This window comes from Actinoplanes sp. NPDC023714, assembly GCF_040639855.1.
Lineage (GTDB): Bacteria > Actinomycetota > Actinomycetes > Mycobacteriales > Micromonosporaceae > Actinoplanes.
This window is the reverse complement of the sequence record NZ_JBFAAR010000006.1, coordinates 497,017-548,619: the sequence shown is the minus strand read 5'-3', so window position 1 is coordinate 548,619 and position 51,603 is coordinate 497,017. Positions and strand designations below refer to the sequence as shown.

The 51,603-nt window shown below is 72.3% G+C and carries 35 protein-coding genes and 2 pseudogenes; 20 read left to right on the top strand and 17 right to left on the bottom strand.

The window, feature by feature from the left end; all coding sequences use genetic code 11:
• Positions 1-243: pseudogene (locus tag AB0G10_RS28105) on the top strand (IS110 family transposase); the annotation flags it as partial.
• Positions 244-452: 209 nt separating this feature from the next.
• Here the strand turns inward: AB0G10_RS28105 and AB0G10_RS28100 are convergent.
• Both AB0G10_RS28100 and AB0G10_RS28095 read right to left on the bottom strand, forming a co-directional pair.
• Positions 453-1,799, bottom strand: a complete 1,347-nt coding sequence (locus tag AB0G10_RS28100) for an FAD-binding oxidoreductase (RefSeq protein ID WP_360927915.1) — start codon at positions 1,797-1,799, stop codon at positions 453-455.
• Between the two features lie 122 nt (positions 1,800-1,921).
• Positions 1,922-5,461, bottom strand: coding sequence for a BTAD domain-containing putative transcriptional regulator (locus AB0G10_RS28095; protein ID WP_360927912.1), 3,540 nt, complete (start codon positions 5,459-5,461; stop codon positions 1,922-1,924).
• 849 nt (positions 5,462-6,310) lie between these two features.
• On the opposite strand from AB0G10_RS28095, the gene AB0G10_RS28090 reads away from it, so the two are divergent.
• On the top strand, positions 6,311-6,580 hold the full coding sequence (locus AB0G10_RS28090; protein ID WP_360927909.1) for a YggT family protein: 270 nt from the start codon (positions 6,311-6,313) through the stop codon (positions 6,578-6,580).
• Between the two features lie 440 nt (positions 6,581-7,020).
• On the opposite strand, the gene AB0G10_RS28085 is transcribed toward AB0G10_RS28090, so the two are convergent.
• Positions 7,021-7,995, bottom strand: a complete 975-nt coding sequence (locus tag AB0G10_RS28085) for an acetylxylan esterase (RefSeq protein ID WP_360927906.1) — start codon at positions 7,993-7,995, stop codon at positions 7,021-7,023.
• 59 nt (positions 7,996-8,054) lie between these two features.
• On the opposite strand from AB0G10_RS28085, the gene AB0G10_RS28080 reads away from it, so the two are divergent.
• The 3 genes from AB0G10_RS28080 to AB0G10_RS28070 all read left to right on the top strand — a co-directional run bounded on the left by AB0G10_RS28080 (position 8,055) and on the right by AB0G10_RS28070 (position 11,800).
• Complete coding sequence (locus tag AB0G10_RS28080; RefSeq protein ID WP_360927883.1) at positions 8,055-10,238, top strand: ATP-dependent RecD-like DNA helicase; 2,184 nt, start codon at positions 8,055-8,057, stop codon at positions 10,236-10,238.
• Between the two features lie 78 nt (positions 10,239-10,316).
• On the top strand, positions 10,317-10,973 hold the full coding sequence (locus AB0G10_RS28075) for a cutinase family protein (RefSeq protein ID WP_360927880.1): 657 nt from the start codon (positions 10,317-10,319) through the stop codon (positions 10,971-10,973).
• 185 nt (positions 10,974-11,158) lie between these two features.
• On the top strand, positions 11,159-11,800 hold the full coding sequence (locus tag AB0G10_RS28070) for a DUF4360 domain-containing protein (RefSeq protein ID WP_360927877.1): 642 nt from the start codon (positions 11,159-11,161) through the stop codon (positions 11,798-11,800).
• A gap of 7 nt (positions 11,801-11,807) precedes the next feature.
• On the opposite strand, the gene AB0G10_RS28065 is transcribed toward AB0G10_RS28070, so the two are convergent.
• The 5 genes from AB0G10_RS28065 to dhaK all read right to left on the bottom strand — a co-directional run bounded on the left by AB0G10_RS28065 (position 11,808) and on the right by dhaK (position 17,161).
• Positions 11,808-13,100: a YibE/F family protein gene (locus tag AB0G10_RS28065; protein ID WP_360927874.1), complete on the bottom strand. Its 1,293-nt coding sequence runs from the start codon at positions 13,098-13,100 to the stop codon at positions 11,808-11,810.
• Positions 13,101-13,127: 27 nt separating this feature from the next.
• The gene (locus AB0G10_RS28060; protein WP_360927871.1) at positions 13,128-13,805 is read right to left on the bottom strand and encodes an acetoacetate decarboxylase family protein; all 678 of its coding nucleotides are present in this window, start codon (positions 13,803-13,805) and stop codon (positions 13,128-13,130) included.
• A 23-nt stretch (positions 13,806-13,828) separates the two neighbouring features.
• On the bottom strand, positions 13,829-15,397 hold the full coding sequence (locus AB0G10_RS28055; RefSeq protein ID WP_360927868.1) for a methyl-accepting chemotaxis protein: 1,569 nt from the start codon (positions 15,395-15,397) through the stop codon (positions 13,829-13,831).
• Positions 15,398-15,542: 145 nt separating this feature from the next.
• Complete coding sequence (gene dhaL, locus AB0G10_RS28050) at positions 15,543-16,172, bottom strand: dihydroxyacetone kinase subunit DhaL (RefSeq protein ID WP_360927865.1); 630 nt, start codon at positions 16,170-16,172, stop codon at positions 15,543-15,545.
• Positions 16,169-17,161, bottom strand: a complete 993-nt coding sequence (dhaK, locus tag AB0G10_RS28045) for a dihydroxyacetone kinase subunit DhaK (protein WP_360927862.1) — start codon at positions 17,159-17,161, stop codon at positions 16,169-16,171. Before dhaK ends, dhaL begins: the two co-directional genes overlap by 4 nt.
• An 82-nt stretch (positions 17,162-17,243) precedes the next feature.
• Between dhaK and dhaM the strand changes: the two genes are divergently transcribed.
• The 3 genes from dhaM (at position 17,244) to AB0G10_RS28030 (ending at position 19,332) form a co-directional block, all read left to right on the top strand.
• Positions 17,244-17,630 (top strand): dihydroxyacetone kinase phosphoryl donor subunit DhaM, encoded by a 387-nt coding sequence (dhaM, locus tag AB0G10_RS28040; protein ID WP_360927859.1) that lies wholly within the window; start codon positions 17,244-17,246, stop codon positions 17,628-17,630.
• Positions 17,614-17,874 carry an HPr family phosphocarrier protein gene (locus tag AB0G10_RS28035; protein WP_360927856.1) on the top strand — a complete coding sequence of 87 codons (261 nt, stop codon included), beginning with the start codon at positions 17,614-17,616 and terminating at the stop codon, positions 17,872-17,874. Before dhaM ends, AB0G10_RS28035 begins: the two co-directional genes overlap by 17 nt.
• 117 nt (positions 17,875-17,991) lie before the next feature.
• Positions 17,992-19,332: an endo-1,4-beta-xylanase gene (locus tag AB0G10_RS28030; protein ID WP_360927853.1), complete on the top strand. Its 1,341-nt coding sequence runs from the start codon at positions 17,992-17,994 to the stop codon at positions 19,330-19,332.
• A 456-nt stretch (positions 19,333-19,788) separates the two neighbouring features.
• Here the strand turns inward: AB0G10_RS28030 and AB0G10_RS28025 are convergent, their stop codons facing one another.
• A complete protein-coding gene (locus AB0G10_RS28025; protein ID WP_360927967.1) occupies positions 19,789-21,066 on the bottom strand; it encodes an acetyl-CoA C-acetyltransferase in 1,278 nt (425 codons plus the stop codon).
• Positions 21,067-21,118: 52 nt separating this feature from the next.
• On the opposite strand from AB0G10_RS28025, the gene AB0G10_RS28020 reads away from it, so the two are divergent.
• The 6 genes from AB0G10_RS28020 (at position 21,119) to AB0G10_RS27995 (ending at position 27,810) form a co-directional block, all read left to right on the top strand.
• On the top strand, positions 21,119-22,459 hold the full coding sequence (locus AB0G10_RS28020) for a 3-oxoacyl-ACP reductase (RefSeq protein WP_360927851.1): 1,341 nt from the start codon (positions 21,119-21,121) through the stop codon (positions 22,457-22,459).
• A gap of 1 nt (position 22,460) precedes the next feature.
• A complete protein-coding gene (locus AB0G10_RS28015; RefSeq protein WP_360927849.1) occupies positions 22,461-23,315 on the top strand; it encodes a MaoC/PaaZ C-terminal domain-containing protein in 855 nt (284 codons plus the stop codon).
• Positions 23,316-23,566: 251 nt separating this feature from the next.
• Positions 23,567-24,778, top strand: a complete 1,212-nt coding sequence (locus AB0G10_RS28010; RefSeq protein WP_360927846.1) for an acyl-CoA dehydrogenase family protein — start codon at positions 23,567-23,569, stop codon at positions 24,776-24,778.
• An 80-nt stretch (positions 24,779-24,858) separates the two neighbouring features.
• Positions 24,859-26,400 carry an AMP-binding protein gene (locus tag AB0G10_RS28005; RefSeq protein WP_360927843.1) on the top strand — a complete coding sequence of 514 codons (1,542 nt, stop codon included), beginning with the start codon at positions 24,859-24,861 and terminating at the stop codon, positions 26,398-26,400.
• A gap of 9 nt (positions 26,401-26,409) precedes the next feature.
• Positions 26,410-27,216, top strand: a complete 807-nt coding sequence (locus tag AB0G10_RS28000) for an SDR family oxidoreductase (RefSeq protein ID WP_360927840.1) — start codon at positions 26,410-26,412, stop codon at positions 27,214-27,216.
• Between the two features lie 75 nt (positions 27,217-27,291).
• A complete protein-coding gene (locus AB0G10_RS27995) occupies positions 27,292-27,810 on the top strand; it encodes a DUF6879 family protein (RefSeq protein WP_360927837.1) in 519 nt (172 codons plus the stop codon).
• On the opposite strand, the gene AB0G10_RS27990 is transcribed toward AB0G10_RS27995, so the two are convergent.
• Positions 27,800-33,058 carry a DUF3320 domain-containing protein gene (locus AB0G10_RS27990; protein WP_360927834.1) on the bottom strand — a complete coding sequence of 1,753 codons (5,259 nt, stop codon included), beginning with the start codon at positions 33,056-33,058 and terminating at the stop codon, positions 27,800-27,802. The genes AB0G10_RS27995 and AB0G10_RS27990 overlap by 11 nt on opposite strands.
• A 55-nt stretch (positions 33,059-33,113) precedes the next feature.
• The gene (locus AB0G10_RS27985) at positions 33,114-34,691 is read right to left on the bottom strand and encodes a bifunctional NAD(P)/FAD-dependent oxidoreductase/class I SAM-dependent methyltransferase (RefSeq protein WP_360927831.1); all 1,578 of its coding nucleotides are present in this window, start codon (positions 34,689-34,691) and stop codon (positions 33,114-33,116) included.
• A gap of 79 nt (positions 34,692-34,770) precedes the next feature.
• Here AB0G10_RS27985 and AB0G10_RS27980 point away from each other — a divergent pair, with 79 nt between their 5' ends.
• Positions 34,771-35,343 (top strand): XRE family transcriptional regulator, encoded by a 573-nt coding sequence (locus tag AB0G10_RS27980; RefSeq protein ID WP_360927828.1) that lies wholly within the window; start codon positions 34,771-34,773, stop codon positions 35,341-35,343.
• On the opposite strand, the gene AB0G10_RS27975 is transcribed toward AB0G10_RS27980, so the two are convergent.
• The 4 genes from AB0G10_RS27975 to AB0G10_RS27960 form a co-directional block, all read right to left on the bottom strand.
• Positions 35,335-36,264 (bottom strand): phosphoglycerate dehydrogenase, encoded by a 930-nt coding sequence (locus AB0G10_RS27975; protein WP_360927825.1) that lies wholly within the window; start codon positions 36,262-36,264, stop codon positions 35,335-35,337. The two genes, AB0G10_RS27980 and AB0G10_RS27975, sit on opposite strands and share 9 nt — an antisense overlap.
• Complete coding sequence (locus AB0G10_RS27970) at positions 36,261-37,772, bottom strand: glycosyltransferase family 39 protein (protein WP_360927822.1); 1,512 nt, start codon at positions 37,770-37,772, stop codon at positions 36,261-36,263. Before AB0G10_RS27970 ends, AB0G10_RS27975 begins: the two co-directional genes overlap by 4 nt.
• 175 nt (positions 37,773-37,947) lie before the next feature.
• A complete protein-coding gene (locus AB0G10_RS27965) occupies positions 37,948-40,068 on the bottom strand; it encodes a PhoX family phosphatase (RefSeq protein ID WP_360927820.1) in 2,121 nt (706 codons plus the stop codon).
• A gap of 118 nt (positions 40,069-40,186) precedes the next feature.
• On the bottom strand, positions 40,187-40,756 hold the full coding sequence (locus tag AB0G10_RS27960) for an EamA family transporter (protein ID WP_360927817.1): 570 nt from the start codon (positions 40,754-40,756) through the stop codon (positions 40,187-40,189).
• Positions 40,757-40,985: 229 nt separating this feature from the next.
• Here AB0G10_RS27960 and AB0G10_RS27955 point away from each other — a divergent pair, with 229 nt between their 5' ends.
• From AB0G10_RS27955 to AB0G10_RS27940, 4 genes are all read left to right on the top strand, one after another.
• The gene (locus AB0G10_RS27955) at positions 40,986-43,487 is read left to right on the top strand and encodes an alpha-L-arabinofuranosidase C-terminal domain-containing protein (RefSeq protein WP_360927814.1); all 2,502 of its coding nucleotides are present in this window, start codon (positions 40,986-40,988) and stop codon (positions 43,485-43,487) included.
• A gap of 11 nt (positions 43,488-43,498) precedes the next feature.
• Positions 43,499-44,920 carry a glycoside hydrolase family 43 protein gene (locus AB0G10_RS27950; protein WP_360927811.1) on the top strand — a complete coding sequence of 474 codons (1,422 nt, stop codon included), beginning with the start codon at positions 43,499-43,501 and terminating at the stop codon, positions 44,918-44,920.
• A 105-nt stretch (positions 44,921-45,025) separates the two neighbouring features.
• Positions 45,026-45,466 carry an Rrf2 family transcriptional regulator gene (locus tag AB0G10_RS27945; RefSeq protein WP_360927964.1) on the top strand — a complete coding sequence of 147 codons (441 nt, stop codon included), beginning with the start codon at positions 45,026-45,028 and terminating at the stop codon, positions 45,464-45,466.
• The gene (locus AB0G10_RS27940; protein ID WP_360927961.1) at positions 45,460-46,644 is read left to right on the top strand and encodes an FAD-binding oxidoreductase; all 1,185 of its coding nucleotides are present in this window, start codon (positions 45,460-45,462) and stop codon (positions 46,642-46,644) included. The genes AB0G10_RS27945 and AB0G10_RS27940 overlap by 7 nt, the downstream gene beginning before the upstream one ends.
• A gap of 16 nt (positions 46,645-46,660) precedes the next feature.
• On the opposite strand, the gene AB0G10_RS27935 is transcribed toward AB0G10_RS27940, so the two are convergent.
• Positions 46,661-48,088 (bottom strand): NAD(P)/FAD-dependent oxidoreductase, encoded by a 1,428-nt coding sequence (locus AB0G10_RS27935; protein ID WP_360927808.1) that lies wholly within the window; start codon positions 48,086-48,088, stop codon positions 46,661-46,663.
• 296 nt (positions 48,089-48,384) lie between these two features.
• Positions 48,385-50,064 (bottom strand): annotated as a pseudogene (locus AB0G10_RS27930) (GMC family oxidoreductase); the annotation flags it as partial.
• 121 nt (positions 50,065-50,185) lie between these two features.
• On the opposite strand from AB0G10_RS27930, the gene AB0G10_RS27925 reads away from it, so the two are divergent.
• The gene (locus AB0G10_RS27925; protein WP_360927805.1) at positions 50,186-51,217 is read left to right on the top strand and encodes an alpha/beta fold hydrolase; all 1,032 of its coding nucleotides are present in this window, start codon (positions 50,186-50,188) and stop codon (positions 51,215-51,217) included.
• Positions 51,218-51,603: the final 386 nt, after the last annotated feature.

Genomic DNA, 51,603 nt, shown 5'->3' with positions numbered 1-51,603 from the left:
GGCGAACACCCACCCAAAGGCGGCAACAAGCAGCTCAAACGCGCGTTCTTCCTGTCCGCGTTCGCGGCCCTGTCTGACTCGGCCAGCCGGACCTATTACGACCGCAAGAGAGCCGAGGGCAAGAAACACAATGCCGCCCTCATCTGCCTCGCCCGCCGCCGCGTCGACGTCCTGCACGCCATGCTCCGCACCCGAACGGCCTACCAGCACAAACCGGCAGAAAAGCTCGCCCTCGCTGCTTGACAGAACCGATAGGGACACCCCCCTGCCCCCACCGCCTGCCCGGCACCCCGGCCCCCACCGCCCTGCCCGGCACCCCGGCCCCCACCGCCCTGCCCGGCACCCCGGCCCCCACCACCCTGCCCGGCACCCCGGCCCCCACCACCCTGCCCGGCACCCCGGCCCCCACCGACCGGCCCACCCGAGGCAGCGCCCCGAACCCAGCCTCGCCGTCAGCGCACCGGCACCTGCCCGGCCCGCAACACCCCCTCGGGATCGAAACGCGACGCCACCTCGATGAGGCGGGTCAGGGTCGGCGGCGTGTAGGAGCGGGCCAGCCTCTCCGGGCCCACTCCCGCACCGAGATTGGGCAGGGCCGCGCCGGTCGCCCACGGCTTCATCGCGGCGCGGACCTGGTCGGCGTGGGGCGCCACGGCGCCGGCGACGGGTGGGATGAGGACGCCGATGGTGATGAGGGTGAAGGCGGCGTCCCGGTGGTCGAGGGCGCTCGGGACGGCGGGCTCGTCGGCGTAGGCGCCGCCGAGCTGGCGCAGCTCGACGATGACCTGGGGTGAGCCGGCTTCGGGGCCGGCGACGGTCAGCAGGGCGTCGACCGCTTCGGGCGGAAGGGCGTGGAGCAGATCGGTGGCCTCGTGGACCGGCATCGGATCGGCCGGGTCGGCGTGGATCATGCCGAGGGCGGCGTAGGGGATCGTCTGGACGGCGTCGATGAGCGGGGTCGCGGCGGCTCGCATGGGGGCCAGCGCCGCCTCGCCGCTCGGTGCATCGCCGGTCCAGGCGAAGCGGACAGCCACCGTGAAGCGGCCGGCCAGCGGCTCGGGAACGCCGGGCAGCGGCGGCAGCTGGAGCAGGGCGACCGACGTGGTGGCCTCGCGCGGCAGGGTGGCCTGCCAGGTGCGCCAGCGGTGCAGCACCGTGGCGGCGTCGGCGCCGGCGTAGTAGAGCGCGCCGGCATAAAGCTCGGGCTGCCGGACCAGGTCGAACTCCATCGCCGTGACGATGCCGACGGCGCCCTTGCCGCCGCGGACCGCCCAGAACAGGTCGGGCTCGGACTCGGCGGTGACGCGGCGCAGCCTGCCGTCGCCGGTGACGATCTCGACGGCGCGGACCCGGTCGGACGCCCAGCCGTAGGTCCGGCCGACCGGCCCGAGGCCGCCACCCGTCGTGTAGCCGACCACGCCGACACCGGGCGCCGAACCGGACAGCGGCGCGAGCCCGTGCGGCGCGGCCGCCTCGAGCACCTGCTGCCAGCGCACGCCGGCGCCGACCCGGGCCCAGCCGTCGGGGTGCACCACGCACTCGTCGAGCCGGCGGGTGCTGATCAGCAGGGCGCCGTCGAGCGTGTCGGCGAGGCCGTGGCCGGTGGCCTGGACGGCGACCGGCAGGCGGGACGCGGCGGCGAACGTGACGGCCTCGACGACGTCGTGCGGGTCGCGCGCCTCGACGACGGCGGCCGGGGTGGCGGTGACCGCGGCGTTGAAGCCGGCGGTCAGCTCCGCGTAGCGCGGGTCGCCGGGCTCGACGAGCTCACCGGTGAGGCGTCTGCGCAGAGAATCCATGAATCTTCCTCTTTTCGAACGAAGGCGTTTCCACGACTCTGCGCCGGTGCCCTTGTGCCGCCCTTGATTTCCGCTAAAGCGCCGCTAAAGCGGCCCTGCTGAGCCGCCTCGCTCGAGTGGCCCTATGGCGACGCCGCGGCGACCTGCCAGGGCGAGCCGACCTCCTCCCCGAGCCGGGCGGCCTCGCGCAGATGCTCAGCGGCCGGCCCGGGCCGGTCCATCGCGAGGGCCAGCCGGCCGAGAACCAGATCGTAGGAGCCCCAGCACGCCCCCGCGGTGCCCACCACGAGCTGACGGCCCCGGTACGGCAGGAGTTCCGCGTACCGATCGGGAAGCTCCTCCCGCGCACCCAGCGCAAGCGACGCCCAGGCCCGGACCGCGACCAGCGTGTCGGTCGTCCAGTCCTGCGGCATCCGGGCCGGCCAGCGGCGGCGCAGCCGGCGCGCCGCGCCCACGTCACCGCCCTCGGCCAGCGCCACGACGGCCAGCTCGCGCAGCATCGGCATCCGCATGATCTCGGCGTCCTCGGCCAGCGCCCCGGCGATCTCCGCGAGCCGGCCGTGCTGCCGGGCGAAGGTGAACCGGTGCAGCAGCATGCAGAACTCGGCGCCCCACATGCTGCTCGTCTGGTAGAGCTCGTAGGCCTGCGCGGAGAGCCGCTCCGCCTCCTCCCACCGGCCGGCCAGCATGGCGCGCCCGGTCTCCTGGTAGAGCAGGTGGGGACGCACGTCGGGACCGGTCAGCCGGGCGCCGATCCGGGTGGCGGCGTCCAGATCGGCAGCGAATCCGGCGGCGTCACCGAGATGAAGCCGCAGAGGACCACGATGCAGAAGAGCAAAGAATTCCGTACGGAGGGGAAGCCCCCGCCCGGCCAGCCCGAGGGCCTCGCCCACCGCCGCCCGCCAGCGCTCCTCCCGGTCCCCGCAGCCCCAGGTGGCGATCACGTAGTTGTTCAGCGTGTGCCCGAGCAGCGCCGGATCGTCCAGCTTCCGGGCGAGGGCGACGGCCCGCTCGGCGTAGCGGACCCGCTCGTCGCGGCGGTCGCTGTATGCCAGCTCGACGCCGAGCGTGCCGAAGAGCCGGGCCCGCAGCTCGCCGTCGGCGTCCCCGGCCCGGTCGGCCAGATCCTCGAGCAGCCGGACGAGGCCGTCGTCGACGACGCCGTAGCCCCGCCAGTTCCACAGTGTCACCCCGCCCCACACGCTGGCGGCCCGGGCGAGCCGCTCGTGGTCGCCGAGCCGCCGGGCCGTCTCGATCGCCTCGGCCACCACCCGCTGCGCCTCGGTGAGCCGGCCGGCCCGCAGCAGGTCCTCGCCGAGCGCGACGAGGTGGCGGTGCCGGGCGGCCGGGTCGCCGTCCGGCCCGATCAGGGCGAGCGCCCGGCGGGTGGACTGCGCCGCCTCGGTGTGCGCGAACCGTTCCCGGGCGGCCGACGCGGCGGCCTCGGCGAACTCCACGGCCGGCCCGATCCCGGCCACCGGCACGGCGTGGAAGTAGTGGTGGGCGAGCCGCTCCACGTCGGCCGGCGGCGGCAGCGCGGCGGCGACCCGGGCGTGCAGCCGGGCCGCCTCGATCCGGCTCAGTCCGGCCAGCAGGGTCTCCCGGACCAGCGCGTGGCTGAACCGCCACCGCCAGCCGGCCTCGTCGGCGCGCAGCACCCGGCTCGCCACGGCCGGCTCCAGCAGCGTGATCACCTGTTCGGCGTCGAGCCCGGCCGCGGCCTGCAGCAGCGCGAGGTCGGCGTCCCGGCCGATCACGGCGGCCAGCCGGAGCACGGCCAGCGTGCCGTCGCCGAGGCGGGCGAGACGGCGGTCCAGCACGTCGCGTACGGATGGGGGCAGCGCCGTGACCCGCCCCTCGGCGCGCAGCAACTCGATCAGCTCGCCCACGAAGAAGGGGTTGCCGTCGGTCCGGTGATGCAGCTGCTCGGCCAGCCCGCTGTCGCCGGCGACCAGCTCGCGGATGTCAGAAACGGTCAGACCGGTGAGCTGGAGCCGCTGCGCGCGAGGCTCCCGGGCGAGCGCGGCGAGGCACTCGGTCACGGCCGGCGCCAGCGTCTCGCCGAGCGTCCGGACGGTCACCACGATCAGCAGCCGGATCCCGTCGAGATGCCGTGCGAGCAGCGACAACAGTGCCAGCGACGTGGCGTCGGCGGCCTGCACGTCATCGAGCACGACGAGCAGCGGCGTGGCCTGGGCGGCGTCCGCGAGCCGTCGTCGCAGCTCCTGGAAGAGCGCGAAGGTCGACTGATCAGGATCGCCGGCCGAGGCGGCGTCGAGGCCGCCTCCGTCGAGCCTGTCCAGCACCTGCAGCCAGGGCCAGAGCGGGGGTACGCCGTCGTCGTCGGCACACCGCGACCAGAGTGGACGCCAGCCCTGCGCCCCGGCCAGCCCGGACGCGACCTCGGCCAGCCGGGTCTTCCCGATGCCGGCCTCCCCTTCGAGCACGACGACCGCGCCGGCGCCCCGCACGACGTCGCCGAGGACGGCCCGCAGCCGCGACACCTCAGCCCGCCGCCCGACGATTCCCCTGCCGTCCCGGGGCCCTCCGTCCCCGCCGTCCTGGGGCCCGCCGTCCCCGCCGTCCCCGCCGTCGCCCGCACCACCGCCCACGCCGCCGCCCGCGACGCCGCCCACGCCGCCGCCCACGCCGCCGCCCACGCCGCCGCCCTCCCTCGCGTCCCGGATCTCGGCAACCGGATCCTCGATATGGGCAGAATCGGACACCGAGCCGGACTTTCGCGGCACGCTGTCCAGACAGAAGGGACCCGGTGGCGTCGCCGCCGAACCAGCGGACGGCAGCGGGCCGGGAAGCGGCGCCGGCTCAGGAGTGGACGGCGGGCCGGCCAGCAGCGACGGCGGGCCGGCCAGCAGCGACGGCGGGCCGGCCAGCAGCGACGGCGGGCCGGGCAGGAGGGACGGGTCCTGGCGCAGGACGGCCCTCTCCAGCTCGCGCAACCGGGGCCCCGGCTCGATCCCCAGCTCGGCGGCCAGGCCCCGGGCGCACCGCCGGTAGGCCTCGAGCGCGTCCGCCTGGCGGCCCGCCGCGTAGAGCGCCTCGATCAGCACCGCCCAGCAGCTCTCCCGCAACGGCTGCTCGGCGACGAGGCGCTCCAGCTCGGTGACCGCCTCGGGGGCGCGGCCGATCCGGGTCCAGGCGGCGGCGCGGCGCTCACGTGCCAGCAGGTGGAGCTCGTGCAGCCGGGCGCGTTCGGCGATCAGTCCGGCGTCGGCGTGCAGGCCCGCGAACACGTCGGCGTGCAGGCCCTCGAACGGCTCGCCGCGCCACAGCCCGACCGCCTCGCCGAGCAGGCCGGCGGCGACCGGCGGCTCGGCGCCGGCCGCCGCGTCGAGCAGCGCCGCGAGGCGGGTGACGTCGACGTCGGCCGGGTCGGCGACGGCCAGGTAGCCGGGCGCGCGCGTGACGATCGCCGGGCGGCCGAGGTGGCGGCGGAGGACCGAGACGTAGGAGTGCACGGCCGCCACGGCGGTGGCCGGCGGCGCCCCGCCCCAGAGCGCCGCGGCGATGCGGTCCAGCGAGACGACCCGGCCGCGCTCGGCGAGCAGCAGGGTGAGCAGCGCACGGGGCTTGGCCGCGGCGATGGCGAGCGGCCGGCCCTCGGCATCACGGACCTGGAGGGCACCGAGAAGTCCGAAACGCATGCGGCAAGCCTAGGAGCCCGGACATGACACCGGCATGACACCACCCGTCGGATTGCTGTCACAAGACCACCCGGCCACCGCCTGCTCATTTCGAGGAAAACTTGTTTCCGCGCCGTTAAAGGGGGCCGGAGAGGCTTGCGCAAGATGCATGTTCATCAATAATGAGCGCCATGAATCGAGCCGAGGCGATACCGGTTGCCGGATCCCGGAGCACGACCGCATCGCCACCCAACCAGCCCTCCGGCACGGGATCCGGCCCCGCCGAGCCGGACCCCCTGCTACCCCGTCTGAGACCGCAGGCGCCGGTCACGGCACGTCCCGCGGGCCGGCCGCCCGAGACCGCGGCCGGGCCACCGGCACGGCGCCGGGACACGATCCGACGTCTGGTCGGCTTGTGAGCCCACCCGCGCGGCCGCTCCCACCCCCCGTAGCGGACCGCGCCTCGAGAATCCCGAACACCCGGCACCACGCCGGCCGGACCGGCAGCATCGCACCCTGCCGGATCGGCCGAGGACTCCTCGCCAGGAACCGGCGCACCGGCCCACCACGCCCGGTCGAACGCCGCATCGCGCGCCTCGCACACGGCAGCGCCCACCCGGCGACGGCACACCCGGCACCCGACTCCGCGAGCCCCAGCCAGGCCGCCGAGAGCCGAGCCTCTGAGCATCGGACCATCGCACAACCCGCCACCGGCGTGAGCGCGCAGCCACGGTCGGTCCGCCGTACCGAAGAAGGCTCTTCCCCTCACGCACCGCGCGCCCCACCAAGGTGGTGACTCAGGAAACGTAAAGCGGCCTCACAGGAAGCCGACTCATAGTGGAGGAACACACCCCGCTGTTGGAGGTCTCGATGCTCCTCGGTCTTGTCGGCTTGGCACTGCTGCTCTTCCAGTTCCTGCTCATCGCCCGTGCCATCCTCGACTGGAGCGTGACCCTGGCCGGACCGGCCATGCCGGGCTCGTTCCGGTCGCAGGCGCTGCGCGGGGTCTACGCGGTCACCGAGCCGGTGCTGGCCCCGGTCCGCCGGGTGATCCCCCCGCTGCGCGTGGGCGGCGTCGCGATCGACCTGTCGTTCATCATCGTGTTCCTCGCGATCGGCTTGATCCGCGCCTTCATCTGACCGGGAACCCCGCGCACCCGACAGTCCTCCTCCCTCCGCTCCCGCCCCGCCCCCTCTCTCTCGATCTTGTCGAATCCCGCAGCCCCGTTGCTGCACGGATCCACAAGATCGCGGGAGGGAGCGGGCGCGACAACAGCCCAACACGCGATCTTGTGAAAACCCGCAGCCCCGCTGCTGCGCGGATTCACAAGATCGCGGAGGAGGGCGCGCGCGACAACAGCCCAGCACGCGATCTTGTGAAAACCCGCAGCCCCGCTGCCGCACCAATCCACAAGATCGCGGAAGAGGGCGAGCGCGACAACAGCCCAACACGCGATCTTGTGAAAACCCGCAGCTCCGTTGCTGCGCGGATTCACAAGATCGCGGGAAGAGGGCGCGCGGAGGGGTGGGGCGGAGGAGTGGGGGCGGAGAGTGGGGGCGGAGGAGGGGCGCGAACCGGGTCAGCGCACTATGTCGTCGACAAATTCGCAGGCCAGGGTGTCGAAGAAGGTGCGGCCTCCCTCGTGCCCGTCCCACTCGTAGACCTCGATCCGCTTCTCGCCGGGGATCGTGTTGTAGGCGCCGAATACGCCCGACGGCGGGCACACGTCGTCCATGAGGCCGACCGAGAGCAGGGCGGGCGCGGTGATCCGCCGGGCGAAGTTGACCGCGTCGACGTGATCGAGCGTGTTCAGGACCTGGTCGGCGAGCCGTGGGTTGGCTCGCAGGAAGCGGACCACCTCGGCGTACGGGTTGACGTCGGTCACCGTGACGGCGCGGCGGATGTCGCAGAGGAACGGCACGGCGGAGACCACCGCGGAGACCAGGTCGGGCACCAGGCCGGCCGCCGCGAGCGAGAGTGCGCCGCCCTGGCTCTTCCCGGTGACCACGATCCGCGAGGCGTCGACGCCCGGCAGCTCGGCCGCGGTCTCCACGGCCCGCGCCGCGTCGGTGACGAGCCGCCGGTAGTAGAACGTCTCCGGCTGTTGCACGCCGCGGGTGAGGAACCCGGGCGACGACGGGCCGGCGCCGGACTCGTCCGGGTCGGGCGTGTCGCCGCCGCGCCAGCCGCCGCCCTGCCCGCGAGTGTCCATGATCAGGTGCGCGTATCCGGCGCTGGCCCAGATCAGCCAGTCGATCGGCAGGCCGCGGCCGCCGCCGTAGCCGATGTACTCGACCACGACCGGCAGCGGGCCGTTCGCCCCGGCCGGGCGGTTCAGCCACGCCTTCACCGGCTGGCCGGCGTAGCCGCTGAACGTCACGTCGTACGTGGTGACGCCGCGCAGCGGGGTCGGGTGCTCGGCCACCTTCGGCGGGGTGGCGGCACGGCGGGCCGCCGCGAGGGTGCCGGACCAGAAGTCGTCGAAACCGGGCGGTTCCGGCTGGGACGGGCGGTACGCGCGCAATTCGTGGAGGGGGAAGTCAAACAGCGCCATGGTTGATCACGCTAAGCCCTGCCGTCGCCACGTTCCAGACCACGAGGCACCATGACTGCGTGTCCGCTGCCGCTCCGAAGTCGCCGCATGTGCTGGAAGCAGTGCTCGAACGGCTGACCTATGTGAACGAGGAGACCGGGTACACGGTGGCCCGGGTCGCGACCGCGAAGAGCGGGAACGACCTGCTCACCGTCGTCGGCTCGCTGCTCGGCGCGCAGCCCGGGGAGAGTCTGCGGCTGAGCGGCTGGTGGTCGTCGCATCCGCAGTACGGCCGGCAGTTCGAGGTGATCTCGTACACCACGGTGTTGCCCGCCACGATCCAGGGCATCCGCCGCTATCTGGGATCGGGTCTGGTGAAGGGGATCGGCCCGGTCTTCGCCGAGCGGATCGTGGACCATTTCGGACTCGACACCCTCCAGATCATCGAGGAGTCGCCGGAGCGGCTGATCGAGGTGGCCGGCCTCGGCCCGAAGCGGACCAAGAAGATCACCGCGGCCTGGGCCGAGCAGAAGGCGATCAAGGAGGTGATGGTCTTCCTCCAGGGCGTCGGGGTGTCGACGTCGATCGCCGTCCGGATCTACAAGAAGTACGGCGACGCGTCGATCGCGGTCGTGAAGAACTCGCCCTACAAGCTCGCCTCGGACGTCTGGGGCATCGGGTTCAAGACCGCGGACACCATCGCGCAGGCCGTCGGCATCCCGCACGACAGTCCCGAGCGGGTGAAGGCGGGCCTGCAGTACACGCTGTCCCAGGCGACCGACAACGGTCACTGCTTCCTGCCGGTGGAGAAGCTGACCGAAGAATCGTCCAAGATCTTGGAAGTCGGCCCCCAACTGATCCCATCATGCCTCGCCGCGCTCGTCGAGGAGGAGGGTGTGGTGCGGGAAGGGGACGACGTCTATCTGGTCCCGTTCCACCGGGCGGAGCAGTCGCTGGCGTCCTCGCTGCGGTCGCTGCTCTCGGACCGGGCGGACCGGATGCCGTCGTTCGCCGGCGTCGACTGGGCCAAGGCCCTGGCCTGGCTGGGGAGGCGCACCGGGCAGACGCTGGCGGCCGAGCAGGAGCAGGCCGTCCGGCTCGCGCTCACTTCCAAGGTCGCGGTTCTGACCGGGGGCCCGGGATGCGGCAAGAGCTTCACCGTACGATCGATCGTCGAGCTCGCCGCCGCGAAGTACGCGAAGATCCAGCTGGTCGCCCCGACCGGACGGGCCGCGAAACGGCTCGCCGAGCTCACCGGCCACCCCGCCGCGACCGTCCACCGGCTGCTCAAGCTCCAGCCGGGCGGCGAGGCCACGTACGACCGGGACAATCCGCTCGACGCCGACCTGCTCGTCGTCGACGAGGCCAGCATGCTCGACCTCATCCTGGCGAACAAGCTGGTCAAGGCCGTCCCGCCGGGCGCGCACCTGCTGCTCGTGGGCGACGTCGACCAGCTGCCCTCGGTCGGCGCCGGCGAGGTGCTGCGGGACCTGCTCGCGGCCGAGGTGATCCCGCGGGTCCGGCTCACCCAGATCTTCCGGCAGGCCGCGAAGAGCGGGGTCGTCACCAACGCCCACCGGGTCAACCAGGGCCGGCCGCCGCAGTTCGAGGGGATGACCGACTTCTTCCTCTTCCCGTGCGACGACACCGAGGCCGCCGCGGCGCTCACCGTCGACGTGGTCTGCACCCGGATCGGCCGGCGGTTCGGCCTCGACCCGCGCCGGGACGTGCAGGTGCTCACCCCGATGCACCGCGGCCCGGCCGGCGCCGGCGCGCTCAACGGCCTGCTCCAGCAGCAGCTCACCCCGGGCCGGGAGGGGTTGCCGGAGAAGCGGCTCGGCGGCCGGGTGTTCCGGGTCGGCGACAAGGTCACCCAGATCAGGAACAACTACGACAAGGGTACGGCGGGCGTCTTCAACGGCACGGTCGGCGTGGTCACAGCGCTCTCGCCGGAGGAGCAGACCCTCAGCGTCCGGACCGACGAGGACGAGCTGATCGAGTACGACTTCGACGAGCTGGACGAGCTGGCCCACGCGTACGCCATCACGATCCACCGCTCGCAGGGCTCCGAGTACCCGGCCGTCGTGATCCCGCTCACCACCAGCGCCTGGATGATGCTCCAGCGGAACCTGCTCTACACCGCCATCACCCGCGCCAAGAAGCTGGTCGTGCTGGTCGGGTCGCGCAGGGCCCTCGCCGCGGCGGTTCGGACGGTCAGCGCCGGCCGAAGGCACACGGCTCTCGCCCGAAGGTTGGGTTCTTAGCTCCACCCTCATCCGCCGCCGAAGATCTTGCGTACTCAGTGCAAGAACATCGGCCCCCTTTGGCGGAAGGAAACCGACATGCGCAAGCGCAAGATGCTCACCCTGGTCGCGATGGGAGCGGTGACGATCGGCGGGCTGGCCGTCGCGCCTCTGACCTTCGCGGCCGAGGCGCCCCGCAACGGCTGCGCCGACGTGCAGGTGCTCGGCGCCCGGGGCACCACCGAACGCCCCGGCTTCGGGGTGCTGCTCGGCCCGCTGGCCGACCGGATCACCGACGACCTGCCACAGACGGTCCGCGCCACGGCCGTCGACTACCCGGCGAGCTTCAACTACACGGCGAGCGTCCGGCAGGGCGTCCGGGATCTCACCGCGAAGGTGGCGAGCACGTCGGCGAGCTGCCCGGACACCCAGTTCGTGCTGATGGGGTACTCGCAGGGCGCGGACGTCGTCGGCGACGCAATCGCCGGTGGGCTGGAGACCGGGAACGTCGCCGCGGTGCTGCTCTTCGGCGACCCGACGTTCACCGCGGGTGAACCGTTCAACGTGACGAACGGCAACCGGTCCGGCGTCTTCCCGCGCGGCCGGGGACGCCTCGCCGCGGTGGCCGACCGGACGCAGTCGTTCTGCAACCGCAACGACCGGTTCTGCCAGGGCGGCACCAGCCTGGCGGCGCACCTGGACTACGCGAAGAACATCGCCGGCGCGACCGCGTTCACCGCGGAGCGGGTCTCGTAGCACACATCCGCGGCAGAGGGGCGGCCATTCGGCGAATCGGGCCGAATGGCCGCCTTCGCTCAGACTTCCGTTCGGCTGTTCACCGGCCTGGCCTCGCGGTTCCGCGAAATCACTATGGTCAAGTCTGTAAACCATTGTCAAAGCATTCTCTGAATGGCTTTCACAAACTGAACGGGGTAATTCTCATGTTGCGTACTCTCACCGCCGGTGCGGCGATGCTCGGCGCGCTCGCGATGGCGGCGCCGGCCCAGGCCGCCCCGGCCCCCTCGCCCACGCCGGACGAGATGATGATCATCGACGTGGTCAAGGCGAACGGCTCCGGCTGCCCGGACGACACCGCCGCGATCACCGTCTCCAAGGACAACAAGGCCTTCACGGTCTCCTACTCGGAGTACACGGCGCAGGTCGGGCCGGAGTCCTCGCCGCTGGACTTCCGGAAGAACTGTCAGCTCGCGCTCGACATCAAGGTGCCGTCCGGTTTCACGTTCGCGATCGCGACCGCCGACTACCGCGGATTCGCCGAGCTGCAGAAGGGCGCCTGGGCCCAGCAGAACGCGAACTACTACTTCCAGGGATACACCCAGACGACCCGCAGCGAGCACACCTTCAAGGGCCCGATGTCCGATGATTGGCAGCGCACCGATCAGGTCGGAATCGCGTCGCTGAACTTCCTCAAGTGCGGCGACCGCCGGTTCCTCAACATCAACACGGAATTGCGCGTGAACCGCGGATTCTCGGACGCGAAGAAGCACACCAGCTTCATCTCGATGGACTCCACCGACGCGTCCATCAACACCGTCTACCGGGTGCAGTGGAAGAAGTGCTGACGTCCCGTTAGTCGCGGTCGGCGAAGGCCGCCCAGCGATCCTCCTCCGGCGGACGCCGTCCCCCACCCTCGGCGGGGACGGCATCGCCGGCCGGCCCCGGATCGCCGGCGCCCGCTCGCTCTCCGACGGCCGCCCGCTTCCCGCCGGCCGCGCGCGAGGCCAGCAGCGCCGCCAGCGCCGTGGTGATCGGCACCGCGGCGACCAGGCCGATCGTGCCGACCGCGCTGCGCACCAGCTCCTGCGAGATCAGCTGCGAGGTGAGCAGCTCGCTCACCGGGGTGTTGCCGGCCGCGAAGAGCAGCATGAGCGGCAGCGAGGCGCCGGCGTACGCCAGCACGATCGTGTTGATCACCGAGGCGATGTGGGCCCGGCCGATCCGGGTCGCGGCGCCGTAGAGCTGCCGGAACCCGTACCCCGGGTTGGCGACCGCCAGCTCGGTGACGGTGGCCGACTGGGTGACGGTCACGTCGTCGAGCACGCCGAGCGAGCCGATCACGATGCCGGCCAGCAGCAGGCCCTGCATGTTCACGTCGCCCTGGGTGATGGTCAGGTAGTTCGACGTCTCGTCCGCCACGCCGGTGAGGTGGACCGCCGCCGTCGCCACGGCCGCGAGCACCGCCGTGATCGCAAGGCTGGCCAGCGTGCCGGCCACCGCGATGGTCGTGGTGAGCGAGAAGCCGTGGGTCAGATACAGCACGATCAGCATGATCGCGGCGGCGCCGACCACGGCGACCGCGACCGGTGACCGGCCGTCCAGGATCGCCGGGACGATGAAGAAGAGCAGGATCGCGAAGGTGACCGCGAGGCCACCCAGCGCGGTCACCCCCCGCCATCTGCCGAACGCCACCACGGCCAGGGCGAACGCGGCGCCGAGCAGCCACAGCTGGGTGGACCGCTGGTGGTCGGCGATCGAGTACTCGATCGTGCCGTCCTCGTTGTTGAGGGCCAGCAGCACGACGTCGTCGCCGGCCTCGACCTCCGGCGCGCCGGGACCGCCCGGCATCTCCGTGGTGATCACCGAGCCGTCGTCGAGCCGCACCGTCACCGACCCGCAGTCGGTCATCGGCGTCTCGCCCTCGGGCACCTCCGGGCAGGCCTCCGGCGTCATCGTGACGATCTGGCCGAACGCCCGCGCCGGGCCCTCGCCCTCGGTGGCCCGCGGCGCGTCCCGGGGCCAGAGCAGGAACATCCCGAGCGCGGTGAGCAGGACCGCGGGAACCAGCGTCCAGAGGGTGATCCGGCGGGCGCGGGCCGACATCGTCCGTGGCTCGCCGGGGGCGTGCTGATGGTGGTGAGTCACCGGAGAACCGTACCCGGACCGGGGGGATCAGCCGCGGGCGTTCCCCTTCGCGGGCGGCGACGAGCGGGCGCGGTCGGCCGGCGTGCGGCCGAAGGTGAGCCAGAAGTCGGTGATCGCGAGGCTGAGCACGGGCCGGCGGCCGGCCAGGTAGCCGAGGGGCCCGGTGGGTTCGGGTCGCCACGCGGCGGTCGCCGTACGCAATCCTCCGCGGCCTCGCACCGGTGTGCGCCGGACCGACTCACCGAGAGCTTGGGCCACGGTGAAACCGAGGGGGAAACGGCCCGGAAGCCGGCCCTTCAGCCGGACCAGCGACGAGGCCAGGGGCTCCTCCCCCGCCGACGCGGTGGCGTCGACCAGCGGCTCGTTCTCGGCGTCGATGGTGAACGCGGCCATCTCCTTGGGGATGCCCCAGAGCCGGCGGCCGCCCTCCCGGGAGGCGACGCTGTCCACCCAGATGTCGGTGATGCTGACCCGGGGCCGGCCGCGCTCGTGCACCAGCACGGCGCTGAGCAGTTCCCGGTAATGCAGGACGCCGCCGGGCTCGTAGCGAACCCAGGCGGCGCCGACCGCGACCCGGCCGCCGACCGTGAGGGGCCGGACCGCCGCGCCGAGGACCGGGGGAAGCTGCGGGAGCTTTCCCCGGGGGATGAGGAAGACCGAGAGGTACATCTGACCGCGCAGGTGCCAAGGCTCGGGCGGATACATCCCCTTACAGTGGCACCTGTCGCTCAGTAGCGGAAGCGGGAGACCACCGACTGGAGCTGGGCGGCCGTGACGTTGAGGTCGTCGGCGGCGGTCCGGGTGTCGCCGACCGTCTCCGTGGTGCGCCGGGTCGCGTCCGAGACCGTCGTGATCGTCACGGCTATGTCCCCGGCGCTGCCGGCCGCCTCGGTGAGGGTCCGGTTCATCTCCTGGGTGGTGGCCGTCTGCTCCTCGACCGCCGAGGCGATGGTCAGCTGGAGGCCGTTGATCCGCTCGATGATGGCCGAGATCTCGCCGATCGCGGTGACCGCGCCGCTGGTGTCGGCCTGGATGGCCTGCACCCGCTGGGAGATGTCCTCGGTCGCCTTGGCGGTCTCCTGGGCCAGGTCCTTGACCTCGCCGGCGACGACCGCGAAGCCCTTGCCCACCTCGCCGGCCCGGGCCGCCTCGATGGTCGCGTTCAGGGCGAGCAGGTTGGTCTGCTCGGCGATGCTGGTGATCACCTTGACCACCGTGGCGATCTCCTCGGAGCTCTCGCCGAGCCGGGCCACGATCGCGTTGGTCTGCGAGGCGACCTGCACGGCCTGCGCGGCGACCTGGGTGGCCTCGGTCGTGGAGACGCTGATGTCGCGGATCGCCGAGCCCATCTCCTGCGAGCCGGCCGAGACGAACTGGAGGTTGTTGGAGACCACGTCGGCGGCCGCGGCGACCGTGCCGGCCTGCGAGGAGGCCTGCTGGGCGGCGGCGTCCACGGCGACCGAGACCGAGCTGAGCTGGGCCGCGGCCGACTGGATGGTGCCGGCGCTGCCGGCCAGCTGGACGACGTCCTCGCGGAGCCGGGCGATGCCCTTGTCCAGCGCGGCGGCCATCCGGCCGATCTCGTCGTGGGTGGTGACGCCGGTCGTCCGGGTCAGGTCGCCCTCGGCCAGGCCCTCGGCGATGTGCGAGACGCTCTCCACCGTCGTCCCGACCCGGGACGCGACCCGGAAGCCGATCAGCAGGCTGAGCAGGACGCCGGCGGCGAGCAGCCCGGCCACCGTCCAGGCGGCGTTGCGGCCGGACTCCTCGGCCGCCGCGATCTGCGCCTCGGCCAGGGCGGTGGCCTGCTGCTGCAGGGCGATCTGGTCCTCGCCGAGGGCGTCGTGCAGGGCGGTGTACTGCTTCAGCGCCTCGGTCAGCTCGGCGGCCGAGGCCTGGGAGCGGTCGGTGCCCATGAAGGCGAGGAAGTCCTGCCAGTCCTGGGTCGCCTTGTCGACGTTGTCGTCCTGCGGCAGGGCGGCCTTCAGGTCCTTGAGGGCGCCCTCGACGGCGGCCTGGTTCGCCGTCATCCCGGTCTGGACCTGCTGGGCGATGTCCGGGTAGAGCTGCATCGCCGAGACGCCGCCGACGTAGGCCTCGATGTTCTTGCTGTAAGTGCCGACCGCGTTGGCGATCTGGATGGACTGGCGCTGTGCCGTGGCCGCGTCCTCGTTCAGGTCGAACACCGTCTTGACGGCCACGCCCCCGACGATCAGACCGCTCGCGGTCGCGACCATGGCGGCCGAACCGATCTTCGTCCGCAGGGAGCGGTTGTCGAACAACCCGCCGATGCCCATCCAAAGCCTCCTCGTCACCCGTCAGCCCGCAGCGGGCTCAGCCTCGGGAATCGGCACCGGGGTCGACCACTTGAGCACCCACGTGTACGGACATTCTGGATTTACCGGTACCTCCTTCGGTGGAACTCGACGAAATTGCCCGGTTTCAGGCCGCCACGTCGGCCAGGGCCTTGAAGATCAACGCCGTCGAGGTGGCGCCCGGGTCCTGGTGCCCGACGCTCCGCTCACCCAGGTACGACGCCCGGCCCTTGCGGGCCTGGAGGTCGATCGTGGCGCGGGCGCCCTCCTCGGCCGCCCGGGCCGCCTCGGCCGCCGCCACCGGCAACCCGCTCCCGCCCGCCACGGCGGCCTCGAAGGCGTCCGCGGCCGGGCGCCAGGCGTCCACCATCGTGGCGTCGCCCGGCTCGGCGCCGCCCAGCTTGCGGACCGCCTCGAGGGCCGCGTGCAGGCCCGCGACCAGGTCGGCGGGGGTCACCCCGGGGCCGGGCGGGAGCGCCTTGCCCAGCGCACGGAACGCGCTGCCGTACAGCGGGCCGGACGCGCCGCCGACCTTGGAGATCAGCGTGGTGCCGGCCTTCACGAAGACGGCGGCCGCGTCCGGGAAGGATCCGGCGTCGAGGGCCGCGACCACGGCCGTGAAGCCACGGTTCAGGTTCACCCCGTGGTCGCCGTCGCCGATCGCGGCGTCGAGCCTGGTGAGCTCGTCCGCCCGGCCGGCGACCGACACGGCCGTGGCGCGCAGCCACGCGATGGCGAGATCGGCCTCCACGGTCACGCACCCCACCGCAGGCCGGGAGTCGCCACCGGGGCGTCCCAGAGCCGCAGGATCTCGTCGTCAGCGGCGGTGAGGGTGAGCGACAGGCCGGCCATATCCAGACTTGTCACGTAATTTCCTATCAAGCGTCTTTCAACGCGGATGTTCCTCGACTCCAGGATCTTGGCAAGCTCGCCATAGACGAGATAGAGCTCGATCAACGGCGTCCCACCGAGGCCGTTGACCAGGACGATGACCCGGTCGCCCAGGTCCTTCGCCTCGAGGATCGCGTCCAGGGCGGACCCGACGAGCTGCCGCGCCGGGCGCAGCTTCTCCCGCCGCCGGCCCGGCTCGCCGTGGATGCCGACGCCCACCTCGATCTCGTCCTCCGGCAGGTCGAACCCGGGCCGGCCGGCCGCCGGCGTGGTCCCGGCCGTCAGCGCGTAGGCGAACGAGGCCGAGCCCGCGTTGACCTGACGCCCGATCGCGGCGACCTCGGCGAGCTTGCCGCCCCCCTCGGCCCGCGCCCCGGCGATCTTCTCGACCAGCAGGGTGGCGCCGGTGCCGCGACGGCCGGCCGTCCACGTCGAGTTCTCCACGGCCACGTCGTCGTCGACCAGCACGGTCTCCACGGTGACGCCGTCGTCGGCGGCCATCTCCGCGGCGAGCTGGAAGTTCATCACGTCGCCGGTGTAGTTCTTGACGATGTGCACCACGCCGGCGCCGCCGTCGACGGCCTTCGTGGCGGCCAGGATCTGGTCCGGGACGGGTGAGGTGAAGACCTCGCCGGGGCAGGCCGCGTCGAGCATGCCGGGGCCGACGAAGCCGCCGTGCAGCGGCTCGTGGCCGGAGCCACCGCCGGACACCAGCGCGACCTTCCCGGCGCGGGGCGCGTCCGCCCTGGCCACGTACTGTTCGGCCGCGTCGACGCGCAGCTCCGGATGGGCGGCGGCGAGTCCGGCGAGCGCCTCGGCCACCACGTCGGCGGGATCGTTGATGAATTTCTTCAAGGCCGGCTCCTTCCTGATTAGTGCTCAGCATCGTCGCGCTGGGCGATCCGGCCAACCCCTTCGGTGACTACCATCGCGAAGCATGGCGCTTGTCGGGATCGTTCTCGTGTCGCACAGCGGCAAACTGGCGGAGGGGGTGCGCGATCTGCTGCGGCAGGTCGCGACCGGGGAGGTACGGGTCGAACCGGCCGGCGGGACGGCCGAGGGGGCGCTCGGCACCAGCGCCGAACTCATCGAGGAGGCGGTGCGGCGAGCCGACTCCGGCGCCGGGGTCGTCGTCCTCGCCGACCTCGGCAGCGCGGTGCTCACCACCCGTACCGTGCTCGAAGATCTTGATCGTGAAGTGACCCTCGTGGACGCTCCGTTCGTCGAGGGCGCCGTGGCCGCGGCCGTCCTCGCATCGACCGGCGCCGATCTCGCGACCGTCGCCGACGCCGCCCGGGAGGCCCGCGATGTCGCCAAGTTCTGAGGTCGAGGTCGTTCTGCCGGCGGCGTTGCACGCCCGCCCGGCCGGGGAGGTGGTCCGGGCCGCTTCCCGCTTCCAGGCCGCCATCGAGGTACGGCACGAGGGCCGCGCCGCGAACGCGAAGAGCGCCCTCAGGCTGATGTCGCTCGGCGCGCTCGCGGGCGCGACGGTGACGGTGCACGCCTCCGGCCCGGACGCTCCTCTCGCAGCCGAGGCCGTCGCGGAAACCCTGAGGTCGGCTTCGTAAGTTTCGGTCTTCAGTACCAGCAGGATCATGGACTGAACCGGTTGAGGTTTCCGGAACATGTCGGTAGCGTTTCGATGAGCTTCGATCCCCAATCCTCCGAAGCCCATTGGAGTCCCCATGAGACGTTCCCTGATCCTCGCGACGGCCGGCGCCGTGACCGCGGCCGCCGCCGTCGTCGCCCTCTCCCCCACCGCGAACGCCGCCGCCTCCACGCTCGGCGCGGCCGCCGCCGAGAAGGGGCGGTACTTCGGCACCGCCGTGGCCGCCTACAAGCTGTCCGACTCGGTCTACTCCGGAATCCTGAACCGGGAGTTCACCTCGGTCACCCCGGAGAACGAGATGAAGTGGGACGCCACCGAGCCGTCCCAGGGCAGCTTCAGCTTCAGCAGCGCCGACACCATCGTGAACCGGGCCATCGCCAACGGGCAGAAGGTCCGCGGGCATGCCCTGGCCTGGCACTCGCAGCAGCCGTCGTGGGCGCAGAACATGAGCGGCACCGCGCTGCGCACCGCCATGGTCAACCACGTCACGCAGGTCGCCACCCACTATCGCGGCAAGATCGACTCCTGGGACGTGGTGAACGAGGCGTTCGCCGACGGCTCGTCCGGCGCCCGCCGCGACTCCAACCTGCAGCGCACCGGCAACGACTGGATCGAAGTGGCGTTCCGGACCGCGCGGGCCGCCGACCCGGGCGCGAAACTCTGCTACAACGACTACAACACCGACGGGCAGAACGCGAAGAGCAACGCCGTCTACGCCATGGTCCAGGACTTCAAGGCGCGCGGCGTGCCGATCGACTGCGTGGGCTTCCAGTCCCACTTCAACGCGAACTCGCCGCTGCCCTCCGACTACCAGGCGAACCTCCAGCGTTTCGCGAACCTCGGCGTCGACGTCCAGATCACCGAACTGGACATCGAAGGGTCCGGCGCCACCCAGGCCGCCACCTACGCGTCCGCCGTCCGCGCCTGCCTCGCCGTGACGCGCTGCAACGGCATCACGGTGTGGGGCATCCGGGACACCGACTCGTGGCGGGCCAGCGGGACGCCGCTCCTCTTCGACGGCAGCGGCAACCCGAAGGCGGCGTACACGGCGGTCCTGAACGAGCTGGGCGGCACCACGACGTCGCCGTCACCCAGCTCCCCGTCACCGTCGCCGTCCGTCTCCACCTCGAACCCGCCTGCCGGCTGCACCGCCACCGCCTCGGTGAACGCGTGGACCGGCGGCTTCGTGGTGACCGTCAAGGTGACCGCCGGAGCGGCGCGCCTCAACGGGTGGACGGTGGGCGTGACCCTGCCCGCCGGCTCCGCGGTCACCAACACCTGGAACGCTACGGCCAGCGGCTCGACGTTCACCAACGTCGGCTACAACGGCGGGGTCGCGGCCGGTGGCAGCACCGAGTTCGGCTTCCAGGGGACCGGTTCGGCGCCGTCCGGCACTCCCACCTGCACCGCTCGCTGACGCCGGCTCTCCCTCCCGGCACTCCCCCGCTGTCGCGCGATCTTGGTGATTCCCGCAGGAACGGTGCAGTGGAAGTCATCAAGATCGCGCGGGGGTCGGCTCAGCGCTCGGCGAAGCTCAGCAGTCGGGCACGCTCAGCAGTCGGGCACGCTAGGCAGTCGGCCGCGCTCGGCGGCCGGCAGGGCAGGCTCAGCGGGTCGGTTGCGGCTCTCGGCTGGTCGGGCTTTGGCTTCCCAGGCGGGGTGCGTGCGACACCGGGCCGTAGCGCCACTTCCTCTTGTGGGCCGGCCGAGGCCGTAACGCGGCCGGCAGGGCCGGTCCAGGCCGTGACGCGCGATCCGGGCCGTCGGTGCACGATCCGGCTCGTCGTGCGCGATCCGGGCCGTGGCACGCGAACCCGACCCCACGCGGACCCCACCTCACGCGGCGCCGTGAGAGAGCCGGCCGAACGGGAGCTCAGCGCTCCAAGATCGCGACCACGCCCTGGCCACCCGCCGCGCAGATCGAGATCAGGCCCCGGCCCGAACCCTTCTCCGCGAGCAGTTTCGCCAGCGTCGCCACGATGCGGCCACCCGTCGCGGCGAACGGATGGCCGGCCGCCAGCGACGACCCGTTGACGTTCAGCCTCGCGCGGTCGATCGAGCCGAGCGGGGCGTCCAGACCGAGCTTCTCCTTGCAGAACTCCGGCGACTCCCAGGCCGCCAGTGTGCTCAGGACCTGCGATGCGAACGCCTCGTGGATCTCGTAGTAGTCGAAGTCCTGGAGGGTGAGGCCGTTGCGCGCGAGCATCCGCGGCACCGCGTAGGCCGGGGCCATGAGCAGGCCTTCGTCGCCGTGTACGTAGTCGACCGCGGCGGTCTCCGAGTCGGCGAGGTAGGCCAGCACCGGCAGGGAGTGCGCGGCCGCCCATTCCTCGGAGGCGAGCAGCACCGCCGAGGCGCCGTCGGTGAGCGGCGTCGAGTTGCCGGCCGTCATGGTCGGGTTCTCCTTGCCGTACACCGTCTTCAGCGAGGCGAGCTTCTCGATGGTGGTGTCGGGGCGCAGGTTCTGGTCGCGCGTCAGGCCCAGATAGGGCGTCAGAAGATCATCGAAGAAACCGCGATCGTACGCGGCGGCGAGGCGCTGATGTGACGTCAGGGCGAGCCGGTCCTGGTCTTCCCGGCTCACGTGCCAGCGCAGCGCGGTGATGGCGGCGTGCTCGCCCATCGACAGCCCGGTGCGCGGCTCCGAGTTGCGCGGCAGCACCGGCTGGAGGGCCTGCTGCGGACGGAGTTTCGCGGCGGCCTTGAGCCGGGCGCCGAGCGTGCGGGCCCGGTTGATCTCCAGGAGCGCGCGGCGCATGTCCTCGTTGACCTGCAGCGGCGCGTCCGACGTGGTGTCGACGCCGCCGGCGATGCCCGACTCGATCTGACCGAGCGCGATCTTGTTGGCGACCAGGATGGCGGCTTCCAGGCCGGTGCCGCAGGCCTGCTGGATGTCGTAGGCCGGGGTCCGCGGGTCGAGCCGGGAGCCGAGCACGACCTCGCGGGTCAGGTTGAAGTCCCGGGAGTGCTTGAGCACCGCGCCGGCGACGACCTCGCCGAGCTGCTCGCCGGCCAGGCCGAACCGGGCGATCAGGCCGTCCACGGCGGCGGTCAGCATGTCCTGGTTCGAGGCTTCCGCGTACCGGCTGTTGGACCGGGCGAACGGGATCCGGTTCCCGCCGAGCACCGCCACGCGCTTGATGTCCGGCACGACTATCCTCCACATCGACAGCGACTCTGTTACTCACGGGTAGGCTACTCGCATGGCTGACAGGTACGCGAACTTCGCCAACTCCGGTCTCGGCCGGACCGTGGTCAAGCGCCTCGGGCTGCCTGATCCGCCCCGGCTGCGTCGTTTCCGCGCCGGAGATCCGCTGGTCACCGCCCCGGTTCTGCTGGGCGCCGCCCCGGGCGGCCGGCTTTCCGAGCCGATCCGCAAGCTGCTGGGAGACGCAGGCGTGGAGGTTGCGCCTTCCTTCAGCGAGGGTACGAAGTACAGCGCCCTGATCTTCGACGCGACCGGGATCGGCGACTCCTCGCAGTTGCGGACCCTGTTCGACTTCTTCCACCCGTACGCTCGCTCTCTCCTGGTCTCCGGCCGCGTGATCGTGCTGGGCACCCAGCCGGACCGGACGCCCGGCCCGCGCGAGGCGACCGCGCAGCGGAGCCTCGAAGGACTGACGCGCAGTATCGGCAAGGAGTTCGGCCGGGGCGTGACGAGCCAGCTCGTGTACGTCGCTCCGGGCGGTGAGACCGGCCTCGAATCGACGCTGCGGTTCCTGCTCAGTGGCCGTTCGGCGTACGTCTCCGGCCAGGTCATCCGGATCGGGGCGGGCACTCCGGTCCCGGTCGCCGACTGGGAACGCCCCCTCGACGGCAAGCTCGCCCTGGTCACCGGCGCGGCCCGGGGCATCGGCGCGGCCATCGCCCGCACCCTGGCCCGGGACGGCGCCGACGTGATCGCGCTGGACGTGCCGGCCGCCGGCGACGCCCTTGCCGGCGTGGCGAACTCCTGTTCCGGCCGCGCCCTGCAGCTGGACCTCACGGCCGGGGACGCGCCCTCCCGGCTGGCCGGCTATCTCGCGGCCGGTCCGCACGCGGGCGTCGACATCGTCGTGCACAACGCCGGCATCACCCGGGACAAGACGATCGCGAAGATGTCCGCGGACCGCTGGGACTCGGTGATCGGGGTCAATCTCACGGCGCCGGAGAGGGTGAACGCCGAACTCCTGTCGCGCGATCTCGTGAAATCCGGCGGCCGGATCATCGGGGTCGCCTCGATCGCCGGCATCGCCGGGAACCGGGGGCAGACCAACTACGCCACGAGCAAGGCCGGCGTGATCGGCATGGTCCAGTCGATGGCGCCGGAACTCGAGCCCCGCGGCATCACGATCAACGCGGTGGCGCCCGGCTTCATCGAGACCGCGATGACCGCGAAGATGCCGATCGGCCTGCGCGAGGCCGGCCGCCGGCTGAACAGCATGTCGCAGGGCGGCCTACCGGCCGACGTGGCCGAGACCATCGCATGGCTCGCCTCGCCCGGCTCCCAGCCGATCACCGGCAACGTCGTCCGGGTCTGCGGCCAGAGCCTGCTGGGGGCCTGACATGGTGGCCGTCGTCGAACTCAGCGCCGGCCCGGGAACCACGGCCTCCTACGCGCGTGCCGCCCTCGGCATGCTGCCCGGAACCCGCCGCGCCGGCACCCTCCCCGAGGTCGAGATGGTGCACCGCGGCGTGGCCGTCGACCGCTCACACCTCGCCGCCTACGACCGGGTCTGCGGTTTCCGCCTCACCGACGTGCTGCCGGCGACCTATCCGCACGTCCTCGCCTTCCCCCTCGCCATGCGCCTGATGACGGCACCGGACTTCCCACTCCCGCTGATCGGGCTGGTCCACATCACCAACCGCATCACCGTGCTCCGCCCGATCGACGCCTCGGAACGTCTCGACCTCTCCGTGCGGGCCACGGATCTGCGGGATCACGCGAGGGGCCGCCGGTTCGACCTCGTGACGACCGCGTCGGTGGATGGTTCCGAGGTGTGGCGCAGTTCCTCGACGTATCTGCGCATCACGAGATCGGCCGCGTCTCCGTCTTCGGCTTCGGCGCAGGCCGAGCCGGGCGACATTTCGGAAATGTCGGGCGCGCTGTGGCGGGTCCCCGCTCGGGTGGGAAGCGATTACGCCGCGGTGTCCGGCGACCGCAACCCGATCCACACCTCCAAGCTCGGCGCCAGGCTGTTCGGCTTCCCCCGCCCGATAGCCCACGGCATGTGGACGAAGGCCCGCGCCCTCGCATCCCTGGAGGGCCGCCTGCCCGACGCCTACACGGTCGAGGTCACCTTCAAGCAGCCCCTCCTCCTGCCGGCGAAGCCCACCTTCACCGCGAGCGCCACCCCCGAAGGCCGGCAGTTCTCCCTCCGCTCCCAGCGCCCCCACCTCGTCGGTTCAATAGCCGCCTGACCGCCCCCGGCAGCGCCCCCCGCGCCCGATCTTGTTGATCCCGGGCGCCCCGTTCCTGCACAGATCATCAAGATCGGGAGGGGATCGGGAAGGTGCCGGGAGGGGGTCGGTAGGGGGTCGGGAAGGCGCCGGCAGGGGGTCGGGAAGGCGGGGAGACCCGGGGAGGGATTGATCGATGAGTGTTGTCAGGGACGGTGTGCGCTCCTAAAGTTACCGGCGAGTTAAGCAGCGTGCGGAAAGGCTGGTCCGACGTGGAGTTCTGGCTCGACCTCAACGAAGAGCAGCGGGAGCTGCGCGATTGGGTGCACGGCTTCGCCGCGTCGGTGATCCGGCCCGCCGCCGCCGAGTGGGACGAGCGCGAGGAGACGCCGTGGCCCGTCCTTCAGGAGGCCGCGAAGATCGGGCTGTACGGCTTCGAGTTCCTCGTGAACACCTGGTCGGACACGTCGGGGCTGAGCCTGCCGGTCGCGAACGAGGAACTGTTCTGGGGTGACGGCGGGATCGGCATGGCGATCTCCGGCACGTCGCTGGCGGTGGCCGCGATCTACGGGTCGGGGACGCCGGAGCAGCTGGTCGAGTGGGTGCCGCAGTGCTTCGGCGACACCGACGACCCGAAGGTGGCGGCGTTCTGCAGCACCGAACCGGAGGCCGGCTCCGACGTGGCGTCGATGCGGACCCGGGCGGTCTACCACGAGGCGACCGACGAGTGGGTGCTCAACGGGCAGAAGGCGTACGCCACGAACGGCGGCATCGCCGACGTGCACGTCGTGACGGCCAGTGTGGACCCGGGCCTCGGCTCGCGCGGGCAGGCCGCGTTCGTGGTGCCGCCGGGAACGCCGGGCCTCGCCGCCACCCGGAAGCTGAAGAAGCTGGGTCTGCGCGCCTCGCACACCGCCGACGTCTTCCTCGACGACGTCCGCATCCCGGGCAGCTGCCTGCTCGGCGGCAAGGAGGCGCTGGACCGCAGGCTGGCCCGGGCGCGGGAGGGGCAGCGCCGGTCGGGGCAGGCCGCCATGCGCACCTTCGAGCTCTCCCGCCCGGCGGTCGGCGCGCAGGCGCTCGGCATCGCGCGGGCCGCCTATGAATACGCCCTCGAGTACGCCAAGACAAGGATCCAGTTCGGCCGCCCGATCATCGAGAACCAGGCGGTGGCGTTCGCGCTGGCCGACATGCGCACCGAGATCGACGCCGCCCGCCTGCTGGTCTGGCGGGCCGCCTGGATGGGCCGCGCCGAACGCCCGTTCACCGCCGGCGAGGGCTCGATGTCGAAGCTGAAGGCGGGCGAGGTGGCGGTCGCCGTCACCGAGAAGGCCTTGCAGATCCTCGGCGGCGCCGGCTACCTGCGCGATCACCCGGTGGAGCGGATGTACCGGGACGCCAAGATCTACACGATCTTCGAGGGCACGTCGGAGATCCAGCGCCTGGTGATCGCCCGAGCCATATCCGGAGTCCAGATCCGCTGATTCCCCGCCACCCACCCGATCTTGTCGATTCGCCCAGGGACGGTCCGGGCCGAATCAACAAGATCGAGGAAGGAAGAGGAGTGGACATCGCCTTCATCGTGCGGACCATGGCCCGGCGCGGCCTGCTCACTCCCGGACATCCGGGCCGGATCGTGCGGCAGTTCGGCGCGCTCGGCACGTGGGGGTTCGGCCTCGCGGGCGAGCTGCGGCAGGCCGCAGCGCGCAGCCCCGGCAGGGTTGCGGTGATCGATGACAAGGGCCCTGTTTCGTACGCCGACCTGCTCCGTGGCACCGAACGGCTGGCCACGACCCTCGCGTCCACCGGCGTGAAGCCGGGGGACCGCGTCGGGCTGCTCATGCGCAATTCGGCCCGGATGATCGAGTCGTTGATCGGCATCACGACGCTGGGCGCCGACCCGGTTCTGATCAATACCGGTCTGTCCGCGCACCAGCTGAGGGACGTGGCCGCCGACCAGGACCTCACCGCAGTGATCCACGACGACGAGTTCGCGCCGCAGCTCGCCCCCGTCGACATCGCGAAGCACCCGGCCGAGGCGATCGAGACGACGGTCGGGGGCGGGCTGGAACCGCCGGAGCGCCCGGGCCGCACCATCGTGCTGACGAGCGGCACCACCGGCACCCCGAAGGGAGCGCGCCGCCCCACCCCCGGCGGCTTCCGCCCGCTCTGCTCGGTGATCGACCGGATCCCGCTGCGCGCCGGTGACCGCATCCTCATCTCGGCGCCGCTCTTCCACACCTGGGGCTTCGCCGGCCTGCAGATCGCCCTGGCCCTGCGGGCGACGATCCTGCTGCACCGCCGCTTCGACGCCGCCGGGGTGCACGGCCACATCGCGCGGGGCGAGGTGGACGCGCTCATCGCCGTACCCGTGATGTTGCAGCAGCTGATGGACCTCGAAGCGGAAGAGGAAGTCGAAGGTCTCCGGGTGGCCGCGGTCAGCGGCTCCGCCCTCCCGGGCGGGCTCGCGACGCGGTTCATGGACCGGTACGGCGACGGCCTCTACAACCTGTACGGCTCGACCGAGGCCTCCTGGGTCTCCATCGCCACCCCGGCGGACCTGCGCGCCGCGCCGGACACGGCCGGGCGGCCGCCGTTCGGGACGACGGTGAAGGTGCTCGGCGACGACGACGTGGAGGTGCCCGCCGGGACCGTGGGCCGGCTCTTCGTGACCAACGAGATGATCTTCGAGGGATACACGAACGCCGCCGACAGCGGGAAGCGGAACGGCCTGCTAAGCACCGGCGATCTCGGGCACGTCGACGAGCACGGCCGCGTCTTCGTCGACGGCCGCGAGGACGACATGATCGTCTCGGGTGGCGAGAACGTCTATCCGGGCGAGGTGGAGGGCCTGCTGAGCGACCTGCCGCAGGTGCGCGAGGCGGCGGTGATCGGCGTGCCGGACGACGAGTACGGCCAGCGTCTCGCCGCCTATCTGGTGCTGCGCGACGGCGCGACGCTCGACCCCGAGGCGGTCCGCGAGCACGTCCGGCGGCACCGGGCCCGCTTCTGTGTCCCGCGCGACGTCGTCTTCCTGGAGAGCCTGCCCCGCAACGCCACCGGCAAGATCCTCAAGCGCGAGTTAGGCGCCGGGGAGCCGGGGTAACCGCCAGGCATGGCGCAACGAAACGACTATGACCGGGTCGCCGTCGTCACCGGCTCGGACTCCGGGATCGGCCGCGCGACCGCGGTGGCCCTGGCCCGGGCCGGCTTCGACGTCGGCGTGACCTACCGCTCCGACGACGAGGGCGCCCGGGGCACGGCCGCCGAGGTGGAGAAGGCCGGCCGCCGGGCCGAGATCCGCCGGCTGGATCTGTCCGCCCTGCCCGGCGCGGCCGACGTGATCGACGAGCTCGCCGAGGCGCTCGGCGGCCTGGGCGTGCTGATCAACTGCGCCGGCACCGGGATCAGCACGCCGGTCGTGGAGACCGGGTACGACCAGTGGCGCGAGGTGCTCGCGGTCGACCTGGACGGCCCGTTCCTCTGCGCCCAGCGGGCGGCCCGGCGGATGCGCGGCGCGGGCCGGGGCGGCCGGATCGTCAACATCACCAGCGTCCACGAGCACGCGCCCCGGGTCGGCTCGGGCGCCTACTGCGCGGCGAAGGGCGGCCTCGGGCTGCTCACCAAGGTGATGGCGCAGGAGCTCGCCGCCGACGGGATCACCGTGAACGCGGTGGCGCCCGGCGAGATCGCGACGCCGATGACCGGGAACGAGGACGTCGACCCGTACACGGTGAGCCGTCCCGGGGTGCCGCTGGGCCGGCCGGGCGACGCGAACGAGGTGGCCGCCGTCGTGGCGATGCTCGCGTCCCCAGAGGCCGGGTACGTGACCGGCGCGTCCTGGGTGGTGGACGGCGGGATGCTGCTGATGGGCCCGCAGGCCGGTTCCCACCTGGAGAGCGACGACTGGCGCAACGGCTGAGGACCATTTTCCTGCAACTTGCAGATTTGACTCTGAGGTGTGGACGCTGACACGCTGAGTGACCATCGTGGACGGATGCAGTTGCTCTTGAACGGTCAGTTCGAGGAGACGTTCCGCGGTTTCCGGCGGTCCGCGTTCCACCTGGAGGTCGCCGACGTCTACGAGACGCCGGAGGAGGCCGAGCCGATCCGCCGGTTCCGGGCCGGCGAGCCCGACGACTTCGCCTGGCAGCAGCCCTGGCTCACGCTCGTCCGGGAGACCACCGCGTCCGGCCGCAGCGTCCGGCGGCTGCGGGTCGTGAGCGTGCCGCACGCCGAGTACACCCGCTGGCTGCTCGCGATCTCCCACCTCAACGTGGACGCCGGCGAGGTGATCCGCTGGCTGCCCCGCGACCAGCTGGACGGGCTGCCGATCGCCGCCGACGACTTCTGGCTCTTCGACGACCGGCGGGTGGTCTTCACCCTCTTCGCGCCGGACGGCTCGTTCACCGCCGGCGCGGAGACCGAGGACCCGGCCATCGTCGAGCACTGCGTCCGGGTCCGCGACGCGCTGTGGCCGAAGGGCGTGCCGCACGCCGACTACCTCACGCGCTGACGTCCTGCCGGCGCTTCGCGTCGGAGCGGTGCGGCAGCGTGGCCGGGTCGGGCAGGTCGAGCAGGTCCTCCTCGGGCGCGGCGATCAGGCCGCTGCGGTGGGCGATGAGCCGGCCGGCCGAGACCAGGTCGTCGAGCATCGCGGCGAGGCGGGACGCGCCGGCCCGGTTGCCGCTCCAGCCGAAGAGCCGGCCGGCCGCGGCCAGCAGGTCGTCCCCCTCGACCAGCCCGGCGTCGAGCACCAGGTACTCCAGGGCGAGCTGGAGTTCCGGCTCGGCCACCTGCTCGGGTTTGCGGTTCACGCCGTCGGCGGGCACGCGCACGGTCGGGATCGGCGCGTCCGGCGCGGTGACGAACGTGCCGTCGAAGCCGGCGCCGGACGAGCGGATCGCCGTCTCGATCGCGGTCTTCACGCCCTGGGTGAGCCGGCTGATCCCCCACGCCTCGCGGATCCGCCGGGTCAGGACCGCGAGGTGCACCGGCCCCTCCACCTCGGCGATCCTCTCGACCGCCCGGATCAGCAGCGCGGTCGCGACGGCGTCGTCGGCGCGGGCGCTGGCCGGCAGCGGGCCGACCGCGGCGCGCTCGTAGGGCAGCGCCCACTCCGGCCTCGGCGCCGGGCGGACGGCGAGCTGTTCCTCGTCCGGTTCGGCGAAGACGTCCGGGACGGCGAGCGCGTTCTCGATGGCGACCCGCAGCCGGGCCTCCTCCTCGGCGCGGTTCCGGTACCACGCGACGCTCCAGATCCGGTGCAGGCTCCAGCCGTGCGAGTGCAGGACCTGGTCGTGCAGGCGGTCCCGGTCGCGGGCCACCGGCGAGGCGTGACCCGGGCCGTCACAGAGCACCCCGAGGGCGTACCCGGTCTCGTCGGCGTCGTTCGCGCGTACCCCGACGGCGACGCGGCCCGGACCCGCGCCGACCCCGCCCGTCGCCGCATAACCCCAGCCCAGCACGGTCTCGAGGACGGAGTCCTCGAGGGAGGTCCCCGCACCGGAGGAGGCCTGCTCGCCGCCCGAGGCCGCGATTTCGAGGTACGAGGAGAGCCTGCGCTCCCCCTCGCCGGCCGGTTCGGCGCGCGACGGGATGGCGCTGACCACCTCGATCCGCTGCCGCGCCCGGGTGATCGCGACGTTGAGCCGGCGCGCCCCGGTCGGTCCTCCGGCGGCGTCCAGCGAGGCGCCGGTGGACAGGATGATCACGTCGCGCTCGTCGCCCTGCGCGGTCTCGGCGTCCTTCACGAACAGGTCGCCGAGGAAGCGCTCGAGGTCGGGGTCGCCGGCCAGGGTCGCCTCCACGGTGTCCGCGATCGCGTCGGCCTGGGCCGCCGTGAGCGTCACGACGCCGAGCGAGAGGCCGGGCCGGTGGTTGAAGTGGTGGACGACCCGCTCGGCCACGAAGTCCGCCTCGCCGCCGCCGTGCGCCACCGCGAAGAGCTCGACGCCGATGTCCGGGCCGGACGGCAGCGCGCCCGGGAACGTGACCAGCCGCCCCCGGTAGAACTGCCGGTTCGCGAAGTCGATGAGCGCCTCGTGCCGGCTGCGGTAGTGCCGGGTCAGGCCGATCCGGGTGAACGCGCCGCAGTCGTTCGCCACCACCAGCACGGACGGCTGGTCGCCGGGCGGCGGCAGCTGGCAGTCGTCCCCCACGACGATCAGCGCGGCGCCGCGCGAGGCGCAGGAGACCGCGGCGGCCGGCGTCATCCGGGACGCCTCGTCGATGATCACCACGTCGAAGCGGGCGTCGTCCGGCAGGAACCGGGCGGCCGCGGCGGGCGGCGCGAGGAAGCACGGCTTGAGCGCCGCCGCGACCTCCCAGGTGTCGGTGAGCAGCCGGCGCACCGGCAGGTGGCCGCTCTGCTTGCGACCTTCGGCGCGGATCAGCGCGATCGGCGGCGGGATCTTCTTCTGCTTCCGCGGGCGCCGGTCGTTCGCGGCCGCGGTGATCGCGCTCGCGGCGTCCTGGAGCAGGGCGGCGTCGAGCCGGCGGAACTCGTCGACGAGCTCGTTCCGATCGGCCGCCGCGAGCGGTTCGAGCCGCTCGTCCGCGCCGATCACGTCCTCGGCCCAGGCCCGGTACGCGGCCCGCTCGATCACGTCCGGCACCCGCCGCACGTCCACGGCGTGGTCGGCGCAGAAGTCGGCGACGGCGTCCAGGCCGTACTCGGCCAGCACCTCCCGGGCGGCCAGGTACTCGAACCACTCGCGCTGGCCGGTCGCGTCGTCGCGCAGGTCGCGCAGCAGGTCCCGGGCGGTCTCGTAGCGGTCGAGGGCGGTGGCGAGGCGGACCTGCCGGGCCGGGCCGAACGCGTCCAGGATCCGCTGCCGGGCCTCCTGCCAGGCCTGGATCAGCGGCACCAGATCGGCCGGCCGGGCGCCCCCGCCACCGAGCGCGGCGGCCTGCTCGGCGTTGAGGGCCGCGTCGGCGCCCGTCCGCAGGGTCCGGGCCCGCGCCGCCCAGTCGATGGCGAGGCCGAGGGCCCGCAGGTCGGTCCGCCGGCCCTGGTAGGCGTCGCCGAGCACCTGGCGGTACCCGCCGGCCGCGGTGTTCAGGGCGTCCTCGGCGTCGAGCACCGCCTGCCGCGCCTGGAGGACCGTGCCGGCCTCGGCGACGTTGAGATCCCGCCCGACCTGCCGGCCGAGCTGGTCGAGCAGCGCGGCGGTGGCCCGCAGCGGGCCGATCTGGGCGCGCAGCCAGGCGATGCCGGCCTGCACGCTGCCCTGGCCGAGCTCGGGGCGGGCCGCCGGCTCCGGCTCGGGCTGCAGCGTCGCCCGCCAGTGCCGGAACACGTCGCGGGCCTCGGTGACCGCCTGCAGCAGCTCCTCGTCGTGGCCGGCCTCCGAGGTGACGTACCCGATCACGGCGGGCAGCGCCTCGGTGGGCGCGACCCGCAGCACCTCGGCCGCGGTCTCCAGGGCCCGGCCGACCGCGCGGAAGTCGGTGTCCAGCCGCTTCCAGTACCGGCCCAGCTGACCGGCGTGCTGCCGTTCCGCCGCGACCAGGCCCTCGTGCGCGCGGCGCCAGGCGACCGCGAGGTCGAGGTGCGCCACCGCGTCGTCGATGCCGACCTCGGGGCGGGTGAAGCCGGCCACCGCCTCCTTGTCCCGCCGGTGCGGGGCGAGCAGCTTGCGGGCGCCGCGGTGCACCGTGGCGAACCGCTCGGCCAGCTCCTCGACCGGCTCGTGCAGCACCGCGTCGGTGAAGAACGGGGTGGCCTCGTCGCGCGCCGCGGCCACCGCCTCGACGTGCCGGCGCAGCTGGGCCGCGGCGCCGTGCACCGCGCTCTGCGCGCCCGGTGCGAACCAGGAGGCGAGCGGCTTGTCCGGCCGGCCGCCCAGGTCGGCGATGAGGGTGACCAGCTCGACGTCGGTGAACATGACGACGTCGGGCAGCCGGAGCCGGGTGGTGACCCGGTCCAGCCGCTGCTGCTGGTGCTCCAGCTCGTCGGCGTCCGCGGCGAACCGGCCGGCCAGCGCCTTCGCCTCGGCGGCGGTGAGCGGCTCGAGCCGGACCGCGGGCGGGGTGAGCCGCGGCGGCTCCGGGATGCCGGCGGCGTCCAGCGGCGCGGCCAGGGTCTCCCAGCTCACGCCGGTCCGCGCCTCGGCCTGCTCGACCGCCCGGTTCACCTCGTCGAGCAGCCGTTCCAGGTCCTCGGCGGCCTGCCGGACCGGCCGCAGCGCCACGGCGGTGAGCCACCCGTCCTCGACGCCGCGCGGGCGGCGGGCGGCGTGCTCGGCGGCCTCGGCCAGCGCCGGGGCGTCCGAGGGCAGCCGCAGGTGGAACGCCGTGGCGATGGCGGCGTTCGGGGAGGAGGCGCCGGCCAGGTCGTCGAGGGCCATCTGGGCGAGCTGGAGCACCTCGTCCAGCGGCGCGCGCTCGATCACCTCGCGCCAGCGGAAGCCGCTGCGCTCGTTCGCGGGCCGCCAGGCGCCCTCCAGCCGCTCGGCCGCCCCGCGGATCCGGTCGAGGGCCTGCTCGGTGAGCGCGGCGGCCTGGATACCGGCGGTCGGCGCGTCCGGCAGGGCGGCGTCGCTGAGCCGGGACAGCGTGCCGACCACGTCGTGCAGGCTGCGGCCCAGCGGATCGCGGACCTCGTTGACGGCCTCGGCGTACGCGTTGAGCCGGGCCCGGCACTCGCGCAGCCGGTCGCGGTCCTCGGCGGACATGCCGGGCATCGCGGTGCTGGGCGCCGCGTCCAGGGCGGCCGCGAGCGCGGCGGCCACCTGCCCCCGGGACGCCTTGGCGCCGTGCAGGCCGAGCAGGTGGTTGCCGAGGCCGGCCGCGGAGAGCCGGTGCTGCACGGCGTCGAGCGCGGCGGCCTTCTCCGAGACGAACAGCACCCGCTTCCCGGCCTGCGCGAGGGCGCCGATCATGTTGGCGACGGTCTGCGACTTGCCGGTGCCGGGCGGGCCGTCGATCACGAAGCTGCGGCCGTCGAGCGCCGCGGCGACGCAGGCCCGCTGGCCGGCGTCGGCGTCCAGCACCAGCGGCGTGTCCTCGGGCGGCGCCAGCTCGTCGATCGCGGCCGGCGTGATCGGGGTGAAGGCGAACGCGCCCGCGGTGCCCTCGGCCGCGGCGAGGGCCCGGACCACCGGGTGGCCGGCGATCCGCTGCTCGTTCGCGGCCAGATCGTGCCGGATCTCCTCGGCGGCCACGTCGAAGCGGGCCAGCACGACCGTGCCGTCGGTGCGCCAGCCGGGCCGGCCGGCGATCGCCCCGTCCACGTCCGCGGCGTCCGTGACCTCCACGCCGAGCCGGCGCAGGCGGTCGATCAGGGCCGGGTTGAGGATCGGGTCGCCGCTGCCGGCCCGTAGCCGGGGCACGTCCTCCGGGCCGAGCGCCACCAGCTCGACCGGGGTGAGCAGGATCGGGCTGGCGTACCCCGTACCGTCGCCGTCCTGCCAATGCAGCAGGCCGGCGGCGAGATGCAGGACCTCGACCCCGCGGTCGGCCTGCTCCTGGAGGCTGTGCCGGCGGAGCCGGCGCAGCAGCGGATGCAGCACCTCGTCCCGCAGGCCGGCGCGCAGGTCGCCGGGGCCCGGCCCGAAGACGCAGTCCCGGCCGGCGCGCAGGGCGTCGAGGATCTCGGCCGGATTCGGGGCGACGATCTCCACGAGGTCGGCGCCGCCGCGCGGCAGGTTGATGAGGCGGTTGGCGGCTCCGGGGTCGGCGATCCCGTCGCGCCAGGCCGCGAGGGCGGCCCGGACGTCGTCGCCCGGGCCGGTGTGTCCTTCAGCATCATCCGGCCGCATGTGCCCATTCCAGCAAGGCGACCGGATGAATGCTGGCGAATCACCGCATTTCCGCTCAGCGACGCCTGGCCACCAGCACCGCGTCGTGGATGGTGATCTCGCGACCCGCGGCGTCCTTGCCCGGGCGCGGGCGCGTCTCCGCCGCGGTGACCTCCCACTGCGCCGGGTCCAGCGTCGCGGCGATCTCCTCGCCCGTGAAGAGCATGTCCGGGAAGTGCATCCGGCCCACGAAGGTGGCCAGGTCGGACGGGTGGTGGCCGACGATCAGCAGCGTTCCGCCGGGCGCCACGGCGGCGGCCAGGTTCGCCCAGAGCTCCCGCCGCTCCTGCGGCGGCAGGTGCATGAACTGCGCCGAGACGAGATCGTACGAACCCGCGTCGGGCGCCTCGGCACGCAGGTCGGCGTGCCGGAACGTGATCCGGTCGGCCACCCCGGCCGACGCCGCGTGGCCGGCCGCCCGGCCCAGCGCCACCGTCGCGATGTCCACGGCGGTGACCTGCCAGCCGCGCTGCGCGAGCCAGACCGCGTCGGCGCCCTCGCCGCAGCCGACGTCCAGCGCGCGGCCGGCCGGCAGGTCCGCCACGTCCGCGACGAGCTGCGGGTTCGGGTTGCCGCTCCACACCGCGTCGCGGCCGCGGTACCGCTCCTCCCAGGCGTCCTCCTCGAAGATCGTGGCGATCCGGTGCCGGTACTCCGCCACCGCCTCCCGGGTCTCCTCCGCGATCAGGTCCATGTTGATCATCGCGCCGGTGGTCTGCGCCGCGGCGGCCGCGACCGCCACGGTGGCGCCCAGGTTGGTGACGTTGCCGGCCACCCAGACACCGGGCACCGCGGTGGCGCCGTTCGGGTCGGCCGGGATGTGGCTGCCGAGCACGTGGCCGTTCATCGCGAAGTCGGCGGCCTCGAGTCCGAGCGACTCGAGGACGGCCGACCGGGCGACGAACCGCGGCCCGACGGCGAGCGCGTCGAGCGCCACCACGGCGCCGGTCTCCAGCCGTACGCCGGTGATCCGGTCCCCGGCCACCTCCACCGACGCGATCTTCTCGGCCACCACCGGGATGGCCCGGGCGGCCAGTTCCTCGGCCTGCTCGCCGGCCGGCGCCGGGCCGCCGTTGAGCAGGAAGAGCACGTGCGGGCTGAGCTGACGCCACATCTGGGTGGCGTGGAAGGCGAGCGGGCTGCTCACGATCACGCCGATCCGCTGGTCGCGCAGCTCCCAGCCGTGGCAGTACGGGCAGTGCGCCACGTCCCGGCCCCAGCGCTCCCGCAGCCCGTCCACGGCCGGCAGCTCGTCGACCAGCCCGGTCGTCACGAGCAGCCGCCGGGCTTCGACCTGGCGGCCGTCGTCCAGCGTGACGGTGAAGCCCCCGTCGTGCTTCTTGGCCGACATCGCGGTCGCTTCGGCAAATTCAGCGCCATATCCGGAAATTTCCGATCGGCCGGCCGCGAGCAGCTCCGACGGCGGCCGCCCGTCGTGCCCCAGCACGTTGTGCATGTGTGCGGCCGGTGCGTTGCGCGGCTCACCGCTGTCGACGACGAGCACCGACCGCCGGGAGCGGGCCAGCACCAGCGCCCCGCTCAGGCCGGCGGCGCCGCCCCCGATCACCACGACGTCGTACGCATCCTGCTGCATCGGTCTTCCCTCCGTTGCTTTCCCGCTTGGCCTTCACCGTGCACCAGGCTCCCGAAAAGCGGCAACTAAAGTTGCTGTTATGGCAAAAGACGAGCTCGCCGCGGTGGGACCCCGGCTCCGCGAGCTGCGGCAGCAGCGGGAGATCACGCTCACCCAGCTCGCCGAGACGACCGGCATCTCGGTGAGCACCCTGTCCCGCCTCGAGTCGGGCAGCCGCAGACCGACCCTGGAGCTGCTGCTCCCCCTGGCGAAGGCCTACCAGGTGAGCCTCGACGAGCTGGTCGACGCGCCGGAGACCGGTGACCCGCGGGTGCGGGCCAAGCCGATCGTGCGGCACGGGCGGACGTTCATCCCGCTCTCCCGCAAGCCGGGCGGCCTCCAGGCGTTCAAGACGATCATCCCGGCCGGCGAGCCGGAGTTCACCGAGCAGAAGACCCATGAAGGGTACGAGTGGCTCTACGTGCTCTCCGGCAAGGTGCGGCTGCTGCTCGGCGAGCACGACCTGACGCTGGAGCCGGGTGAGGCCGTCGAGTTCGATACCCGGCTCCCGCACCTCGTGCTGAACGGCGGCACCGTCCCGGCCGAGATGATCAGCATCTTCGGGCCGCAGGGCGAGCGGGTGCACGTACGGGCCCGGTCGCGGTCAGCGTGAGACCACGTTGCGCAGCGGCCGGCCCTCCCGGAACGCCGCCAGGTTCTCCAGGATCAGCTTCTCCGCGCCGAGGGGACGCCCGCCCGCCGCGTGCGGCGTGATGATCACGTTGGGCTCGTCCCAGAGGCCCGACTCCACCGGGAGCGGCTCGGTCGCGAAGACGTCGAGGGCCGCCCCGGCGATCCGGCCGGCCCGCAGCGCGTCCAGCAGGGCCGCCTCGTCGAGCACGGCGCCCCGGCCGACGTTCACCACCCAGGCGTGCGCCGGCAGCCGGTCGAGGACCTCCGCGTCGATCGCCCGTACCGTCTCCGGGGTGGCCGGGAGGATCGAGACCAGCAGGTCCGTCCGGGGCAGCAGGGCCGGCAGGTCGCTCACCGCGACGACCGGGAATCCGTGCCGGGTCCCGGCGCTGCGGGCCACCCCGGTCACCGTCGCGCCGAGCGTCGTGAGGATCGGCGCGAGGGTGGCCGCGATGCCGCCGAAGCCCCAGATCACCACGTTGGCGTCGCGCAGCGTCCGGAACGCGGTCGCCTCGTGCACCGGCTGGATCCCGCCGAGCTCCTCCGCCCAGCGCCGGCCGATCTGCGCGCGGACCAGCAGGTGCAGGCGGCGGGCCGCGGCCAGGATCATGGCGAGGGTGTGCTCGGTGACGGTCCGGTCGTGCAGGCCGAGCCCGGCCGTGATCACGACCTCCGGGGCGAAGCCGGCCTCGAGCACGGCGTCCGGGCCGGCGGCGAGGGTCTGCACCCAGCGCAGCCTCGTCAGCCGGCGGGCCGCGTCGGCGAGGTTGCCGGCCGAGTTGCCCCAGGTGACCAGCACCTCGGCGTCGAGATGCTCCTCGGGGATCGGCTCGCCGGCCGGGTACGTCGCCGCGGGGAAACCCAGATCGAGTGCGATGGTGTCGGGCAGCAGGACCTTCATCCGGCCACTTTTTCATAGAGGGCCACCGTTGCCCGTTTCGGTTGCCAGAAGCCGGTCCGCCGATAGTCGTCGTCGATCACCGGCTTCCAGTCCGGCCGTGCTGTCGTCGCATCGTCACGGCGATCACCGACGACGATCCACAGCCGCCGCGCGCCCGATATTTCGGAAATATCAGTGTATTCCTCCGCGATCAGCCACCCGGTGCGCTCCGACGGCACCTTGACCAGCGGATCCTCCGGCCTCGTCGGCTGCCGGTCCAGGTAGTAGTCCATCCCGGCCCGGATCGCCCGGTTCTTCGGCGGATAGACGATCACGTCGCCGGGCTGCTCGTGCTCGCCGATGATCGCGGCGGCGGCCCGGTAGTCCGGGCCGACCTTGGCGGCGGGCTTCCGTACGGCCCGCTGTCCGGGAATGGCCACGAAGGCGATCAGGAGCAGCACCGCGACCATCCGCGCGCGGCTCATTCCGTTCAGCGCGATCGCCGCGAGCATGGCCAGCGGCGCGAGCACCACGAGCAGGTAGCGCGCCACCCACATGGGCGAGGCCAGCGCCGACACCACGGCGAGCGTCACCGTCGGGCCGAGCACGAGCGCGGCCGGCGGCGCGAGCCGGCGCAGCGGCCGCCACGACGCGAGCACCACCATGCCGACGACGAGCCAGGCCACCTCGCGCGAGCCGAAGACGTCGGCGGGCATCCCCCGGATCCGGGCCATCGTGATCGGCGCGACCCAGTGCAGCTGGGTGTCCTGCTGACGCGCGCCGAGCCAGGCGATCGGCAGCAGCGGCAGCAGCGCGGCCAGCACGGTCCCGGCCCAGGTGAGCGCCGGCCTCCGGCGGCCCCGCCAGGCCACCATCCCGATCATCACGGCGTGCGCCACGAGGGTGGTCAGGGCGAGCAGGTGGGAGAGACCCAGGAGCGTCACGCTCAGGCCGTAGAGGACCCATCGGTACGGGCGTCCGCGCCGTATCGCCCCGAGCAGCAACAGCAGCGCGAGCACCGAGAAGAAGCAGGCGAACGCGTACGGCCGGGCCTCGGCGGCGTACCGGGTCGTATTCGGCACGAGGCACAGGATCAGTCCGGTGACCAGCCCGGTGAGCGGGGTGAAGAGCCGCCGGCCCAGCTCGGCCGCGAGCGCCACGCCGCCGGCCATCGCGACGATCGACGGCAGCCGGAGCGCCACCTCGGAGGTGCCCGCCACGCCGGTCCAGAAGTGCAGGAAGACGTAGTAGGCGCCGAAGACCGCGTCGAGGTTGCGCACCAGGTCGAGGATCTGGCCGACGGTCCGCTGGGAGACCTCGGCCGAGGTGACCTCGTCCCAGCTGAGCACCGGGCGGCCGGCCTGGACGAGCGCGATGCCGAGCATGAGGACGCCGGAGATGAGTGCCGGCAGCAGGTCCGGCAGCCACCGGGCCCGGCGGGTCCGGCGCGGCTCCGGCTCGGCCGGCACGTCGGTCGTGTGCAGCCGCCGGGCCGGCCTCGTCGTCACGTCCGTCGCTGAGTCGGTCACCTGTCACCCCGCCGAGGTTTCGCCGTCACGGCCAGGAACACGAGGGTCCGGCCGTCCCGGGTTCAGATTGGCCCGGAATTCGGCGGTCACCGGCCCTCGGCGCGTCGAACCACCTGTCCGATACACGGAAACGGCCGCGGCGCATCGCGCACCGCGGCCGTTCACGGGAAGGACGTCAGCTGCCGACGGCCCCGCCGTCGGGACGCCAGGTGACGACCACGCCGGGCTTGGCGTAGTCGCCGTCCGGCCAGACCGACGCCGGCTTCTCCACCGAGGCGCCGGTGATCTCACCGGGGTGCTGCACGGCGACGAAGACCGACTTGTCGTCGGAGGTCACGAACGGGCCGCAGGTCTCGGCGCCCTTGGGCACGGTGAGGAACTGCTTGAGGTGACCCCGCTCCCTGCCCTCGATCGGCGTCGCGAAGAGGCCGTCGTTGGTGCCGAGCGCGTTGCCGTCCGTCGAGATCCACAGGTTGCCGGCGCTGTCGAAGGCGACGTTGTCCGGGCAGGAGATCGGCGACACGGCGGTCTTGTCGTACCCGCCGAAGTAGGTGTCGGCGGCGGCCGGGTCGCCGCAGACGATCGGCAGCGACCAGGTGAACTTGGTAGCGGTGTGGTCGCCGCAGTCCTCGACGATCTCGAAGATGTGGCCGTGCTTGTTGGCGTTGCGCGGGTTGGCCTCGTCGGCCGGCGCGTTGGTGCCGACACCCCGGTTGGTGTTGTTGGTCATCGCCGCGTAGATCTTGCCGGTGCGCAGGCTCGGCTGCACGTCCTCGGGGCGGTCCATCTTGGTGGCGCCGACCGCGTCACCGGCGAACCGGGTGTTGATCAGCACCTCCTCGGCGGTCATGCCGGGGACGAACGAGCGCTTGCCGGAGACCAGCTTGATCCAGACGCCCTTGCCGTCGAACTTCCCGTCCCGCGGCAGCCTGCCGGTGCCGTCGATCTCGGTGGCCGGGCTGTCGCCGGTCACCTTGGCGACGTAGAGGGTGCCCGACTCGAGCAGCGAGAGGTTGTGCTTACGGGCCCAGGGGGCGTCGCTGGAGATGTACTTCTTCTCCGAGACGAACTTGTAGAGGTAGTCGAACCGCTCGTCGTCGCCCATGTACGCCACGACGTGCCCGCTGCGGGCCACGATCACGTTGGCGCCCTCGTGCTTGAACCGGCCCAGCGCGGTGTGCTTGCGCGGCGGGGCGTCCGGGTTCAGCGGATCGATCTCGACGATCCAGCCGAAGCGGTTCGCCTCGTTCGGGTGCTTCGCCAGGTCGAAACGCTCCTGGACGCGGTCCCACTTGCGCGAGCCGCTCGGGTAGCGGGCGGTCGTGGTGATGCCGTACCGGTTGAACTTGGTCTTGGTGGCCGCGTCGACCGCGTCGCCGCCGACGAAGTACTGGTTGAAGTTCTCCTCGCCGGAGAGCACGGTGCCCCACGGGGTGACGCCGCCCGCGCAGTTGTTCAGGGTGCCGATGACGGTGTAGCCCCTCGGGTCCGCCGCGGTCCGCAGCGCAGCCGACCCCGCCGCCGGGCCGGTGAGCTTGAACTCGGTCTCCAGGGCCGTGATCCGCTTGTTGTAGCGCAGCCGGCGGCTCTTCACCGGCTTCCACTGGCCGGACCGGCCGACCCGCTCGATCTCCACGACGGAGAGGCCGTGGGCCGCGATCGCCGCCTCGATCTGGTCCCGGGTGAGCGCGTCCTGGCTGACGAAGCCCGGGAACATCAGGTCCTCGTTGGTGTACTCGTGGTTCACCACGAGCAGCGCCCGGTCCTTCTCGCCGGGCAGCGGGATCACGCCGACGAAGTCGTTGTTGTAGCCGAACTGCTTCGACTGGCTGGCGCCGGTCTGGCCGGTCAGGCTGAACGCCGGCGCGCCGGGAACGACCGGGTCGCCCCAGCGGATCACCACGGAGCTCCGGTAGCCCGGCGGGATGGTGACGGCGTCGGCGGTGTTCGGCGCGACGGCCTGGAAGGTGAGCTTGCCGGCCTTCTGCGGGACCGGCTTGTGCCCGCCGCCGTGCGCGAGCGGGGCGGCCGCGGGGGCGGCGGCGGCCGGGCTCGCACCCACGAGCGCGCCACCGAGGCCGAGGACCAGCGCACCCGCGGCGCCGGCCTGGACCACGCCCCGGCGGCTCATCTCGGCGTTGACGATGTCGCCGAGGTACGGGTTGGCCGACTGGTTCGGAGCGGGGTGGTCACACGCGTTGCCGCAGCGGTACAGGCAGGTCATCGCGTCGCGTGCACCGCCGCTGTGCCCTGGGTTGCCCAGTAGCGGAAGAAGCCGGCGACTCAGGTCGGACATCAGATCTCCTCGGTCATGCCGTCACCGTGCCAGTGACGAGATGCCCGGACGCTAAGAGCCCAGATCTAAGCGATCACCCGGCCGGGGTGAACGAGAGATGAACGTCGACGCACGTTTGTCAGGCGGCCAGGCAGGCCACGGCCAGCAGCGCGCTCAGCACTCCCACCAGATGGACACGAGGAAGCCGCTCCCGCAGCACCGCCGTCGTGAGCAGCACGGTGACGGCCGGGTACATGCCGGCCAGCACGGCGGCCGTCCCCACCGTCCCGGAGGCCGCCGCGCCCGCGAACGCTCCGTCGGCGACGGTGTCCAGCAGTCCCGCGGCGCCGGGCAGCACCACGACGACGGCCGCGGCGGGCCACCCGCCGCGCGGAACGCGCCGCCCCGCCCGAGCGAGCCAGGCGCCGAGAAGGAGCAGCGCGGAGATCCCTCCGGCGATCCTCGCGCAGGCGGCCGCCCCGTACGGATCAGCGGGCGCCGCCTCGTGCAGGAGGACGAAGTAGGCCCCGAAGCCGATCGCCGCCCCGGCCGCACAGGAAACGGCCCGGCGATTCACCGACCCGGGCGAACGACCCTCCCGGAACGGGTCATCCGGACGGCCCGGACTCCCCGCCCGCCCGGCGGAGGCCGGAGGCACCGGCCAGCCGGCGAGGGTCATGCCCGCCAGCGCGGCCGCCGCCCCCACCATCGCGGTACAAGCCCCGGGACAAGCGATTGACAACGGCGGAGCGGTCCGGAAGCCCTCCGCTAGGAACCACCAAGAGTGAGCGCTAACAAGATCTTCATACCCGCACTGTAAGGGCTCTTGCGCAGGAAATACATCGACGGTCCACTCTTGACACGTCGGTCGATGTTTGCGTACACATTTCACAGCTCCGTCCACCGGAAACATCCCCGACACACCGGAGGACCCATCCATGCCCCTGGCCAAATCCAAGATCGCCGGCGCGGCGGCCGTGCTGGTCTCGCTGCCGCTCGCCGTCTCTCCCCCGGTCGCCGCGCACGCGGTCGAGCCGGACTACACGATCGCCGTGAACCCGGCCGCGACCGGCGCGGCGATCCCGAAATCGATGTACGGCGTCTTCTTCGAGGACATCAACTACGCGGCCGACGGCGGCCTCTACGCCGAACTGCTCCGCAACCGCTCGTTCGAGTTCAACGGCACCGACGCGGCCGGCTGGAACGGCCTGACCGGGTGGACGCTGGCCGGCCCGGCCACGGTCACCAACGACGACCAGCGGCTCAACGAGCGCAACCGCAACTACCTCACGGTGACCGGCGCGGCCACCCTCACCAACGCCGGCTTCCCGAGCCCGAGCACCGGCAGCGCCATCGCCGTGCGCAAGGGCGACGGCTACGAATTCTCGGTCTGGGCCCGCGGCAGCGCCGCGCTCACCGTCTCCCTGCACCTCGCCGACGGGACCGCGCTGGCGAAACCGATCACGATCACCGCGACCGGCGACACCTGGAAGAAGTACACCGGCCGGCTGAAGGCGACGGCGACCAGCGACGTCGCCCGCCTCACCGTCGCAACCGGCGGCGCGGTCCGGCTCGACGAGATCTCGCTGTTCCCGCGGGACACCTACAAGGGCCGCGCCAACGGCCTGCGCAAGGACCTGGCCCAGAAGGTCGCCGACCTGGACCCGGGCTTCGTCCGGTTCCCCGGCGGCTGCCTCGTCAACACCGGGAGCATGTACGGCTACGACGCCGCGAGCAACTACCCGCGGGCCCGCGCCTACCAGTGGAAGGACACGGTCGGGCCGGTCGAGACCCGGGCCACCAACAAGAACTTCTGGGGCTACAACCAGACCTACGGCCTCGGCTACTACGAGTACTTCCAGTTCTCCGAGGACATCGGCGCCATGCCGTTGCCCGTGCTGCCGGCCCTGGTGACCGGCTGCGGCCAGAACCGGGCCACCGTGGACGAGGCGCTGCTCCAGCGGCACATCCAGGACGCGCTCGACCTGATCGAGTACGCCAACGGCCCGGCCACCAGCACCTGGGGCAAGGTCCGCGCCGCCGCCGGGCACCCGAAGCCGTTCGGGCTGACCACCATCGCGGTCGGCAACGAGGAGAACCTGCCGGACGAGTACTGGGCGAACTTCCTGAGGTTCGAGTCGGCGATCAAGGCGAAATACCCGGACATCACGGTCGTGAGCAACTCCGGCCCGGACGACACCGGCGCCACGTTCGACAACCTCTGGGCCAAGAACCGTGAGCACGGCTCGGACATGGTCGACGAGCACTACTACAACAGCCCGAGCTGGTTCCTGCAGAATAACGACCGGTACGACTCGTACGACCGGAACGGCCCGAAGGTCTTCCTCGGCGAGTACGCGTCGCTCGACAACAAGCTCTACAACTCGCTGGCCGAGGCCGCCTACATGACCGGCCTGGAGCGCAACGCCGACGTCGTCAAGATGGCGTCCTACGCGCCGCTGCTCGCCAACGTCGACAACGTCCAGTGGAAGCCGGACATGATCTGGTTCGACAACGACGAGTCGTGGGGCTCCACCAGCTACCAGGTGCAGAAGCTCTTCATGAACAACGTCGGCGACCGGGTGGTGCCCACGAGCGTCACCGGCGCCGTGGTCCAGCCGAAGCCGATCACCGGCGCGATCGGGCTCTCCACCTGGCGGACCGCCGCGACCTACGACGACGTCAAGGTCACCCGGCCGGACGGCACGGTGCTCTACAGCGACGACTTCGACGACGGGAACGCGGACGGCTGGACCGCCGTGCAGCCGCGGGGCAACTGGACCGTCACGAACGGCGCCTATACGCAGACCACGACCGACACCGAGGACACCATGGTGAAGGCGGCCACGATCGGCGAGTCGGACTACGACTACACGCTGAAGGCCACCAAGACCGCCGGCGCCGAGGGCTTCCTGGTCGCGTTCGGCATCCAGGAGACCGGCCAGTTCTACTGGTGGAACCTCGGCGGCTGGAACAACACCCAGGGCGCGGTCGAGAAGGGCATCACCAGCGCCAAGGAGCAGATCCTCACCAAGCCGAACACGGTCACCACCGGACGCACCTACGACCTGAAGATCCAGGTCAGGGGTACGAAGGTGACGCTGTTCCTGGACGGCGTGGAGTGGGGCGGCTTCGACGACAACAAGGTCACCGAGCCCTTCGCGCAGGTCGTCACGGAGGACACGAGGAGCGGCGAGCTGATCGTCAAGGTGGTCAACGCGCAGGACACCCCGGCCGTCACGAAGGTCGACCTGGGTGGCCGCAGGGTCGCGAAGACCGGCCGGCTCACCGTGATCACCGGCGACCCGGGCGAGCAGAACACCCGGTCGGCCGAGCCGATCCTTCCGCGGACGTCGACGGTCCACGGCCTCGGCTCGTCGTTCACCAGGGAGTTCCCGGCGAACTCGGTCAGCTTCCTCCGCATCAAGACGACCCGCTGAAGGAGCGAGACATGACGATCGCGATCAGTCGCCGTACGGTGCTCCGGGGTTCTCTCGGAGTGACCACCGCCGGAGCTCTCGCCGGACTCACCGCCGCGGGTGCCGAAGGCGCCCCGCGGCCCGGAACGCCGCCCACCGACGCCGAGATCTACGGCGTGACCACGAAGGACCCGCTGATCAGCCAGCGCGCCGACCCGTGGATCACCCGGCCGATCGGCGGCACCTACTACTTCACCGGCTCGGTCCCGGAGTACGACCGCCTGGTCGTCCGGGGCGCGAGCACGATCGAGGGCCTGTCCACCGCCGAGGAGTCGGTGATCTGGCGCCGGCCCGCGAGCGGCACGATGGGCGGGCACATCTGGGCGCCGGAGCTGCACCGGATCGGCGGCCGGTGGTACATCTACTTCGCGGCCGGCGACGCGGACGACGTGTTCCGGATCCGCACCTACGTGCTCGAGTCGTCGCTCGACGACCCGCGCGACCCGGCCGGCTGGACGCTGAAGGGCCGGCTCAGGACCGAGTGGGACGGCTTCACGCTGGACGCCACGTCGTTCACCCACAAGGGCAAGCAATACCTCGTGTGGGCGCAGAGCGAGCCGGAGATCGCGGTGAACTCGAGCCTCTACATCGCCCGGATGGCGAACCCGTGGACGTTCGCGACGAAGCCCACCCGGATCGCGACGCCCACCCTGAGCTGGGAGATCCTCGGCTACCGGGTGAACGAGGGACCGGCCGTCCTGATCCGCAACGGCCGGGTGTTCCTCACCTTCTCGGCCAGCGCCACCGACGCCCGCTACGCCATGGGCCTGCTCACCGCCGACGCGGACGCGGACCTGCTGAAGCGGGAGAGCTGGGTCAAGACGCCGGACCCGATCTTCGTGACGAACGAGAAGACGAAGCGGTACGGCCCCGGGCACAACTCGTTCACCGTGGCCGAGGACGGGAGGACCGACGTGCTGGTCTACCACGCCCGCGACTACCGGGACATCACCGGCGACCCGCTGTACGACCCCAACCGGCACACCCGCGTGCAGAAGCTCTACTGGCACGAGGACGGGACGCCGCTCTTCGGCATCCCGGTCGGTGACGGCGGCCCGATCGTCCGGCTCTCGCCGTCCGACGCGCCGCGCTCGTTCGTCCGGCACACCGGCGACGTGATCAAGGCCGAGAAGGCGCCCCGCGACCTGGAGAAGACCCAGTTCCGGTTCGTGCAGGCGGCGGACGGCACCGAGACGATCCAGTCGGTCGACGAGCCGGCGAAGTTCGTGACGGTCAGCGGCAGCGCGGTGTCGCTGTCGGCGACCGGCACGCCGGTCACCCGGATCGCGACCCGGGACGGGGTGACCATCCGGGTCGCCGCGGGCCGGTACCTGCGGCACGTCGGCGGCGCCATCACGGTCTCCGACAGGGCGACCGCGTTCCGCCTGAGCTGATCGGTGAGGGACCTCCGGCCAGGGCCGGAGGTCCCTTCTTCACGGTGATCCTTTTCGCTGCCGCAGAAGGGGACTTTCAGAGTCCTCTTTCCGTACGGTCGACATGTGCGACTGAACCGCTCCACCGACATCGGACTGCGGATCCTGATGCTGGCGGCCGCCCGCGACGACCTGCTCACCATCGACGAGCTGGCCGCCTCCCTGGCCGTCCCGCGCAGCCACCTCGCCAAGGTGGTCCAGCGCCTCCAGCACCGGGGTCTGCTCGACACCGTCCGCGGGCGCAACGGCGGCGTCCGCCTCGCCGCCACCGCCCGGGACGCGTCGGCCGGCGAGCTGATCCGCGACCTCGAAGGCGAGACCGAGGTGGCGGACTGCGACGGCGAACCCGCCTGCCCGCTCAGCGGCGGCTGCCGGCTGCGGGGAGCGCTGCGGGCCGCACAGGAGGCGTTCTACGCGTCTCTCGACCCCTTCACGATCAGCGACCTGGCCGCCCCACCGGTCCGCCGGACGCTGCTCACCCTCGGCCGCTACCGGGAGACATCCTGATGTTGTCCACATCCAGCACACCGATTATCGAGGCCACCCTGCCGGTCGTCGGCGACCACCTCGAAGCGATCTCCGGCGTCTTCTACGAGACGATGATCGGGGAGAATCCGGAGCTGCTGAACCTGTTCAGCCGCAGCGCGCAGGCCACCGGCGAGCAGCGCAGCGCCCTCTCCGGCGCGGTCGCCGCGTACGCCGCCCACCTGGTCGGCCAGGGCCCGCCCGCCGCCGCCTTCGACCACATCGTCGAGCGCATCGCCCAGCGGCACTGCGCCCTCGGCATCCGCCCCGAGCAGTACACGATGGTCGGCCGCTACCTGCTCGGCGCGGTCCGGACGGTCCTCGGCGACGCCGTCACGCCGCCGATCGCTGCCGCCTGGGACGAGGTCTACTGGCTGTTCGCGGCCCGGTTGATCGGGCGGGAGGCGCGGCTCTACGCGGAGGCCGGCGTGGACGGTTCGGATCCCTGGCGGGAGTACGTGGTGGCCAGCAGAATCGCGGAGGCGGACGACACCTGCTCGTTCGTCCTGACCCCCGCCGACGGCGGTCCCGCGCCGCACTTCCTGCCCGGGCAGTACATCACGATAAATGCGGATTTATCGCCTGACGGGCGGCAGCTGCGGCAGTATTCGCTCTCCCAGGCCGCCACCGGCGGCACCCTGCGGATCACCGTGCGCCGCGTCCCCGGCGGCGCCGTCTCCGGCCACCTGCACGACCGGGTGCGTACCGGCGACACGCTGCTGGTCAGCCAGCCCTTCGGCGACCTCACGCTGCAGCCCGGCGACAGCCCGTTGCTGCTGGTCAGCGCCGGGGTCGGGATCACCCCGATGGCGGCGATCCTGGAGCACGTGGCCCGCACCCAGCCCGCCCGCGAGGTGGTCGCCGCGCACGCCGAGCGCCGTCCGGAGCGGCATGCCCTGCGCGCCGACATGATCGCCAATGGGAATCGCCTGCGATCATTCCAGGCCCTTCATTGGTACGAGGAGACCGACGGTTTCCTGGACCCGGACGCGCTGCCCGTGCACCCCGACGCGGAGGTCTACCTCTGCGGGCCCGTCCCGTTCATGCAGACGGTCCGGGCCGGCCTGCACCTGCGCGGCATCCCGGACGAGCGGATCCGCTACGAGGTGTTCGGCTCCGAGCAGTGGCGGCCCGCCCCGGAGCCCGCCGCCGCCCTCTGAGCCGTCGTCTGCATCGTCAGTGGAAATCGGCGCGGTCCAGGCGTCCCGCCCGGCGGCGGTACTCCTGGGCCTTGCCCGGCCAGTTCGTCACGACGCGCCCGCTGGCGGTGCGGTACCAGCTCTGGCAACCGACCCAGACACTGTCCGCCAGCCGGGACTGGATCTCCCGATCGTACGCATCGGAACGCTCCTCCCGTACCTCCAAGGGTTTTCCGCCTTGATCGACCACCCGCACGGCTTGCGCGATGTATCGCGCCTGGACCTCGTGGAAATAGATCACCGACGTGTTCCCGGTGTTCGTATTCGGACCGTAGACGAGGAACATGTTGGGGAATCCGGGCACCGTGACGCCGAGGTAGGCGTGCGCGCCCTCCCGCCACACGTCCTCGAGCAGCACGCCGTCCCGGCCGGTGACCCGGATGGGCACGAGGAACTCGGTCGCCGCGAAGCCCGTCCCGTAGATCAGCACGTCACACGGATGATCCACCCCGTCCGCCGTCCGGATGCCGGTTTCGGTCACCGCGACGATCTTCTCGGTCACCAGGTCGACGTCCGGCCGGGCCAGCGCCGGCAGCCACGCGTTGGTGAAGAGCACGCGCTTGCAGCCCATCGGCTCGTCCGGGGTGACCTTGGCGCGCAGCTCGGGGTCACGCACCTGGATGCGGCGCTGCAGGTGCGAGATGCCGCGCACCACCCGGTCCGCGAACCGATTCCCGGTCACCGCGGCGCCGGTCACGAGGGTGAGCAGCCAGGTGCCGGCGCGCGAGGCGCGCATCAGCGAGGGCATCTTCCGGTACGCGGCCAGCCGCGCCCGCCCGTAACGGCGATCCGGCTTCGGCAGCGTCCACGGCGGCGTCCGCTGGTACACGTCGATGTGCGCGGCCCGCCCCGCGATCGCCGGCACCAGCTGGATCGCACTGGCCCCGGTCCCGATCACCGCGACCCGCCGCCCCTCGATCGGCACGCCGGCCGACCAGTGCGCGGTGTGCACGGCCACCCCGCGGAACGTCTCGGCGCCCGGCAGATGCGGAACCGACGGCCGGGACAACTGCCCCACCGCCGGAATCAGCACATCGGCCTCGATCGCTTCCCCGTCCGTGGTCGTCACCGTCCAGCGAGCCCCGTCCCAGACGGCGTCACCGACCTCCGTCCCGAACCGGATCCGCCCGCTCACCCCGAACCGCTCAGCGCACTCCTCCAGATAGGCCAGGATCTCCTGATGAGGCGGGAAACGGCTGCTCCACCCGGGATTGAGGGCGAACGAGTATGAATACAGCGGCGCCGGAATGTCACACGCACACCCCGGATAGGTGTTGTCCCGCCACACTCCCCCGATCCGATCCGCCTTCTCCAGCAGGATCAGATCGTCATAGCCGGCCTTGAGCAGTTCAACGGCCGCGGCAATCCCGCCGAACCCGGCCCCGATGATCACAATCTTCGTCATGCCCGCGGCCCCGCCGTCTCCTGCCCAGCACCCATCCCAGCCCCCGCGCCGCCCGGCCCCTCGCCCACCACTCCAGGCCCGGCCGCCAGCTGTTCGCCCCTCACACCCGGCCCGGCCGACACCTGATCGCCCCTCACGCCCGGCCCGGCCGCCACCTGATCGCCCTCTACTTCCGGGCCTGGCGGCACGCACTCCCCCGCCGCGTGTTCGAGCCCAGCCTGCCGCTCCGACTCCACTTGCCGCTCCGGCTCCGACTGTCCCTCTGGCTCTGACGACCGCGGCGGCCTCGGAATCAGCCGGAGCGCCGCCGGAGCGTGTGCCGGCACGATCGGACTCTGCGGTATGACCGGATTTATCGCCATATAGCCGGCTCCCATCGCCGGCCGCGGATCCGAGTCGCCCGCGTTCGGCCAGAGGGCGACCGCCCGCTCGGCCAGCGCCGTGATCGTGAGTGACGGATTGACGCCGAGGTTCGCGGCCACCACGGATCCGTCGATGACGTGCAATCCCTCGTACCCGAAAAGCCTTTGATAGGGGTCCACCACCCCACTCGCGGGATCGCCGCCGATCGCGCAACCCCCGATGAAGTGCCCGGTCACCGGCCGTCCCACCAGCTCGGTCATCGCCCCGGTGGCGACGCCGTCCACCTTCGCGGCCACCCTCCGGGCGACATCGTGCGCGGCCGGCACCCACACCGGATTCGGCTCGCCGATGCCCGGCCGGCTGGTGAGCCGCCCCCGATTCGTGTGGACGGTGATCGAGTTGTCCAGCGGCTGCATCGCGAGCAGCACGATCGTCTCCCGTGACCAGTTCCGCGGCGACACGTAGAGCCGCAGGTCACGCCCCGCCTTCGCGAGCTGTTTCGCCGCCGCCCACCAGCGCGGGGTCCGGCCGGCGTCGTCGACGAGCACGGTGGCGAGCAGCGCCAGCAGGTTGCTGCCCGGCCCGTACCGCACCGGCTCCACATGCGTCACCGGGTCGGGATGGATCGACGAGGTGATCGCGACGCCGTGGCTGAAGTCGCGGTCCTTCCGCCGGGTCCGCGCGCCCAGGATGGACTCCGAGTTCGTCCGGCTCAGCTCACCGAGCTTCGCCGAGATCCGCGGCAGCAGCCCCCGGTCGCGCATCCGGTGCAGCAGCCGCTGCGTGCCGAGCGCCCCACCCGCGAAGACCACCTGCTGCGCGGTGAACGTCCTCTTCCGCCGCCCGCCGGTGCGCCGCGTCTCCACGACGTAGCCGGCCTTCCCGGTTTTCCCGGTCTCCCCGGTTTTCGCGGTTTTCCCGGGCCGGACCGCGCGCACCGTGGTCAGCTCGTGCACCACCGCACCCGCCCGCTCGGCGAGGTAGAGATAGTTCTTGACCAGCGTATTCTTCGCGTTGGTCCGGCAGCCGGTCATGCACGAGCCGCAGAGCGTACAGGTTCGCCGAGCAGGTCCGACCCCGCCGAAGAAGGGGTCCGGGACTTCGGCGCCGGGCCGTTCTCCGAAAAGGACACCCACGGGCGTACGACGGAAGGTAGCGCCCACTCCGAGATCCTCGGCGACCGCCCGCAACGCCTCGTCGGACGCCGTGCCGACCGGGTTCGTCGTCACGCCGAGCATGCGTTTGGCCTGCTCGTAGTAGGGCGCGAGCTCGGCCTTCCAGTCCGTGATCGACGCCCACTGCGGATCGGCGTAGAACGCGTCGGGCGGCTCGTAGAGCGTGTTCGCATACCCCAGCGACCCCCCACCGACCCCGGCTCCCGACATGATCATCACGTCCTTGAGCAGGGTGAGGCGCAGGATGCCGTAGCAGCCGATCGCCGGCGCGTACAGATAGTCACGCAACCGCCAGGAGGTCTTCGCGAACTCCTCGTCCGCGAACCGGCGCCCCGCCTCCAGCACGCCGACCCGGTAGCCCTTCTCCGTCAACCGCAGCGCCGCCACACTGCCGCCGAACCCGGACCCGATCACGAGGACGTCATAGTCGTCCGACATCGCCGTACCATCACACCGCTATTGGCAACATGTCAACAACACCTTTCCGTTGTGGCCCACACCGCAGATTCCGATGCCACCACCCCGCCCGAAGATCGGCGATGGTGCACCCTTCACCTCCATGGCAGACCTCTCCTTCCACCGCGGGGGCACCGGCCGCCCCCTGGTCCTGATCCACGGCATAGGCAGCCACTGGCAGGTGTGGTCGCCCATCCTGGACCGGCTGGCCCAGCACCGGGACGTGATAGCCCTCGACCTCCCCGGCTTCGGCTCCTCCCCGCAGCCACCGCACAGCTCGCCACGACCGCCCGGCACCACTTCCGAGGCAGCCACCGACCCGCAGCAGCCCGGCACTCCCACGCAGCCACCCGGCACTGCCCCGCAGCCACCCAGCGCCCCCTCGCAGTCACCCGGCACTGCCCCGCAATCACCCGGCGCTTCCTCGCAGCCACCCGGCACTGCCCCGCAATCACCCGGCGGTCCCTCGCAGCCACTCCGCGCCTCGGCGCAGGCATCCGGCGGCACTCCGCGCGGGGCTCGGCCCGGCTCGGTGCCATGGTTCGCCGACCGGGTAGCCGACCTCCTCGACGACCTGGACCTCCCCACCCCGGACATAGCCGGCAGCTCCCTGGGCGGAGGCGTAGCCCTCGAACTGGGCCGCCGAGGCCGAGCCCGCTCAGTGACAGCCTTCGCCCCGGTGGGCTTCTGGTCCACCCCCGGCCGTATCTGGTGCCAGACAGTGGTGACGACGGCCCGCACCGGAGCCCGCCGCCTGTCCCGCCGGCTCCCGGCCATCATGAACAACCGAGCGTCCCGGGCAGCTTTCTGCGCCGTCTTCTACGCCCGCCCGTCCCACCTGAACCCCGACGAAGCCCTGGCAGCAGCCCAGAACCTCGCCACCTGCCCCGGTTTCACCGATGCGAGGAACGCCTTCGCCCACCTACCTCCCTGGACCGCCGGCAACCTGGGCGCCCTGCCGGACATCCCCGTCACGATCGCCTGGGGCACAAAAGACGCGGTACTCCCCTACAACCAGTCCCGCCAAGCCCAGAAGATCCTCCCCAAAGCACGTCACATCACCCTTCCCAAATGCGGCCACCTACCTTTCGCCGACGACCCCACCCGCTGCGCGGAAATCCTCCTGAACGCATAAAGGGACAAATGCGTTGGCGGCCGCCCGATCGCGGATTAGGCTGGGCAGCGGAGGCCCTCTTCCGCAGCGGATTCCACAGCCCGGCACGAAAGGGAATCCGCACAAGGCTTCCCGGATTCGCAGCCGCCGGACCATAGGGGCTGCTGCCGCCCGCCTGACCATTCGGGCATTCCGCAGTGCCGGGCCGGCCGCCGGTGGACTTGACGCCACGGGACCGGCCACCGGTGGCCTTGACGCCGCCGAGGCGACCGCTGGTGGATCCGTCACCACCGCGCCGACCGCCGGCTCATCTGCCACCGCCGCGCCGACCGGCGGCGGACCCGTCACCACCGGGTCGACAGACGGCTCGTCTGTCACCGCCGCGCCGACCGCTGGCTGATCTGTCT

Coding starts and splice junctions, on each gene's coding strand:
- AB0G10_RS27990 (WP_360927834.1), bottom strand. CDS start 33,058: ATGCGGCCGGATGATGCTGAAGGACACACCGGCCCGGGCGACGACGTC.
- AB0G10_RS28075 (WP_360927880.1), top strand. CDS start 10,317: ATGCGCAAGCGCAAGATGCTCACCCTGGTCGCGATGGGAGCGGTGACG.
- AB0G10_RS27955 (WP_360927814.1), top strand. CDS start 40,986: ATGCCCCTGGCCAAATCCAAGATCGCCGGCGCGGCGGCCGTGCTGGTC.
- AB0G10_RS27975 (WP_360927825.1), bottom strand. CDS start 36,264: ATGAAGGTCCTGCTGCCCGACACCATCGCACTCGATCTGGGTTTCCCC.
- AB0G10_RS28070 (WP_360927877.1), top strand. CDS start 11,159: ATGTTGCGTACTCTCACCGCCGGTGCGGCGATGCTCGGCGCGCTCGCG.
- AB0G10_RS28100 (WP_360927915.1), bottom strand. CDS start 1,799: ATGGATTCTCTGCGCAGACGCCTCACCGGTGAGCTCGTCGAGCCCGGC.
- AB0G10_RS28015 (WP_360927849.1), top strand. CDS start 22,461: ATGGTGGCCGTCGTCGAACTCAGCGCCGGCCCGGGAACCACGGCCTCC.
- AB0G10_RS27965 (WP_360927820.1), bottom strand. CDS start 40,068: ATGTCCGACCTGAGTCGCCGGCTTCTTCCGCTACTGGGCAACCCAGGG.
- AB0G10_RS27935 (WP_360927808.1), bottom strand. CDS start 48,088: ATGACGAAGATTGTGATCATCGGGGCCGGGTTCGGCGGGATTGCCGCG.
- dhaM (WP_360927859.1), top strand. CDS start 17,244: ATGGCGCTTGTCGGGATCGTTCTCGTGTCGCACAGCGGCAAACTGGCG.
- AB0G10_RS28000 (WP_360927840.1), top strand. CDS start 26,410: ATGGCGCAACGAAACGACTATGACCGGGTCGCCGTCGTCACCGGCTCG.
- AB0G10_RS27925 (WP_360927805.1), top strand. CDS start 50,186: ATGGCAGACCTCTCCTTCCACCGCGGGGGCACCGGCCGCCCCCTGGTC.
- AB0G10_RS28090 (WP_360927909.1), top strand. CDS start 6,311: ATGCTCCTCGGTCTTGTCGGCTTGGCACTGCTGCTCTTCCAGTTCCTG.
- AB0G10_RS27985 (WP_360927831.1), bottom strand. CDS start 34,691: ATGCAGCAGGATGCGTACGACGTCGTGGTGATCGGGGGCGGCGCCGCC.
- AB0G10_RS27960 (WP_360927817.1), bottom strand. CDS start 40,756: ATGGTGGGGGCGGCGGCCGCGCTGGCGGGCATGACCCTCGCCGGCTGG.
- AB0G10_RS27980 (WP_360927828.1), top strand. CDS start 34,771: ATGGCAAAAGACGAGCTCGCCGCGGTGGGACCCCGGCTCCGCGAGCTG.
- AB0G10_RS28055 (WP_360927868.1), bottom strand. CDS start 15,397: ATGGGCATCGGCGGGTTGTTCGACAACCGCTCCCTGCGGACGAAGATC.
- AB0G10_RS27995 (WP_360927837.1), top strand. CDS start 27,292: ATGCAGTTGCTCTTGAACGGTCAGTTCGAGGAGACGTTCCGCGGTTTC.
- AB0G10_RS28030 (WP_360927853.1), top strand. CDS start 17,992: ATGAGACGTTCCCTGATCCTCGCGACGGCCGGCGCCGTGACCGCGGCC.
- AB0G10_RS28020 (WP_360927851.1), top strand. CDS start 21,119: ATGGCTGACAGGTACGCGAACTTCGCCAACTCCGGTCTCGGCCGGACC.
- AB0G10_RS28085 (WP_360927906.1), bottom strand. CDS start 7,995: ATGGCGCTGTTTGACTTCCCCCTCCACGAATTGCGCGCGTACCGCCCG.
- AB0G10_RS27950 (WP_360927811.1), top strand. CDS start 43,499: ATGACGATCGCGATCAGTCGCCGTACGGTGCTCCGGGGTTCTCTCGGA.
- AB0G10_RS28060 (WP_360927871.1), bottom strand. CDS start 13,805: ATGTATCCGCCCGAGCCTTGGCACCTGCGCGGTCAGATGTACCTCTCG.
- AB0G10_RS28095 (WP_360927912.1), bottom strand. CDS start 5,461: ATGCGTTTCGGACTTCTCGGTGCCCTCCAGGTCCGTGATGCCGAGGGC.
- AB0G10_RS28035 (WP_360927856.1), top strand. CDS start 17,614: ATGTCGCCAAGTTCTGAGGTCGAGGTCGTTCTGCCGGCGGCGTTGCAC.